Below are 57,546 nucleotides of genomic sequence, written 5' to 3'. Positions count from 1 at the left end.
AACATTGAGATTGACCGGTCGCTGGTAGAGATCCTGCGGCGTGCCGATCTGCTGGATATGGCCCTGGCTCATGACGACGATACGATCGGCAAGCGAAAGTGCCTCATCCTGGTCGTGTGTGACATAGATGGTGGTCGAGCCGATCTGGTCATGGATGCCGCGAATTTCGGCGCGCATTTCCAAACGCAGCTTGGCGTCGAGGTTGGAGAGTGGCTCATCCATCAGGACGATCGGCGGGCGAATGACGATAGCGCGGGCGATGGCGACGCGCTGCTGCTGGCCGCCGGAGAGCTGGCCGGGCAGCTTATCGGCCTGGCTTTCGAGGCGCACCAGCGCCAGTGCATCGATGACGCGCTTGTCGGCCTCGGCGCCGCGAATACCTTGCATGGCAAGGCCGAAGCCGACATTCTTGCGCACGCTCATATGTGGGAAGAGGGCATAGCTCTGGAAGACCATGCCGAAGCCGCGCTTTTCCGGCTCCAATTGGTCGATGCGGTTGCCGCCGAGGCGAATTTCGCCGCCGGTAAGGCCAAGCAGGCCGGCAATGCAGTTCAGCGCCGTGGATTTGCCGCAGCCGGAGGGGCCGAGAAGTGCGATGAATTCGCCGGGTTCAATCGTGAGATCAATGCCATCGAGGGCGTTATAGGCGCCGAAGGATCGCTTGATGCCATCAAGCTCAAGGCGCGCATTCTTCCGCGAAGACAGCGTTGCTGCGTTTTGAACCGGCAAAGTCAATGCAATCTCCATTTATCGGCAATCTTGGCCGATAGAGCATCACCGCTCTTGAAGCACGGCGACGCTCTATCCTTTGTTTTCAAGCAATTCCGGCGCCGTGAAGCCAGCGCCGGATTATTATGACCAGCAGGGATCAGCCCTTCTTGGCGCCGATCTTTTCGTCCCAGATGCGGAAGGCCTGGACAAGCTGCTTGGGCTCCAGCGGCACTTCAAGCGGGCTGCTGGCGATCCAGTCGGCATATTCCGGCCGGCCGAATTCCTTGATGGTTTCCTGGCTTTCTGCCGGCGCCATCTCGAGCGTGACATCCTTCACCGCCGGGCCAGGATAGAAGTAGCCGGCGTCATAGGCGATCGCCTGCTGCTGCGGCTGATAGATGAAGTTCAGAACGTCCAGCAGAACGCCGATCTTTTCGTCGGAAACGCCCTTTGGGATCGCCGCATAGTGGGCGTCAGTGACCCAGTGGAAGCCTTCGAGCTTACCAACCTTGGCTTCCTCGGGAACGATGCCGAGCGCGCGCGGGTTGATGTCCCAACCGGTGGTCGTAGCGACGATGTCGCGCGTGCCTTCGCCGAGTTCCTTGAAGACCACGGCGGTGCCGGTCGGGTAGTATTCGATGTTTTCGCCGAGAGCGGCCAGATATTCCCAGGTCTTGGCCCAGCCGTTGACCGGGTCTCGCGGATTGCTGTCGCCGAGCAGGTAGGGCAGGCCCATCAGCAGCGTGCGGCCGGGGCCGGAGTTTGCCGGGCGGGCATAGAGGAACTTGTTCTTGTTCTGCTTCGTCCAGTCGAGCAGCTCCTGCGCAGTCTTCGGCGGGGTCGCCACCTTGTCCGGCATGTATTCGATCAGCGGGCCGGACGGATAATAGGTGATGACGACGCCCTGATCCTTGGCGAGCGCCTGCATCTTGAAGGCCTGTGGCTGCAGGATGCTTTCAAGATTGGGCAGTGCCGACTTGTGGCTGGACAGGTCGACCCAGAGACCCTGGTCGACGCCGGCCGAAAGCGCGTCCGTGCCGGTCAGGACGAGATCGATATCGACCTTGCCGGCAGCCTGCTGGGCTTGGATCTTGGCCGGCAGTTCCGGAGCAGGGGCCTTGGTGAAGGAAAAGCTGGAAACGAATTCCGGCTTGGCCTTGGCGTAGTTTTGGAACATGCCCTGCGTCAGCGCCAGATTGCCGGCGACATCGACGATGGTGATGGTAACAGGGCTTGCCGGTGCCTTTGCCTGGGCGAAAGCGCGCAGCGGCAACATTCCGGCCGCGGCTACGCCGGCAGCTCCGCCGACGAAGGTTCTGCGTGTGATCTTCATTCTGTCCTCCTCCTTTGCGGCGGTGCCGGCCTTTGCCCCGAGCGCCGCTCGTTTGCATCGCAATGCACGTCTCATGCCTCGATGCGCCGGTTTTCCGGCGGCATCAAATGCTCGCAGCTTGAAGCTTTTCCTCCAGGTGCAATGACATGCCGCTGTTCTCCTCTGCGGCATGTCTTGGCAACAGAATTTAATTGATATACTAGTATGCACGAAAGTGTCAACGTCCCGAGACCATGCATGCGGCAGGCTTCCGACCCTGAAATCCTCTCCTTCTCGGCGCCACGCGATGCCGTTGGAAAGATCCGTCGCGTGACGACGGCTGCCGCGATCCATGAGCGGCTGCATGCCGACATCGTCTCTCTGAGGATCCCACCGGGCACGGCGCTGCAGGAAAAGCGCATTGCCGAGGATTTTGGTGTGAGCCGAACGCCGGTGCGCGAGGCGCTGCTGAGGCTCTCCGAGGGTGGGCTCGTCGATATCTATCCGCAGTCCGGCACGGTGGTTTCGCGCGTGCCGGTTTCGGCCATTCCGGAAGCGGTCGTGGTGCGAAAGGCGCTCGAGGGAACGACGGTGGAAACGGCGGCAAACATCGCGACGGAGATCGATATCGCGCGGCTGGATGCGATCATCGCCCGACAGAAAACGCATGCAGCACTCCGCAACGCCTCCAGCTTCCATGAAGAGGATGAGGCGTTTCACGAGGCAATCGCGCAGATCGCTGGGTATCCCGGTATCTGGACCATTTTGAAGACCGTGAAGGTGCAGATCGACCGGGCGCGGCGTCTGACGCTGCCGGTGCTCGGGCGCATGGACAATGTCGTGCACGAGCATATTGTCATCCGCGACGCCATTGCTGCGCATGATATCGCGGCGGCGCGCGAGTCGATGATTCATCACTTAAGCGCCGTTATACCAGACGTGGCGGAGCTGCGCTCGCAGTTCCCCGACTATTTCTGCTGACGGCGGAACGACAAAACACAGGATACCAAGGAGAGAAAGACGAGATGCGGCAAGGTTGGAGATGGTTCGGGCCGGAGGCACCGGTCACGCTGGACGAGGTGCGCCAGACGGGTGCAACGAACATCGTTTCGTCGCTACATCAGGTGCCGATCGGCCGTGCCTGGACCGAAGCGGAAGTGCGCGAGCGCCAGTCACTGATCGAAACGACGCCAGCCGGCCGCTCGCAGCTGACCTGGAGCGTCGTCGAAAGCATCCCGATCCCCGATGCCGTCAAGCGCAAGGGCGGGCAGGCCAAGGCCGAGATCGAAGCCTGGATCGCCAGTCTCGAGGCGGTTTCTGCCTGCGGTATTCCGATCGTGTGCTACAACTTCATGCCCGTTGTCGACTGGACGCGTACCGATCTCGACTACGTGACGCCGACCGGCGCTACCGCCATGCGCTTCGATCATCAGCGCTTTGCCGCCTTCGAGTTGTTCGTGCTGGAGCGTCCGGGCGCTGCCGACGAATATTCCGACGAAGACAGGGCACGGGCCAAGGCCGTCTATGAGAGCATGACAGACGCGGAGATTGCCGAAATTACCCGCATCATCACCTCGGCTCTGCCCGGCTCGACGACCGAGCCACTGACCATTCCGGCTTTCCGCGAAAAGCTTATTGCCTATCAAGGCATCGATGCGAAGAAGCTTCGCCAGCACCTCGTTGAATTCCTCGAGGCCGTTGTGCCGGCTGCAGAAGCGCGCGGGGTGAAGCTGACGTTGCATCCCGACGATCCGCCGCGCTCGCTCTTCGGCCTGCCGCGCATCGCTTCGACGGCTGAGGATTATGCGGCGCTTTTCGATGCGGTGCCGGCTGCGGCCAACGGCATGTGCTACTGCACCGGCAGCCTCGGTGTGCGCGCCGACAACGATCTGCCGGCAATCGCCCGGCGCTTCGCCTCGCGCATCTATTTCGCGCATCTTCGCGCCACGACCCGCGAAGGCGACGGCCGCACCTTCCATGAAAGCGCGCATCTCGAAGGTGACGTGAACATGGTTGCCGTGCTGAAGGAGCTGGTCGCGGAGGATCACCGCCGCAGCGTTGACCAGTCGATCGTCTTCCGCTCGGATCACGGCCACCGGATGCTCGACGACCTGCAGAAGAATGTCACGCCCGGCTATCCGGCAATCGGCCGTCTTCGCGGCCTTGCCGAGCTGCGCGGCATTCTGCACGCGCTCGACGCGCCGCCGACCTGACTTTTTTGTTTTCACGCAATTCCGAACGCAAAACCGCTGCACACTTTTGCTGGAATTGCTTTAGCTCCGGCTTGCCGCCGAGAGCTGCCGCAGCGCTTCGACGGCCCGTTCGGCATCGACGACAGGCACGAAAATGTGGTCGTGGTAGTAGGCCGCGACCACATTGGCGCTGATGCCGACTTCCGTCAACGCGCGGGAGAAGGTGGCGGTCAGGCCGACGGCTTCAAGCGAAGAATGTACTTTTAGCGTGATCTGCCGCAGGGGCGCGCTTGCCTGCAGGCCGGCTTTGTTTGCCGTATCCTGGGGCAGAATGAGCGTCAGGCCTTCCGTTTCGCGAAAGAGGGCGAGCGGGCGAAGATGGAGATAGTCTTCCGACTGCGAGGCCGGCACGGCGCAATAGACGAATTCGCCTGCCACCAATTCCGGCTCCATCGTCGCGAGAAGAACTGAGAGGTCGGTAATGCCTGTCATGTCGTGTTTCCCTGACGTCCCGTCCTATGAATAGATGTTTTCCAGCACCGAAAGGCCGGTGATATGGTTGGAGCGGATGAGCGCGGCCGCGAGCGTCGGATCGCGATCCTCGTACGCGCGGCACAACCGTTCGTGATCCTCATAGGATTTCTGCAGGCGGCCGGGCTGGGATAGGCCGATACGGCGCAAGCGAAGGGTTCTCAGAAGCAAGGAATCGATGATCTTCTTGACCGTGCGATTGCCGGCGAGTTCGGTATTGCGTTCGTGAAAGTCGACATTTGCCCAGAAATAGACGTTCACATCGCCGGCCTTGCTCGCGTTTTCCATGACCTGCATGATCGGCTGGAGGGTGCGGATATCGTCAAGCGACGCGTCCCGCGCAATGTCGCCGGCAATCAGTTCCAGCAGATTGGCGCGGACGCGGTAGATATCGCGGATCTCCTTGATCGAGAGGCTAGCGACACGTGGGCGACGGCGCGGCGGGATTTCGACGAGTCCTTCCCTTTCCAGAAGCATCAGGGCTTCGCGGATCGGCGTCCGGCTGGTCTTGTAGCGCCGTGCAAGTTCGACGGAGTTCAGGTCATCGCCCGGTTTGCGAATGTCTTCGATGATCTCGGCTGCCACTTCGCGGGCGATGGTGGAAACCAGCGACGGCCGGTCGTGTTGTTCAGTGACGAGACGGGCGGCAACCGCCTCGGCGCGCTGGCGCGAGTCGATATGCGGCAGATTGCCGGAGGCGTGGGCCATATCGGCTGACGTGTATTCGGCGGACAAGAGAACTCCTGAGAAATGTCCCTCCCGCTAGTAACTTAGCACGTTCTGTCGACAACGGGAACAATAGTGCTGATATTTGTCCTGCATGCGTAGGTTGAGGCGCTTCGCGCGTGAATTGACGGGAGTTGTCGCATTTATTTGACGATGATCTCAGCCGAAATTTCGCAGATATCTCGTCAGCGGTCACGCGGGATAGGTTTGGACGGCCTGAAACCAGAAGAGTTTTAGAGCCTGCAGACCTTCAGATGAGACGGAAACGATAGGCCCTCGCCACGGCCTGCATGCGGTTGACGGCATCGAGCTTGCGCATCGCCGCCTTCAGATAACCGTTCACCGTATGGGAGGAGATATGCAGGATGATGGCGATCTCCTCGCTGCTCTTGCCGGAGGCTGACCAGCGCAGGCATTCGATCTCGCGAACGGTCAGGCGCTCGTAATCGGCAAGCGGCGGCTCGGTCGCAAGGCTGTAGCTGTCCAGCGCCTTCAATACGGCAAAGACCATGCGCGCGCATTCCTGCTCGTCGAGCGGGCTGCGCAGGCCGGAGAACATGATGACATAGTGCCTGAGAATGGCGTCATGCAGCGTGAAGCTGACGGTGTTGTGAAGGCCGAGATCCTCGAAACGACGGGAGAGTTCTTCCGAGCTGCCTACGCTGGCAGGCTGGGCGAAGATGCCGATGCCGGAATAGATCGGCATGATGGTCTTCTTCAAACCATCGATCAGCTGGCTGCGCCAAAAGAGATCTGAAGCGTCGTAGCGGTCGATCAGTTCCTGTGGCCAGTTGCTGGCGATGATGTTGGCGCGAAAGCCGAGCTTGTCAGCTTGCGGAAAGCTGGCGGCGAGGAAGAAACGAAAGCCATGCACCTGCATGACTTCCTGCAGGGCAGTAGAGAAACTTGTCGTGGGATCGGCCTGTACAGTGGCGCTGGTTGCATCCCCCTGCCAGGGGGATTTTGCCGTATTCTTGAGGGTCATGGATCATCTGCCGGCAAATGCACTGACCGGCCGGGAGGAAACCGGTCAGCGCCAGAAGGGGGGAGGATCAGAAATGCGTCCGGCTGATTTCGTCCGGGCGGCGATGCGTGGCAATGCGGACCGGCTGATATTCGTAGATCGGATTTTCCGGTTCCAGGCGCAGCAGCGCGCAGTGGAACTTGTAATTCGCACCGGTTACGATGTTGGAGAAGATCACATCCATCAGAATGTTCTTCCCGACGCTGATAAATATCGGGCGCTTGAGCTTTATCATGGCGTTCACCTCGTTTTTTCTATCCATTTTACTGGAAGATACGAGATTAACTATAGTCTTTATTGTTTCCATCTTAAATTATACATAGGTGTATAATTCGAACTGATCTGATGGCGGAAGCAACACCCGGGAACCCGACGCAGTGGGGCCTTACGGCTTCAAAGCTATTTCCAGATAGTTGATGAGGGAATCGAATTCGACCGGCTTGCCCAGAAAGGCCAGCGCACCGCCTTCCATGGCGGCCGTACGAGTTCTCTCGTCGCGATAGGATGTCATGAAGATCATCGGCGGCTTTTCAGGTTCGCCGTTGAGGATTTGCTGCAGTTCGATGCCGCTCAGTCCGGGCATCTTGACGTCGACCAGCATGCAGTCAATCGTCGCCCTGTCGTCAAAGGCCAGGAACTCTTCCGCCGAAGCGAAAAGCTTGCTCTGGTAGCCGCAGGACTGGATCAGATCGTCAAGCGCCTCCCGGATAGCCTGGTCGTCATCGACGACAGCGATTGTGGATGTATGTGACACGAGATTGGTAGCCTTGCTTATTCTTACATTACGTTAGGCTATATTATGAGGATCGGGGCCGTGTCGCGGTACCATACAAGGGTCTAGGTTTCACTATCTCCCTTCCAGCATTTCGGCCTTGCGCACCAGATCGGCCACCGAGCGGACCTGCATTTTGCGCATGACATTGCCACGATGCAGCTTCACGGTGATTTCGCTGATGCCGAGGTCATAGGCGATCTGCTTGTTCATCAGCCCCTTGACGACGGCCGCCATCACCTCCCGCTCGCGGGGCGTCAGTGTATCGACCAGCGAGGCGACGGCATCGCTTGCCGCCATTTCCCGCCGGCGGGCCATATCCTTTTCGATCGCGATGCCAACGGCATCGAGAATATCCTGGTCTCGGAAGGGCTTGGTGAGGAAGTCGACAGCGCCGGCCTTCATGGCGCGCACGCTCATCGGAATATCGCCGAAGCCGGTCATGAAGACGATCGGCATCCTGCTGCCGATCCGTTCGAGATGAAGTTGGAAATCCAGCCCGCTTAGACCTGGCAGGCGCACATCGAGGAGAATGCAGCCCGGCCGTCGCAGGTCGGCGGTATCGAGAAAGGCAGTCGTGGTCGCGAAGGAGACCGCATCCATCTGGATCGACCGGAAAAGATCGACAAGCGACTCGCGGATGGATTCGTCATCATCGACGACATAGACTATCGGTGATGCGGATTGCGAGGCTGCCTTCGATGCGGCGCTAGTGTCGGTCATGGTCGTCCTCAATCGGTATGATCATTTCGAAGATGGCGCCCCCTTCAGGATGATTGCCGGCGATCAGCTGGCCGCCTCTGGCCTCCAGCGTGCTGCGGCAGATGGAGAGCCCCATGCCCATTCCGGAGGGCTTGGTCGTGAAGAAGGGGGTGAAGAGCTTCGCCATGGCCTCCTCGCTGATACCGGGGCCGAAATCCCTGACGGAGAGGCTGACGAATATATCATCCTTCCTGGCGAGCGAGATCAGAATCTTACGCTGGTCGATTGCCGTTTCGCGCATGGCCTGCACGGCATTGGTGACGAGGTTGATGAGCACCTGCTGCAGCTCGATACGGATCGCCTTCACTGTGATCGGCTGTTCGGGTGGGTTCACATCGAAATCGACCATGTCGCGCTGGAAGTCGTGCTCCATCAGGGCGCGTGTTTCCTCGATCAACGTTTCGAGGTCGACCTGCTCGGGCGTGCGATCGCCCTGTGTCAGCATGGAGCGGGTATTGTGGATGATTTCGCTCGCCCGCTGGCTGTCGCGAATGATGCGCTCGGCCGAACGGCGAACGGCCGCGAGATCCGGCGGCTCGCGGTTCAGCCATCTGAGGAGCGTCTGGGCGTTGACGACGATAGCGCCGAGCGGCTGGTTGAGCTCGTGGGCGAGCGAGGCGGAAAGTGTGCCGACAGTCGCGGCGCGCGAGGCGCGGGCAAGCTCATCCTGAGCCTCGCGAATGGCCTTCTGCATCATTTCCCGCTGGGTGATATCCACCATGCCGACGACCACGCGATTGAAGGCGGCGGGATCTTCCGGAAAGCTCATGCTCATGATGACAAGCCTGGTCTCGCCATTCTCCGCAATCAGATTGCCCTTGCCCTCGAAATGCCGTTCGCCGCAGAAGATGGCATTCATCAGGTCCAGGAAGGTATCGTCATCAGGGGCGATGTAGTGGCGCATCGTGTGCGAGGGCAGGCCGCCGGCCACATGGCCGAGCAGTTCCATTGCTGCGTCGTTGGAGGCGATGGTGCGGATGAGGCCTGTGCAGGTGGCGATGACACTGGGGTTTGTTCGGTAATAGTCTTTGAGGTCACTCACACCTTCCGCTTTCAAAGACATCAGGAAGGCTCGCACTGCGGAATAATCGCGTTCCCAGAGTGCGATTCGGCTGTGCTCGAAGATGTAGCGATAGCGGGTTTCGCTGTCGCGAAGATGCAAGTTGGCTTCGATGAGGCCGGCACGCGCGGTTTCGTTCCTGAGGATAAGGGCGCAGGTGATGGTGATGGCGGCGAGAGAAACCGCCAACCGCAACTGAGCTGGGACATTTTCCCCGAGGCCGTGCGAAAAGAAATAGGCGAAAAGGGTAAGGGCGGCGCAGACAACTGTGAGGAGCGTGGTGCCTATCCTCGTCAGTATTTCGGCCGATAGCAGCAGCACGATAACATAGAGGACGGCGATAGCGCTTTCGATCTCAGTGAAGGCATCGACGTAGAACACGGTGGCGCCGAGCACCAGTGCGATCAGGCCGAGCGTGATCTCATGCGAGAGCGTTCCTCGCCGGTTGATGAGTTTCGATACAATGAATGATCCCATACCCCCTCGCTGTTGGTTCCGGTCTTCTACCCATACCGGCTAGTGCGCGTTTACCTTAATGGCGTGTTTATCGGCGCAAAACTATACCAAAGTGTTGGAAGCATGGGCCGAATTGTCTCTACGCTTGAAAAGGAAAGACCGCCCCGGGCGGCGGGACGGTCTCTGGCGGATGGGAGGATCCGCAGGGCTTCGGCGGAGGGGGACGCCTGCCCTAGAGGTGGCAAGGGGCGGTGCCACCAGCTTGGAACCGTGAATGGTCAGGTCGGTTCCGAGCTACGAGTACAAGTTAAATCCAAGCGTCCTGAGACATAACTATACTTAGGTTTTGGTCCGGCCATACGAAGCGGCAGGTCGGTTTCCCTGGTGAATGGCTTTGAAATTTGTTCCGACGACTTCCGCTATCGCAATAATGACGCTGCAGATGGCAAGCAGAACGGTAAAAATTCCTCGGACACGATCACGACTTTACGGCGTGCCAAGGAGTCGCAGCAGGCTTGTCATATTGCCAGAGGGATAATCCTGAGACACAGTTCAGCCGGAACACTCCATCTGAACGGGGGCACCGATGAAGGTAGCAGGAATGGTTCGGGCAGTTGTGGGAATTGTAGCCCTTGTCGTTCTTGGTGTTCTCCTGTGGTTTGCGACGCGACCACCGCCGCTGGTGGTGCAGGGCGAGGTTTCCGCCAATCGCGTCGATATCAGCCCGCGCGTCGCTGGCCGTATTCTCAAACTCAACGCCGATGTCGGTGACAATGTCGAGAAGGGCACCGTTATTGCCGAACTGGAAAGCCCGCAATTGACGGCGGCGCTGCATTTGGCTGAAGCGGCAGTCGGCGTTTCAGAGGCCGACCTCACTCGTGTCAACAGCACGCGTCCCGAAACTATCGATGCGGCCAATGCCGAGCTTGCCGCAGCAAGCGCCGATGTCACGCTTTATCAGGAAGAGTCCGCCCGTCAGGCGCGGTTGATCACGACAGGCGCTTCGACGCAGGCGCAGGTCGATCAGACTGCCCGTAACCTGGAGGCCGCGATCCGCAAGCAGGAATCCGCAGCCGCCAATGCACGGCTTGCGACGGCCGGTTCCAGCAAGGAAGAAAAGGCGCTTGCGGCCGCTCAGGTGGAGCAGGCACGTGCGTCGCTCAACCAGCAGCAAGTGGACGTTTCAGAACTGGTCATCCATGCGCCGATCTCCGGTCAGGTGACGACGCGCGTCGCCGAGCTCGGCGAAAATTTCAGCGCCGGTTCGCCGCTGTTTTCGATTATCGACCTGCAGAATCCCTGGTTCACGTTCAATCTTCGCGAGGACCTGCTGAAGGGACTCAAGGTCGGCGACGGTTTTGACGTCACGGTTCCGGCGCTTGCCGGCAGTCCAATCCCGGTCAAGGTGACGATGATCAACGCGCAGGGCCAATATGCGACCTGGCGCGCGACACGCGCGACCGGCGATTTCGACCTGCGCACCTTCGAGGTACGCGCCGTTCCGGTCAATCCCGTCGAGGGGCTTCGGCCAGGCATGAGCGTCATCGCCTCCTGGCCGCCGGCGGGGCGTTGAGATGACGCCGCCCGGCGGGCTTCGTCCCGGCTTCCTCCTGGTGTTCCGGCGGGAGTTCGACTGGTTCTATCGCCGGCCGTTTCTGCTTTTCCTGACGACGCTCTTGCCGCTGCTCTTGATGGGTGTACTTGCCATCGTCTTCAGCGCGGGACTGGCGACACGGCTGCCGATCGCCGTGCTCGATCTCGACGGCAGCGATCTTTCGCGAACGATTATTCGCGCAGTCGATGCGACGCCGGATACCGCTGTCGCAGTCAATGTCAGCGACCTCACGGAAGGCCGTGCGCTGATCCTGTCCGGCAAGGTTCACGGACTACTGATGCTGCCACGCAATCTGGAGCGCGATGTTTTCGCCGGCCGGCGTCCCGAGGTGGTGTTCTTTTACAATACGCAGACGCTGACAACAGGTAATCTTACGCTCAGGGGCGTCAGTGCTGCCGTGCCGACTGTGGCCGCCGGCATCCGCCTGTCGCTGCGCACGGCGCAGGGGCAGCCGGTCGATATTGCGCAGGCCGATCTTTCGCCGATCCCCGTGCAGGTCAATCCGCTTTTCAATCCGACGCTCAACTATGCGCATTTTCTGCTCGCAGCGCTGATGCCCGCCTTGCTGCAGGTGGTGATCGTTACCACCATGGCTTACACGGTTGGCATGGATGCCGAAACAACGCACCGTCTCGTCATTCTGCGGCGGCTTGGCGGCGGTCTGTGGCCGGCAATGGCTGGCAAGATGCTACCCTACACACTGATCTTCCTTGTGGTTCTCGGTCTTTCGGACGCCATTCTTTTCGGCGTGTTCGACATGCCGCTCAGGGGCGAGCGTTGCATCCTCGTCGTGGCCGGATTGCTCTTCATTCTCGCGAACCAGTTCATCGGTGTGCTGTTGGCGCTTTTCCTGCGGCCGGTCGCAAGCGCCATCAGCATCGGCACGCTGATGTTCGCGCCATCGTTCGGTTATATGGGCATCGGCTTTCCGCGGTTGGCGATGAACGACTTCTCCTACTGGTGGGGCGAGCTCATTCCCGGCACCTGGTATCTGACGGCTAGGATCGATCAGACGATCCGAGGCACGCCGGTCGATCTGTCGCTGAAGCCTTTGATGGTGCTCGGCATATTCGTGCTGGTGCTGGCGATCGTGACGGCGCTGCGGCTGGAAGTGTTCCGCATTCGCCGGCAGCGACAGGCGGCGCAGCGGCTGAGGGAGGTCACGCCATGAGGGCCTTGCTGGCGATCTTCCGCATCGAGCTGATCCGCATCCTGACTCTGCGCCCGGCACTCGCGGTACTGGTCTTCGGGCCACTAATCTATGCCCTCTATTACCCACAGCCTTATGCAAACGAGGCGCTGCGCGACGTGCCGATCGCCGTCGTCGATCTCGACGATACGACGAGCAGCCGTGAGCTGGTGCGCCGTATCGATGCGTCGAGTGATGTTGCCGTGGCCGCGATGCTGCCAGATCAGGTCAGTGCCGAGCGGGCGGTTCAAGGACGCCAGCTCTACGGCATTCTGGTCATCCCGCAATATTTCGAACGTGATCTGCTGCATGGGCGGCAATCGCCGGTCGCGCTTTATGGGGACGCCAGCTATTTCCTGATCTATCAGCGCATTTCCGGCGCCGTCGTTGCCGTCGCGAGGACCATGGGCGCGGAAATCGAGACGGCGCGGCTGATTGCGGCCAATATCGACCCGGTATTGGCGGCAGCTGCCCCCGATCCCATGCCGTTGACGACGGTCGCACTGTTCAATCCGCAGGGCGGCTATGCGACCTATATCCTGCCCGCAGCCTTTGTTCTGATCCTGCAGCAAACGCTGCTGATCGGCGTCGGTCTACTTGGGACGATCGACAATGATGCGGCGGCGCGGGATACTGCTGCCTCGGCCGCCGGCCCCTTTGCCCGCGTCGGCGGCAGGCTGCTTGCCTATCTCGTTATCGAGGCGATTGTATTGCCATTCTATCTGATCGTGCTGCCTTACCTTTACGGCATTCCGCGATTGGGTGGTTTGCTGACGATATTTGCTTTCTGCCTGCCGTTTGTTCTGGCAGTTGCCACGCTCGGGATGGTGATTGCCAGCCTGTTCCGCAAGCCGCTCGCTGTTCAGCTCGTCTGCGCCACGCTCGGGTTGCCTTTCATGTTCCTTGCCGGTTTTTCGTGGCCGAGCGAAGCCATACCCGAGCCGCTGCGGGCGCTGACCGTTCTGCTGCCAAGCACCAGCGCCATCAACGGCATCGTCGAGGTGTCGCAGCTCGGCGCTCCGCTTCAGGCGGTCAGGGAACCGTTCCTTACGCTGTGGATACTTGCCGCGGTTTACGGGCTCGTCGCGGTGCTGCTGGACATCAGGTCCGCAAGGGAAAAGCCTGCGGCACAGGCCCCTGCGGGCGGTTGATGGCGCCATCTCATTTTGAGATAGCCGCATCGAATAAACCTATTTGTCACAATAGTGTCGCCACGGCATAGTCTTAGGAGGGAGAAACACTTTTAGGACATTGCTGTGGAATATGTGCGCTTTGGCCAGACCGGCCTGAAGGTTTCGTCGCTTTGCCTTGGTACCATGGGTATCGGGACATCCAAGTGGAAGGGTTGGGTGTTGGACGAAGAAAAATCGGTGCCAATCCTGAAGAAGGCGCTCGATGTCGGTATCAATTTCTTCGACATGGCGGACTGGTATTCGACCGGCGTCAACGAGCAGGTCGTGGCCCGCACACTGCTGTCGCTGACGGAACGCGAAAAGCTGGTGCTCGCCACCAAGGCCTTCTATCCGATGAGCGACGATCCGAACGACAAGGGCCTGTCGCGCAAGCATCTGATGGCCTCCATCGACAAGTCGCTGAAGCAGATGGGCACCGACTATGTCGACCTTTACGTCATCCACGCCTTCGATCCGGAAACACCAATCGAGGAAACGATGAACGCTCTGCATGACATCGTGAAGTCGGGCAAGGCACGCTACATCGGCGCTTCCACCATGTATTCCTGGCAGTTCGCCAAGATGAACCATGTCGCCAACAAGAATGGCTGGACGCGGTTCGTCAACATGCAGTGCCAGTATTCGCTGCTCTACCGGGAGGAAGAGCGCGAGATGATGCCTTACTGTCAGGATGAGGGCATTGCGGTCACGACCTTTTCGCCGCTCGCCCGCGGTTATCTCGCCGGCGGCGGCTCGGCGCCGCGCATCGCCCATGACCTCTATCTCGACTGGTTCGGCGATGAGATCGACCAGGAGATCGCCAAGCGCGTCAACGAGATCGCTGCCAAGCGCGACAAGACGGCCAGCCAGATCGCCCAAGCCTGGGTCATCGGTTCCGGCAACAGCACGGTTCCAATCGTCGGCACGGAGAGCCCCGAGCATGTCACTGCTGCCATCGAAGCGGCTGCGATCGAGCTGACGGGCGAAGAGCGTGCCTTCCTGGAAGAGCCCTACCGCCCGCGCGACATGATCAATGACTATAACCCGGTCCGTCGCCCCCGCGCCCTTTCGAAGGCATAATGGGTTCGACTCGCATCGCTACTGGAGATTTCAATGCTTTATATCGGTGAAGGCTTCGAGGGTTCCGGCCCGAACGCTGCCCATATCAACCTCTACATCGGCCCGAAGAACGGCCCGATTTCCGGCGCGCTCGCCGGTGCGGCAGCGAGTCCGGGTCCCGGCCACCTGCCGTTCCAGGCAGTACTGAAGCCAAACCTGCCGGCAAAGCCGGTGACGCTTTTCATCGCCAAGGCGGTGATGGAATCCGGTTCGTCGCATGAGCTGATGACCTGGGGTCCGGCGCAGGCCGGTGTCGCCGCCGGTATTACTGCAGCGCTGCTCGACGGTTCGCTGCCGGCGGAAGCTGAAGATGACTGGGTCGCGATTGCCGCCGTCTGGGTCAATCCGTCGGCCAACGACGCCGAAGAAGTGTATCATAACAACAAGGCTGCAACCCATCTTGCTGCCAAGCGCGCATTGCTGAAGGGCTGGCCGTCGCGTGCCGAGCTTGCCGAAGGCGTGGCAACGGTCGGCAATCCTTTCTTCACGCCGAAGGTCGCCTGATATGAAGCTTGTCGAAGACAATGCGCTGATCGGTGGAGGCTGGGGAAGTGCTGCTGACAGCAAGCGCTTTGCCGTGCTCAATCCCGCCGATGGCAGCGAGCTTGCGACCGTGCCGGATTGCGGTGCGGCGGAGGCGCAGCAGGCGATCGACGCCGCAGCGAAGGCCTTCAAGACCTGGCACAAGACGCTCGCTTCGGAGCGTTCTGCCGTGCTGCGACGCTGGGCGGATCTGATGCTTGCCAATCAGGAAGACCTCGCCCGATTGTTGACGGCTGAGCAGGGCAAGCCGCTCGCTGAAGCGCGTGGCGAGGTCGCCTATGCGGCCGGTTTCCTCACCTGGTTTGCCGAGGAAGGCCGCCGCTCGCATGGTGGCGTCGTGCCGTCGCACAAGGTCGATGCGCGCATCGTCGTGATGAAGGAGCCTGTCGGTGTCGTCGCGGCTGTAACGCCATGGAACTTCCCTCTGGCGATGATTACCCGCAAGGTCGGTCCCGCACTTGCTGCCGGCTGCACCATCATCATCAAGCCGGCGGAAGATACGCCGCTTTCGGCTCTGGCGCTTGCCCGTCTCGGCGAACAGGCAGGCGTTCCCGCTGGTGTGGTCAGCGTGGTGACGACGAAGTCGCCGGTCGATGTCGTCGGCGTCTGGATGAAGAGCCCCGTCGTGCGCAAGTTCTCGTTCACGGGATCGACGGCGACCGGCAAGCTGCTCATGCGCCAGAGCGCCGATACGGTGAAGCGCATCAGCCTTGAGCTCGGCGGGAATGCGCCGCTGATCGTCTTCGACGATGCCGATATCGATCAGGCGGTGCGCGGCACGATCGCCTCCAAGTTCCGCAATACTGGACAGACCTGCGTCTGCGCCAACCGTATCCTCGTCGAGGACGGTATTTATGACCGCTATGCCGAGGCGCTTGCCAAGGCCGTCGCGGCGATGAAGGTTGCGCCCGGCGTCGAGGATGGCGTGGCTCAGGGGCCGCTCATCAATGCGCCGGCGCTGACGAAGGTCGAGCGGCATGTGACCGACGCCGTCGAGAAGGGTGCCAAGGTGCTGACCGGCGGCCGGCGGCATGAGCGCGGCGGCCTGTTCTATGCGCCGACGGTGCTGACCGGCATGACGAGGGATATGGCACTTGCGACCGAAGAGACCTTCGGCCCGGTCGCCGGTCTTTTCCGCTTCAAGGGTGAGGAAGAGGCGATCGCGCTCGCCAATGATACGGAAACTGGCCTCTCGGCCTATTTCTTCACCCAGAATCTCGGCCGCGCCTGGCGTGTCGCCGAAGCGCTGGAAGCAGGCATGGTCGGCATCAACGAGGGCGTGATCTCGACGGAAGTCGCGCCATTCGGAGGCGTCAAGCAGTCCGGCCTTGGCCGTGAAGGTGCTGCCGAAGGGCTCGATGAATATCTGGAGAGCAAATACGTCCTGTTCGGTGGGCTTGCGGGATAATGACGGAGGATCGCTCTCCCCAGACGAAGAAGGAGCCGGCGGTCGATCGCCGCCGGTTGCCGCTGAACGCGCTCCGGGCCTTCGAGGCCGTTGCGCATCACGGCAGCTTCACGGCGGCGGCCGCCGCACTCAACATTTCGCAGAGCGCACTTTCGCGGCATGTCATCGGTCTGGAAGAGAGCATCGGGCGCAAGCTTTTCGAACGCGGTCACAAGGCCACGACGCTGACGGATGACGGGCGCTCGCTCGTTGCCGGTATCGGCAAGGGTTTCGACCGCATCGAGCAGGCGCTGAAGGAAGTCTGCGCGCCGGAAGAACAGCGTCAGCGCAAGCTGCGTATCAACCTGCCACCGAGCTTTGCGATGAAGCTCACCGTGCCGCTGCTGACCGATTTCCGGCGCAGCTTCCCGGAAGTGCTGCTGGAGGTTTCGACGCCCTACGGGGTGCCGGACAGCGAATTCGACGTGGCGGTCGTCTATACGCGGCCGGCCGTGGATGAATGGGTCACCGACCTGCTCTGGGAGGAGCGGCCTACGATCCTGTGCCATCCTGATCTGGTGCGGGCCGATCTGATGCAGGGAGGAGTTTCGGAGCTTGCGGCCTTCATTGGAGCAAACGAGATCATCCACATCAAGATCGTCGACATGGAGCCCTATCTGACCTGGCAGCGCTTCCTTGTTCAGAACGGTCTCGGCGGGGTTTCTGTAGCGCGTGGCGTGACATTCGACAGCGCCAGCCTCGGGGTTCAGTACGCCTTGTCGGGGCAGGGCCTAGTGCTGGCGGACCCGGCGCTATTTCGGGAGGAAATAGAAAGCGGCCGCTTGGTTGCGCCGGTCACCGCACACTATTACGAAGGCTTCGGCTATTACCTGAAGACCGATGCGGAAGGGCTGGTGGATCCTCTGATTGCAGGGTTTCGATCCTGGATCATCAGCCGTTTCAGCAATCGTATGGTGAACGACGGTGAAAAGCCCGCCCTGCGCATCGTGTCTGGCACAGAGGGTGTCTGATAGCGACCATACTGCCATTCAAGGAGGAGGCAGATCATGACTGAATTGAAAACCAATAGCGGCAATCCGCTGCATCCCTCCGTGCCGGAACTGTGCGAACAGGTCCGTGCCGGCAAGATCGATCGCCGCGGTTTCCTGCGTGCCGTCGCCTGGCTCGGTGTGACGGCGGCCTCTGCCAGCGCCTTCCTCGGCGACAGCAAGCCGGCTCTTGCGCAGGAAACGCCCACTGATGGCGGTACGCTGCGTTTCGGTTGCCAGATCCAGGAACTGACCGATCCGATGATGACGAGCTGGATCGAGGCTTCAAACCTCTATCGCAACAGCCTCGAATTCCTGACCTATGTCGATGCCGACAACGTCACCCATCCCTATCTCGCCAAGAGCTGGACGCCGTCCGCCGATCTCAAAATCTGGGATTTCGAGCTCGACGAGCGCGCCAAGTGGTCGAATGGCGATGCCTTCACGCCCGAGGATGTGATCTTCAACATCCAGCGCTGGATCGCGCCTGACTCGCAGTCTTCCAACAAGACCGCTTTTTCGGCCGTCGAGAAGGTGGAAAAGACCGGCGACCATGCGGTCCGCATCACGCTGTCGCGTGCGGTTTCCTCGCTGCCCGAGCAGCTCTATTCCTACACTTGCCCGATGCTGCACCGCGAGTTCGTCAAGGGCGGCGCCAACTGGCCGGCCAATCCTGTTGGTACCGGCCCCTTCAAGCTGGAAAGCTATGAAGTTGGCCGTCAGGCGGTGTTCAGCAAGCGCGCCGATTACTGGGGCACGCCTGTTCATCTCGATGGCATCCAGTACATCGACCTCGGCACCGATATCACCACGCATCTCGCAGCACTTTCAAGCGGCCAGATCGATATCATCTATCGCGCGACGATCGCCGAATATGATCTCATGAAGTCGCTGCCGAACATCCAGATCCTGACCGGCAAGGCGGCGCATACGCTTGTCATGCGCATGCAGTCCGACCAGAAGCCGTTCGACGACGTTCGCGTGCGAAAGGCCGTGCAGCTTGCGGCCGACAACAAGCAGATGCTCGACGTCGCCTATCGCGGTGAGGGTGAAGTCGGCGCCAACTTCCACGTCTCGCCGGTTCAGCCCGATTACTTCGCGCTGCCTGCGGTCACCCGTGATGTCGAGAAGGCCAAGGCCCTGCTTGCAGAAGCCGGCTACAAGGACGGCATCGATCTGGAACTGACGCTCGGCAACACGCAGGGCACCTGGGAGCAGGACACCGCGCAGGTGCTGCAGCAGAACCTCGCCGAAGCCGGCATCCGGCTGAAGCTCAACGTCCTGCCGGCCTCGCAGTATTGGCCGATCTGGGACAAGGTTCCCTTCGGTCTTACCTATTGGGCGCACCGTCCGCTCGGTGCGATGACGCTCGATCTTGCCTATCGCTCCGGTGGTGCCTGGAACGAGAGCCATTTCGCCAGCAAGGAATTCGACGCCGCGCTCGACAAGGCTCTCGCCGTCGTCGATCCGGCCAAGCGTCCCGAAGCCATGAAGGATGTCGAGCAGATCCTGCAGGATTCCGGGGTCATCATTCAACCCTACTGGCCGAACCGCTTCAGCGCCGCAGCCACCACCGTCCACGGTTTCGTGCTCCATCCGGCGGATTACTTCCGCATGGACGGCGTCTGGCTCGCCAAGGCTTGATCTTCGGGGCCGCTCATCGCGGCGGCCCCGACCCGGCAAAGAGGTGGTTCGTGACCGTTTTCCGTTTCATTCTTCGTAAACTGGCAAGCGCACTCGCGGTGATGTTCACCGTGTCGCTGCTCGTTTACCTGGCACTGGAGGTCAATGTCGGCGATGTCGCCGTCAAGGTCCTCGGCCAGTTCTCGACGCCAGCTCAGCGCGCCCAGTGGCTGACTGCCAACGGTTACGATGCCCCCTTCATCATTCGCTACGGCCGCTGGCTCTGGTCCTTCGTGACCGGCGACTGGGGCGTGTCCACCTATTACCGCGCGCCGGTTGCGCAGCTTATCCCGGACCGACTTGCGGCTTCCGGCATTCTTGCCGGCGGTGCGCTGCTGGTGATCGTGCCCGTCGGCCTGTTTGCGGGCATCGTTGCCGGCATGCGTCAGGGTTCGGTTCTCGATCGTATCGTCTCTTTCATTGCGATCGCCACGACCTCGATCCCGGATTTCGCCTCCGCCGTCTTCTTCTCGGCCGTCTTCGTCTTCTGGCTGCACTGGCTGCCAGGTGCCAGCACCATGCTATCAGGTTTCTCGCTGCAGCAGATCATTCTGCCCGTGCTGGTGCTCGCCTTCTATTCCACCGGTTACCTGGCGCGCGTCACCCGCGCCTCGATGATCGAAGTCATGGGCACGCATTACGTCCGCACGGCGCGACTGAAGGGCGCCAGCACGGCGCGTATCGTCTGGCGCCATGCGCTACGCAATGCGCTGATCACGCCGGTTACCGTCATCATGCTGCAGTTTCCCTGGCTGCTCTCGGGCGTCATCGTCGTGGAGGTTTTCTATGCCTATAAGGGCTTCGGCACGCTTCTCTATGACGCCGCGCTCAATAGCGATATCCGCCTGGTCGAAGCCTGCGCGATGGTGAGCGTCGTCGTCGTCGTCGCGACGCAGATCCTCTCCGACCTCGCCTATGGCTGGCTCAATCCGCGTGTCTCGCTGCTCGATGCAGCCAAGGGACGGAAGTGAGGGCGGCATGCGGAAAGCTGTAACACCCTATCTCACCAATCCGGTCGTGCTGATCGGCGGATTCCTGACGATTGGCTGGCTGCTGGTGGCGATCTTTGCGCCAATCCTTGCGCCCTTCGATCCGATCCGCACGCTGTTGCCACTGGCAAAGCCCGGTACTGCCGCTCCGACAGGCGGCGTATTCTGGCTCGGCACCGACAAGCTCGGCCGCGATATCCTCTCACGCCTGATCTATGGCGCACGCACTGTCGTGGTGTTCTCGACGCTTGCGACCGTGACTGCCTATGTGGTCGGCGTGGCGCTCGGTCTTATCGCCGGCTACTGGCGCGGCTGGATCGATGCGGTCCTGTCCTACATCGCCAATGTGGTGCTCTCCTTCCCGGTTCTGGTGCTTTATATCGTCATCATCGTCGTTGTCGGCTCCTCGCCATTCAACATCGTGCTTGCGGTCACCTTCGGTAGTGCGCCGGCGATCTTCCGCATCGTGCGCGGCATTACCATCGATGTGTCGAGCCGCGACTTCGTGGCGTCTGCGGTGACACAGGGCGAAAGCACCTGGCGCATCATGCTCTTCGATATTCTGCCCAATGCCAGCGGCCCGCTCGCAGTCGATTTCTGCTTGCGCCTCGGCTACACGGCGATCACCATCGGCACGCTCGGCTTCCTCGGCCTCGGCCTGCCGCCACCAACGCCGGATTGGGGCACAATGGTCAATGAAGGCCGCGCCATGGCGATCGCCTTCCCGCATCTCGTCATCTTTCCATGCCTTGCGATCTCGTCGCTGATGCTGGGCTTGAGCCTGCTGGCAGACGGATTGCAAGAAGTCTCGGAAGCGCAGGGGAGGCGTGCATGAGCAGCAACGAAAGCCAACCGATCCTTCGGGTCGAAAATCTGAGTGTCGCGCTGCCGAAGGGCGCCGACAGGCCCTATGCCGTCAAGGCGGCGAGCTTCGATCTCAGGCCGCGTGAAATTCTCTGCGTTGTCGGGGAATCCGGGTCCGGCAAGTCGGTTCTGTCGGCCGCATTGATGGGGGCCGTACCGGAGGGGCTGAAGATTGCGGGCGGCAAAGTGATGCTCGGCGATACCGATCTCGTCGGCCTCTCCGAGAGGGCTTTCCGCGCCGTCAGGGGCAGTGATATCGCCATGATCTTCCAGGAGCCGATCGCCTCGCTCAATCCGGCGATGACGGTTTCGGCGCAGATCGAGGAAGTCTTCGAGCTGCATTCGGATTTCGATGCCGCCGAGCGCAAAAAGCGTGCCCGCGCGCTGATCGAATCCATGCATCTGCCGAACCCTGATCGTATCCTTAAGGCCTATCCGCATGAGCTCTCCGGCGGCCAGTGCCAGCGTGTCGTCATCGCCATGGCGCTTGCCATGAACCCGCGTGTGCTGATTGCGGACGAGCCAACGACTGCGCTCGACGTCACGACGCAGGCGCAGGTGCTGAAGCTCGTGCGCGAGCTTCGCAATATGCACGACCATGGCATTCTCTTCATTACGCATGACTTCGGTGTCGTTGCCGATATTGCCGACCGCGTGGCCGTCATGCGCTACGGCGAGATCGTCGAGATCGGCGAGGCAAGACAGGTGCTGACAGCGCCGAACCATCCCTACACCAAAGAGCTCATCGCCGCCGTGCCGAGCCTGAAGCCGCACGATCGTCCGGCTCCTCCGCAGGGTGAAGAGCCGGTACTTGCCGTGCACGACTTGCAGCATTCCTACGGCAGCGTCCAGGTTTTGAAACATGTGGAGCTCAGCCTGTCGCCGGGCCGCGTGGTCTCCATCGTCGGTGAATCCGGCTGCGGCAAGTCTACCCTTGCCAAGGCGATGATCCGCCTGATCGAGCCGAAGAGCGGCCGGGTGGAAGTGGCGGGCGCCGATCTTCTCGGCCTTGCGCCGGCGCCGTTGCGCGCCCGGCGGCGGTCGATCCAGATGATTTTCCAGGATCCATTCGGCTCGCTCAATCCGCGCCGTCGCGTCGGGCCGATGATTGCCCGCTCCGCCATGCTTGCCGGTGTCGAGGCAGGCGAAGCGCGGCACCGTGCGGAAGAACTGCTCGATCTCGTCGGTCTGCAGAAGAGTGCCTATTGGCGCAAGCCGTCGGCCTTTTCCGGCGGACAGCGCCAACGCATCGGCATTGCGCGTGCGCTCGCCATGCGGCCGGATGTCCTGATCGCCGACGAAAGCGTTTCGGCGCTCGACGTCTCCGTGCAGGCGCAGGTTCTGAAACTGCTTCGCGAGCTGCAGGAGAAGCTGCAGCTTGCCATCGTCTTCATCACCCACGACCTGCGCGTCGCTGCCCAGATCAGCGACGAGATCGTGGTGATGCAGAAGGGAGAAATCGTCGAGCGTGGCAGTGCGGCCCAGGTGCTGCAGGCGCCGACGCATCCCTATACGAGAACACTTCTAGAAGCGGCGCCGGGCCGCAGCACGTTCTAGCCGCCGCTTCCGGGCGACGGCACACCGTTTCGTTTCAACGCATGGCCGGCAGAGGCCGGCATGCGCGTGGTTGGCTATTGTCCTGAGGATACCGTGATGAGGGATTATCGCAATTTCATAGCCGGACAATTCCGGTCTTCCAGCAGTCTGGTGCCGGTGCTCAATCCGGCAACGGAAGCCCAATTCGCCAAGGTGCCGTCGGCGACTGCCGAAGAAGCCGTCGAGGCTGTCGAGGCGGCGGCGAAGGCACAGAAGGAATGGCGGGCGCTGCCGGCAATTGCGCGTGGCGACGCGCTGCGCAAGCTTGCTGCCGTCATCGAGAAGCGGGCGGAAAAGATTGGCACGGCGCTGGCGCTGGAATCCGGCAAGAGCCTTGCCGATGCGACGGGTGAGGCGATCTATGGCGCCGAGTTGCTGCGCTACCACGCCGAATGGGCGCGGCGCATTGAGGGCGAGATCATTCCGAGCGACAATGCCAATGAGACGCTGCTTCTGAAGCGCGAAGCGATCGGGGTGGTCGCCTGCCTGATCCCCTTCAACTTCCCGATCTATACGCTGGTGCGCAAGATTGCGCCGGCGCTGATTGCCGGCAATGCCGTCGTCGTGCGCCCGAGCAATTCGACGCCGACCTCGGCCTTCGAGATCGCCGAAGCAGTGGCCGAGGCCGGCTTGCCTGTGGGACTGGTCAACATCCTCACGATGTCGCATGAGGTTGCAGCCACGTTTTGCACCCATCCCAAGGTCGGGATGATCACGCTGACCGGCAGCCTGCAGGCGGGCCGTGTGGTGCTTGACTATTGCAAGACGAATATTGCCAAGCCGTCGCTGGAACTCGGCGGCAAGACGCCCGTCATCATCGAGCCGGATGCGGATCTCGATGTCGTTGCCGCCCAGCTCATTGCCGCTAAGACCAATCATTGCGGCCAGCTCTGCACTGCGCCGGAGCGCGTCTATCTGCATCGCTCTATCCACGATGCTCTGCTTGCCAAACTGAAGGCCGGTTTTGCCGGTCGGGCTTTCGGCGACCGCTCGGTCGATGCGTCTCGTGTCGGGCCGCTCGCCACGAAGTCCGCGCAGACGAATGTGCACAAGGCCGTCTTGAAGGCGGTAGAGCAGGGCGCGCGTATCGAAAGCGGCGGCACCTTGCCCGATGGCCTCGGCTTCTTCTATCCGCCAACGCTGCTGTCCAATTGCCGTCAGGAGATGGAGATCATCGTCGAGGAAATATTCGGGCCGGTTCTGCCTATCGTTGCTTACGATACGACGGAGGAGGCGCTAGCGCTCGCCAACGATCACCAGTTCGGGCTGAGTTCGGTGCTCTTCACGAACAATCACCGCACGATCATGCGCTTTTCCGACGCGATCGAGGCTGGTGAATTCTACGTCAACCGTTTCCCGGCAGATCCCTATCAGGGTTATCACGCCGGCTGGAAGCGCTCCGGCCTCGGCGGCGATGACGGTAAACACGGCATGCTCGAATTCACCCAGACACGTCTCGTCATACTCAAGCATTGAGGATCACGGCCATGCAGATCGCATCGCTTTCCACCCATGTCGTCGCCGTCCCGCCGCCGCATATCGGCGGCATGTACTGGATCTTCGTACGGCTGACGACGGCAGACGGTATCGAGGGTGTCGGGGAAATCTACTCCACCGCCTTCCATCCGAACGCACTCGTGCCGCTGATCGAGGATGTCTTCCAGCGCTATCTGCTCGGCCATGATCCGTATGATATCGAGCGCTTCTGGCGGCTTGCCTATTCGAGCGGCTTTACCCAGCGCCCGGATCCGACGATGATGGGCATCGTCTCCGGCCTGGAGATCGCCTGCTGGGACATTATCGGCAAGGCCGCCGGCAAGCCGGTGCACAAGCTGATCGGCGGGCGCGTGCACGAGAAGCTGCGCGCCTATACCTATCTCTATCCGAAGAATGCCGCCGGCGAATATGACTATAACGATCCGGATCTTGCCGCCGAATGCGCGGTGAAGATGGTCGAGATGGGCTTTACCGCCGTCAAGTTCGATCCGGCCGGTCCCTATACCGCCTATTCCGGCCATCAGGTTTCGCTCGGCGTCATGGACCGCTGCGAGGAGTTCTGCGCCAAGATTCGCGAGGCCGTCGGCAGCAGTGCCGATCTGCTCTTCGGCACGCATGGGCAGATGGTGCCTTCTTCGGCAATCCGGCTCGCGCAGCGGCTGGAGAAATACGATCCGCTCTGGTTCGAGGAGCCGGTGCCTCCCGGCCAGGAAGAGGCGATGGCGGAGGTTGCTCGCAAGACCTCGATCCCCATTTCGACGGGTGAGCGGCTGACGACGAAATACGAGTTCCAGCGCGTGCTGGAAACGGGTGCGGCCTCCATCCTTCAGATGAACGTGGCGCGCGCCGGCGGCATTCTGGAATCCAAGAAGATCGCGGGCATGGCTGAAGCCTATTACGCGCAGATCGCGCCGCATCTCTACAATGGTCCTATCGGTGCTGCCGCCAGTATTCAGCTTGCCGCTTCCTCGCCGAATTTCCTGATCCATGAGGCGATCGTCGATTTCTCGGGCTTCTACGCGGAGATCCTGAAGACGCCGCTGCGCTTCGAGGACGGCTACCTGACCCCCTCAGACGAGCCGGGGCTGGGCGTAGAGCTCAATCTCGATGTCGTCGCGAAACACCCGCCCTACGAAGGGCAGCGACTGCATCTGCAAATGGATGACAAGCCCGCCGACGTGAAGGCATTTGCGCCGGCCCGCGGCTGAGAACGAAGATGACGACATACGATTACATCATCGTCGGCGCCGGCTCGGCCGGCTGCATTCTGGCCGCACGTCTCAGTGAGAGTGGCAGGCACAATGTGCTGCTGATCGAAGCCGGCGGCAATGACAGTTCGCCGTGGTTTCGTGTCCCGGTTGGCTATGCGCGCTCCTACTACGATCCGAAGGTCAACTGGATGTACTGGAGCGAGCCGGAGGCCGCGCTCAACGGTCGGCGGATCTATGCGCCGCGCGGCAAGGTGCAGGGCGGTTCCGGCTCCATCAACGCGATGATCTTCGTGCGCGGCGCGGCTGATGATTTCGACGACTGGAAGGCTGCCGGCAACCTCGGGTGGGGTTATGAAGACGTGCTGCCTTTCTTCCGCAAGCTGGAGACGCATGCGGGCGGCGAGAGCAAATATCATGGCGGCGGCGGGCCGATCCATGTGACGCCGATGCGCGGCCAATCGCATGCGATTACCGACCGTTTCCTGGAAGCCTGCGCCGAGCTGCAGATGCCGCTGAACGCGGATTTCAATGGCGAAAGCATCGAAGGCGCCGGCATCTACGACATCAATACGCGGAACGGCGTTCGCTCCTCGTCATCGCTCGCCTATCTCAGACCGGCGCTCGGACGGCCCAATCTTGCTATCCTGCGCAACAGCCGGGTAAGGCGCGTCATCGTCGATGCGGAAGCCCGCGCGACCGGCGTCGAAGTGATCGGTCCCGGCGGCATAACAAACTACTCGGCCCGACAGGAAGTCATCCTCTCTGCAGGTGCGGTCGATACACCGAAGCTGCTGCAGCTCTCCGGCATCGGCGACGGCGCGCATCTGCAATCCCTGGGCATTCCGCTGGTGCGGCATCTACCGACCGTCGGCAAGAACCTGCAGGATCATCTCTGCGCCAGCTTCTATTACCGCTCCACCGTGCCGACGCTGAACGACGAGCTCGGAACGCTGTTCGGCCAGGCGCGGCAGGCACTGCGCTATATCCTGACGCGACGCGGGCCGCTGGCGCTCAGCGTTAACCAGGCCGGCGCCTTCCTGCGTGGCAGCCCGGATGAAGAGCGACCGAATATCCAGCTTTATTTCAATCCGCTCTCCTATCGTATTCCAACGGATCCGAAGGCAGGTCTGAAGCCGGAGCCCTATTCGGGTTTCCTTCTCGCCTTCAACTCCTGCAGGCCGACGAGCCGCGGCACGGTCGGCATCGTCTCGCCCGAGATGACGGAAGCGCCACAGATCAGGCCGAATTATCTCGGCACTGTGCATGACGAAGAAGAGGTCATTCAGGGCAGCCGGCTGGTGCGCCGGATCATGGAAGCGCCGGCCCTGCGGGCGATCACTGAAGTGGAAATGCCGCCTTCGGTGGAGGCCCAGACGGATGAGGAACTGCTTACCTATTTCCGCGGCAATTCCGGTTCGATCTACCACCTCTGCGGATCGGCTTCGATGGGGCCGGATGCCACGACATCCGTGGTTGACGCCTCCCTGAGGGTGCACGGCATCACCGGGCTGCGGATCGTCGATGCCTCGGTCTTCCCGAACATCACGGCCGGCAATATCAACGCACCGACGATGATGGTGGCGGAAAAAGGTGCGGCGATGATCCTCGCCGCTGCCTGAGAGCTAGTGGCGGTGGATCGGGTCGATCCACGGCACGTCCTCGGGCTTTTCGACTGGTTCGATGTCGAGGTTGACGACCACCGGTTCCTGGCCCGAGCGCACGACCACGCATTCCAGCGTTTCGTCACGGTTGGCATTGATTTCCTGATGCGGAACGAAAGGCGGCACGTAGATGAAATCGCCGGGGCCGGCTTCTGCAGTGAATTCGAGGTTTTCGCCCCAGCGCATGCGGGCCTTGCCTTTCACCACATAGATGATGCTTTCGAGATCGCCGTGATGATGGGCGCCGGTCTTGGCATTGGCATGGATCGTCACTGTGCCCGCCCAGATCTTTTCGGCCCCAGCTCGCGCATGGTTGATGGCGGTCGCGCGGTTCATGCCCGGCGTCTGCGCCGTATTCGGATCGAGCGCATTGCCGGGAATAACCTTCACGCCATGTTCGCGCCAGTCGATATGCTTGTGATCGTCGCTCATGCCGCTCCTCCTGCTTTCAAGCTGAATTTAGGTAAGGTCGGATCGACAGCCAAGGGCCGTCGATCCTTTACGCGCTATTCGCGGATCAGCACATGGTTCGCTTTCAGCCAGAAGGGTGGCAGGTAGAGCGGCGTGTCCGACAGGGGCAGGATACTGTCTTTCAGGGCGACGCCGAGCTTATCCGCCATGAAGGCGCGGCGAGCGGTAATGCGGGCGTGCATCTCAGGGTACTTCGTGCGGATCGCCTCTCTCAGCTTTGCATCTGCAAAGGCGATCGTATCCTCGCAGTTCAACGCCCAGCCGGCTGGCATGGGCACGGGGATGACGTCGACCTGGAAGGGCATGCCTGAGCGCAGGCGTTCGGTGGAGCCTGGGCGGACCGGCGAATGCAGCCATTCCTCGTGGCTGCCGAGATGGCCGGGGTTAAGCGCCGAGTTCAGGCCGGCGGATTTCAGTTTCTCGGTGACTGATGTGAAGAGATCGCCGCCGGTCGTGCCGATATCGGCCGTCTCGTACCAGGTGATCAGAGCTTCGAAATAGGCCTTGGCGGGTTTCAGGAAGGCGTCGTCATGGTCGGTCAGCAGGCCGGCGCGGGAGGAGAGGGCGCCCCAGTAACCAAGGGCAGTCGTCACGCCGTCACCCTTCTTCACACGCCGTGCCGTCGGGCTGCGTAGGCCGACGATGGCCTCGCCGGAACTGACAGAGGCGAACATCGTGTGAAGGTTCAGCGGGTCGCCTTCATAGCCCAGTCTTCCGAGTGCCTCGAACTCGCTGTCGCCTTCGCGAACACCTGAGACGACGCGCCAGAGCGCGCGTGTGCAGCGGGCCGAAGCCCATTCGAATGCGGCGAGCTGGTCGACATCGACGACGGCACGCAAGCCGGTCTCCGGATGCATGAGAACGGTGGTCGCATCGGTGATCTTGCCGGCCAAGCGGCGCAGCGCAGAGACAATGAAGTCGGGCACGAAAAAGCAGTTTGCGTGATCCTCGTCCTCCTCCGCCGAAAGATACTTCCAGCCGACTAGGCCGATGCTGTTACCCTTGCCGATGCCGGCGTCGCGCAGACGGTCAGAGAGGCGCGGGTTCTGGCTACGGTCCTGACCCATGAGGCTGAAGGTCTGGGCTCGCAGCACCTCGATGCCAGGCAGACGGGCAAGCACCGTGTAGCTCTCGGATTCATTACCTGTGATGATGACTCGCTTTCCCTTCGGACCGAGCAACAGCAGGGCCTCTTCGAAGCGTGGCTCGAAGCCGGAGAGGAACATGATGTTGCCGAAGTGCTCGCGGTCGGCATAGACCACCAGCCAATCGGTGCCAGCAACTTTTAGCGCGGCGTCGGCGCGGGCTGCGTACGTCTCCGCCGGGATCTGTGGCTGCTCGGCGCCGACAGGGCCGAAATCGGGCAGGGTTATGGGTGAAAGGGTGATTGCCATACAGTTCCTCCATTCAAGCTGGTATCGAAGCGAAAAGGGCTGGTGGCACCGGTTTCAGTGCCACGAAAGTGGATGATTGCAAGTTTCCGATAGCGAAGATGCGCTTCTGTGCGCTATCACGCCATGACAGGTTGGAAAGCGCTCGAATATGACTCAGAACAATGGCCGCGATGCCGCCCCGACGATTGCCGATGTTGCAAAGCTCGCCGGGGTATCGCGTGCGGTTGCGAGCCGGGCGCTCTCCAACGAGCCGCGGCCGGTTTCTGCCGACAAGCGCGAGCGGGTGGTCGAGGCTGCCGCACAGCTCGGCTACAAGCCGAACCTTCTGGCGCAAAGTCTGACGACCAAGACGGTCAACCTCGTCGCCGTCGTCGTCAACCATATCCACGACCTTTCGGATCTCGATCTTTTCGATCGGTTGCTGGATCAGATTCAGTCGATCGGCAAGCAGGTCATCATGATCCGCATCGGTTCTGTCGCCCGCGTCGAGGAATTCCTGCGCAACGGCGTCGCCTATCATGTCGATGCGGCACTGGTCTTTTCGGATTTTGCGGATGCGCCCACGGTCCGGCGCATGTTCCGCTCCGATCTCGTCGTCATGCTGAACGGTCTTCATGACGATCTTTCGCCCGTCGTTATTCCCGATGAAGGCAGCGGCATTGCCGAAGCCGTCGCCGATGCGGCAAAGAAGGGCGTGAAGCGGGCAGGTCTCGTCACCGGCCGTTCGTCGTCGCCGATGGAGCACGCGCGCATCGGCTTCTACAGACAGGCCTTCGCGGAGAATGGCATAGAGCTGGTGCGCACGGTGCAAGGCGACTATTCCTATGAGAGCGGCCACGCGGCGGCTGCGGAGCTGACCGGCGCGGGTTGCCCGGATGCGATTTTCTGCACGTCCGATGCGATGGCCATGGGCATTCTCGATGTCTGCCGTGCCGATTTTCCCGGCAACCGGCCGACACGTTTCCGGCTCTATGGTTTCGACAATCTCTCGCTCACCGATTTCGACGCCTATCCGATTTCCTCGATCGGTTACAACAAAGGCGTCTATGTCGAGCACGTCGTCGATTTCATCGCAAATCCTGGCGATTTTCACCCCGGCCAGCCGCCGGTCATCGTGCCAACGACCTATTTTCCGCGGTTAACCTCCTGATAGCAAACAGGCCGCCCGAAGGCGGCCTGTGAGGATTGTCTTACCACTGCGGGTTTAGAGCCGGCGGGTTGGCTTCGGCACCCCACCACTTCTTGTAATTGGCTTCATAGGCGCCCGACTGGATGTAGTCTGAGACGAACATATCGAGCCAGCGAACGAATTCCGGATCGCCCTTGGCAACAGCCATGCCGATCGGGTCGTTGGAATAGAGGCCGGCCAGGGTGACCAGCGTCGGGTTCTTGGTGGCGAGATAGTCGAGCAGCGAGGAGTCTTCGATTGCCGCATCGACACGCTTCTGCTGAAGCTGCAGGACGCCATCAGGGGCGAACTGGTCGACATAGACGAGCTGCGCATCCGGAACGGCGGACTTGAGGAAGGTTTCACCCGTGGTGCCACGGCCGACGACGACCTTCTTGCCAGCGAGATCCTTCAGCTCCTTGATGCCGGAGTCCTTCTGGACGATGACGCGCAGGCCGGCGCGGTTATAGGGGATCGAGAAATTGACGACCTTGGCGCGCTCGAGCGTAGCCGAGGTGTTGGCGATCGCGACGTCGATCTGGCCGGAGACCAGCATGGAGATGCGGGCGTCGCCCGAGACGTCGGTGAATTCGACCGGTACGCCGAGCTTTTCGGCCAGGCGAGTGGCAACGTCGACGTCATAACCGACCGGGTTGTTCTGCGCGTCGCGGAAGCCGATCGGCTCACCGCCAAGCGATACGCCGATGCGAACGATGCCGCGCGAGCGGATGTCGTCGATCATGCCGGCAAAGGATGGAAGCGCAGAGCCGGCAACGACGGCCAGCGCGGCAATGGCTGTGAGAATGCGTTTCATGGTTCCATTTCCCTCTTCTTGATTATGCCTGTTTCGCTGCCCGGAGTTCCGGTTCGGGCATCGAGTCCTCCCAGAGCCAGTAGCGGATTTCGCCCTCGCATCTGAAATTCACGACCTCATGGTTCCCCTTGGCATCGACGGCGTGGATGACCACGCCGGCCAGGAAACCAGAGGAAAGTTCGTTGAGCTCCTCGACGGCCAGCTTGACGGCGTCGGAAAGCGAATAGCCGAATTTGAGCGCAAGCACGACGGTGCGCGCAGTCGAGCAGCGCATTGTCATCTCGCCGGTATGGGTGCAGGCGGCCGCGCCATAGCGGCTGTCGGCATAGAAGCCGGCGCCGGGAATGGGACTGTCGCCGAGGCGGCCCGGATATTTCCAGGCCCAGCCCGACGTCGACGTCGCAGCATGGATGCCACGTGTGGGATCGGCGGACAGGAAGACGGTCGTGTCACGCACGCGCTCGGGATCGGTGATGGCGCGGCTCAGCGGCGCCAGCGGGATATTGGGGAATTTCGCCAATTCCTCCGGCGAGAGTTCCTTTTCGAGCCGTTCCCACCAGACGCGCTTGCTATCTTCAAAGAGCACATCGTCTTCGGAGAAACCGATTTCACTGGCAAAGCGGCGAGCTCCGTCGCCAGTCAGCATCACATGTGGCAGACGTTTCATCACCTCATGGGCGAGGCGGGCGACGGGCAATGTGTTCGGCACGGCGCCGACGGTGCCGACGTCACGCGTGTTGCCATCCATGACGGCGGCGTCGAGTTCCATGTTGCCGAGCATGTTCGGCCAGCCGCCGTAACCGACGCTGCGCACCTGGACTTCGCTTTCCACCTTGCTGATGCCGGCGACCATCGCGTCGAGGCTGATGGCACCTTCGCGCAGCATCTGCACTGTCGTCGGGAAACCGGGCCAGGCTTCTTTATTGGCCAAGAGCAGCATGAATACCTCTAATCTTTGCGCATTTTGGACAGGAACTGGGCGATACGGGAGTTGGCCATACCGCCCTCGGCGGCGAAGAAATCCGCCGTCGGCAGATCGACGAGCAGCTTGCCCTTGTCGAGGAAGACGATGCGGTTGGAAATCTGCCGCGCGAATTCGATTTCGTGGGTGACGAAGAGCATGGTCGTGCCCTCGGTCGCCAGCTTGGCGAGGATCGCAAGGACTTCCGATGTCATTTCCGGGTCGAGCGCGCTGGTGACTTCATCGAGCAGCAGATAGCGCGGCTGCATGGCAAGCGCCCGGCAGATGCCGACGCGCTGGCGCTGGCCGCCGGAGAGCTGGGCCGGATAGGCGTCGGCCCGATCGCCTAGGCCGACGGACTGCAGCAGGGCGCGGGCGGTGGCTTCTGCTTCTGCACGAGGCTTCTTCAGCACTTCGATCGGCGCCAGCGTAATGTTTCCGAGTACGGTCATATGCGGATAGAGGTTGAAGAGCTGGAAGACGGTGCCAGAGCGCTTGCGGGCCTCGGCCAATTCCTTCGGCTTGCTGACGTCGAAATCATCGACGGTGATGCTGCCGCCGTTCAATTTTTCCAGGCCGTTGATGCAGCGGATCAGCGTCGACTTGCCGGAGCCGGAAGAGCCGAGGATGGAGACGACCTCGCCGGGATTGATGGTGAGATTGACGCCATCGAGAACGGTTGTAGGACCGAAGGCCTTCTGGACATTTTCTACTTTGAGCATATCAGAGCCCTCTCCAGGCGGCATGCGCCCTGAGGCGGTTTTCGAAGCGGGCGCCGAGCCATGCGAGCAGCTTGGCGCAGACGTAATAGAGCAGGCCGACCACCGTCCAGACGATGAAGGGCTTCAGCGTGCGCAGGTTGAGGATGTTGCCGATCTTGGTGAGATCGACGACGCCGATGACCGAGATCAGCGAAGTGACCTGCAGCTGGTTGACGAGAAGCGCCGTCAGCGGGCCGATGGCAAAGGCCATGGCTTGCGGCGCAACGACATGGCGCAGCACCTGCCAGCGGGTGAGGCCGAAGACGCGGGCCGCCTCGATCTGGTCGCGACCGATGGATTCGATGGCCGAGACCGCGATGACATAGACGAAGGCAGCCGAATTGGCCGACAGCGTGATCATCGCAGCCGTCGTCGGCGTGATGCGGATATGAAAGAGGCCGGGCAGGCCGAAGAAGACGAGGAAGAGCTGCACCAGAACAGGCGAGTTCTTCAGGAGTTCGGCAAAGAAGGTGATTACCGGCGTCAACACCGGCACGCGATAGAAGCGGCAGACGGCCCAGAGTGTGCCGATCAGCAGGCCCATCAGCGATGTCGAGAAGAACAGGCCGAGGCTGACGCCAAGGCCTTGCAGCAGCAGCCAGATATCGAATGGTGTGAAATCGGAAAAGCGCATCAGGCTACGGCCTCCATCATGTCGCGGTTCAGGCGGCGGTGGAGGAGGGCGATACCCAGCGAGACCAGATAGGTCAGAACGGCATAGACGACGAGAAGCACGATATAGACTTCGAAGGGCCGATAGGTCTGCGAGACGACGATCTGAGCCGAGCCGGTCAATTCGTTCAGCGTGATGGTCGAGAGGATCGAAGAGGTCAGGACCATGTTGATCAGCACGGAGCCCAGCGGCCGAACGGAGGTTCTGAGTGCGATCGGCAGCACGATCTTGGTGAAGACCACCCGGCGCGACAGGCCGCTCACTTCGGCGGCCTCGATGATGCCGGGATCGATCGCCAGGATGCCGGCGCGGATGACGTCAGAGGCATAGGCGCCGCCGGCAATCGAAAGTGCCACAACACCCGTCGTGAAGGCATCGATATAGATGCCGATCTCGGGCAGGCCGTAATAGAAGAAGAACAGCTGCACGATGAAGGGGACGTTGCGGAAGATATCGACGTAGACGAAGGAAATTCTGCGCAGAAGACCCGAGGAGGAGGTGCGCGCAATGGCAACGAAAGCGCCCATGATGACGCTGCCGACCAGCGCCAGGGCGCAGGCCTCCGCCGTCAGCAGCGCGCCTTGCGCGAGAAAGCCCAGATGGGGCAAGAGGATCGAAAGGTCGAACCGCACGATCACTCCCTTATGTACGATTGAAACCGGTTTCATCGTGTCGTTTGTGGGCACCAATGTCAAGAATGCCAGCTGTGAAATGCTGATATATCTGTGACGAAAAGTTCGTTTTTGCCGGTAACGTTCGGCGGAATATTTTTCGTCAAAAGGCGGAAAAGCTGGATGAATATGGACTGCACAATATCTCGCCACCTCGTTAGCCTTTATCGCACAAAGAAAGAGCAATCCGGCATGAGCCAGCTTCCCCATATCGATTACGACACCGCTTCCGAAGAGATTCGAGCAGCGCATGACGAGGAAGTGCGGGTTCGCGGCAACATGACCAACATGAAGCGGACGTTGCTGCATTCGCCGCAGGCACACCGCATCTATGCCGAATGGTTCACGCTCAGGGCCGAACTCAATCCTGCCATCAGCGACCGCGAGATATGGATCTTCTCGCATTCGATCTCCACGGCGCTGAAGTCCGACATTGCCATTACCTTCTTTCGCCGGGCGCTGATCAAGAACGGGTTCAATCCCGATGCCTTGGAGTTAAGCGATACGGAACGACTGCTTAAACGTTTTGGCGCGGCAATCGTCGCCGATTCCAATGCCATTCCTGCCGATATCTGGGCCGAGTTGAAGGCACGATACGAGACCAAGGTGCTAGTCGATCTCGTCGCCTTTGCCGGCATCATGATTGCCACTGCCGTCTACATCAATGTTGTCGAGGTCGATTTCGACCCCGAGCTTGAGGCTTTCGCCGAAGGCGCCACCTAACTTTTTCATCACCCGAGGGGAGTTTTCCATGTCCATCATTACCAGCCGCGCCAAGCTGCTCAGCACTGTCTTCAGCCTTGCCCTGGCATTCAGCGCGCCGGCCGTTCACGCCGAAACGCCTGCGAATGTGCTCGTCGTCGCCCAGTCGATCGACGATGCCGTCAGCTTCGACCCGGCCGAAGGCTTCGAGCTGACGACTGTCCAGTCCTTCAACAACATCTACCAGCGCCTCGTGCAGTCCAACCGCGATGATGGCACGAAGATCGAGGCTGCACTTGCCGCTACCTGGGAAGCCGGCAGCGATGGCAAGAGCCTGACCTTCGCGCTTGATGATGCCAAGTTTGCGTCTGGCAATCCGGTTCGCCCCGAAGACGTGATCTTCTCGCTGACGCGCGCCGTGAAGCTCAACAAGTCGCCGGCCTTCATCCTTAACGAACTCGGCTGGAAGGCCGACAATGTCGATGCCGCGATCACCAAGGTTGACGACAAGCATGTCAAGCTCACCTGGACGGCGGATGTCGGCTCCGGCTTCGCGCTGTCGATCCTCACGGCGCCGATAGCCTCCATCGTCGATGAGCAGACAGTTTCGCCGCAGGCCAAGGACAATGATTTTGGCAATGGCTGGCTGAAGACTAATTCGGCCGGCAGTGGCGCTTACACGATCGCCACCTACACGCCGCATGAGGCGCTGGTGCTGCAGGCCAATGCCAATTCGTCAGATAAGCCGACGCTCGAAAGCGTCATCATCCGCAACGTGCCTGATGTTGGCGCCCGCCGCCTGCTCGTCGAGCAGGGCGATGCCGATATCGCCCGCGGCCTGTCTGCCGACCAGATCGAAGCGCTGAAGGACAAGAGCGGCATCAAGGTGCTCTCCGTTCCCTCCGCCCGTCAGGACTATATCCTGCTGAACAGCAAGGCGAACCCGACGCTCGGCAACCCGGCTTTCTGGGAAGCGGCACGTTACCTCGTCGATTATGACGGCATCACCAAGAACCTGCTGCGCGGCCAGAGCAGCGTTCACCAGGCCTTCCTGCCGAACGGCTTCCCCGGCGCGCTCAGCGACACGCCTTTCAAGCTCGATGTCGAGAAGGCAAAGAAGATCCTTGCCGATGGCGGCATCAAGACGCCGTTCAAGATCGAATTCATCGTCTTCAACGACCAGCCGTTCCTGTCGATCGCCCAGTCGCTGCAGTCCACCTTCGCTCAGGCAGGCATCACGCTCGATATCCAGCCGGGTGTTGCGAGCGACATCTATGCCCGCGGCCGCGCCGGCAAGTTCGAGATGACGCTGCGTTACTGGATCCCGGATTATTTCGACGCGCACTCCAACGCCAGCGCCTTTGCGATCAACAAGGACAACTCGGCCAATACGGTTGCCAAGCAGGCCGGCTGGGTGATCCCGGAACTGACCGACGAGACGCTCGCCGCCGTAAAGGAACAGGACGCCGCCAAGCGCGCTGCGCTCTATCAGGATCTGCAGAAGAAGGTTCAGGCAAGCTCGCCCTTCGTTTTCATGCTTCAAGGCAATGACCAGGTCGTGCTAAGCGACAAGGTGAAGAACTATGCCCAGGGCCTGAACGCAGACCAGGTCTATTACGACAAGGTAGCAAAATAAGTGCCGCAAACGGCAACGACAGATAATGCCGACATGACCAACTCCCGCCAGCGCAACAGCTGGCGGGAGTTGTCGTTCGTCTGGTCGCTTTCGAAATGGCTGTGGTCCTTTGCGCTGACGCTCTTCGGGCTGGCACTGGTGACCTTCGCAATGACGCGGTTATCGCCGATCGATCCGGCGCTGCAACTCGTCGGCGACCATGCCAGCCAGTCTACCTATGAGCAGGCGCGGCTGGAGCTTGGGCTGGACCAGCCGCTGCCGGTGCAGTTTTCCCGCTATGTCGAGACGGCTTTGTCAGGCAATTTTGGCCAGTCGATCTCGACGGGCCAACCGGTCGCGAAGGACATTGCCCGGACGTTCCCGGCAACGATCGAGCTTGCGACAGCGGCGATCATCCTCGGCGCGGTTATCGGTCTTGCGCTCGGTATAACCGCCGCCATGCGGCAGGGGACATGGGTGGACGGGCTTGCCCGTTTCGTGTCTCTCTTCGGCTATTCCGTGCCGATCTTCTGGCTTGGCCTGTTGATGCTGCTGCTGTTTTATGCCCGACTGCACTGGGCGCCGGGGCCGGGCAGGGCGGATGTCATCTTTCAATATACGGTCAAATCCGTCACCGGCTTTGCGCTTGTTGATACCTGGATCTCGGGCAAGGCGGGTGCCTTTCGCGACGCGCTGGCGCACCTGGCACTGCCGGCGATCGTGCTGGCCCTCCATGCGCTCGCCGCTATTTCGCGGCTGACGCGGGCCGCGATCCTTACCGAACTCGGGCAGGAATATGTGACGACGGCGCGCGCCAAGGGCGCGAGCCTCGGCCGCATCGTCTTCATCCATATCCTGCCGAATATTTCCGGGACGCTGCTGACAGTGATTGCTCTTTCCTATGCAAGCTTGCTGGAAGGCGCAGTGCTGACCGAGACCGTCTTTGCCTGGCCTGGCATCGGCCGGTATCTGACCACGGCGATGTTTGCCGGTGACATGCCGGCGATCCTCGGTGCGACGCTGGTCGTCGGGGCCTCCTTCGTGCTTCTCAACGCGCTGACCGATCTCGGCGTGGCGCGGCTGACTGCGGGGACGAAGCGATGAGCGCGATCGTCCAGGCGCCGCTCGGCGGCCCATCCTTCCTGCGTCGCGTACTGCGCTCGCCTTCGGCCACGGTGGGCGGTGCAGTCGTGCTTTTCATTCTGGCACTTGCGCTGCTGGCGCCGCTGATTGCGCCCTATGATCCGAACCTGCAGGAAACGGCCAATCGCCTGATGCCGCCTGACGCCGCGCACTGGTTCGGCACCGATGGTTTCGGCCGGGATATCCTGTCACGCATCGTCTATGGCGCGCGGCCGACGCTGCTGCTGGTGCTCGTCGTCGTGCTGTTGATGGCGCCGCTCGGCATTCTCGTCGGCATCCTCTCGGGTTTCTTCGGCGGCATCACCGAGCGCGTACTGATGCGGATCACCGATATCGTCATGTCCTTCCCGCGGCTCCTGCTCGCCTTCGCCTTCGTCGCCATCATGGGGCCGGGGCTCATCAATGGCGCGTTGGCACTGGCGCTGACGAGTTGGCCCGCCTATGCGCGCCAGGCCCGCGTCGAGACGGCGGCGTTACGGCGCAGCGATTATCTGGCGGCGGCCGAAATGGTTGGTATCAGAGGCGTGCGGCTGCTCTGGGGGCATATCCTCCCACTGGTGCTGCCTTCGGCGATCATCCGTCTGGCGCTCGATCTCTCGGGCATCATCCTTGCGGCTGCCGGTCTCGGTTTTCTCGGTCTCGGCGTGCGTCCGCCGACGGCGGAGTGGGGTTCGATGGTGTCGGAGGGAACACAGGTGATCTTCGATCAATGGTGGGTGGCGGCCGTACCGGGCTTTGCCATTCTGATCACCTCCTTCGCCTTCAACCTGCTGGCCGATGGCCTGCGCGATATCCTGGATCCGCGCCATGACTGAGCCGCTGCTTTCCATCGAGGATCTGTCGATCGCCTTTCCATCCGAGGCAGGGCCAGTGCGTGTCGTCGATGGCATTTCCTTCTCCGTCGGTCGCGAGGTCGTGGCGCTGGTCGGTGAATCCGGCTCCGGCAAGTCGATGACGGGCCGGGCGATCATGGGTCTATTGCCGCGTCGGGCCGAGGTGAGGGCAAAGCGTCTCGCCTTCGACAGGGAGGAGCTGACGACGCTGTCCGCGTCCGGCTGGAACAGGTTGCGCGGTAGTGGTCTCGGGCTGATTTTGCAGGATCCGAAATATTCGCTGAATCCGGCCCATAAGGTCGGCAGGCAGGTCGAAGAGGCGCTGCTTCTGCACACGAAACTATCGGCTGCCGAGCGGCGCGAGCGGGCGCTCGATATGCTGGACAAGGTCGGTCTTCCGGATCCGAAGCGGATCTATTCCAGCTATCCCGCTTCCCTCTCGGGCGGCATGGGGCAGCGGGTGATGATCGCGGCCATGCTGATCAACCGGCCGAAACTGCTGATTGCCGACGAGCCGACCTCGGCTCTGGATCGCGGTCTGCAGGACCAGATCCTGACGCTGCTGCGGTCGCTGACGGAGGAACTCGGCATGGGACTTCTGCTCATCAGCCATGATCTGCAGCAGGTCTCGCGTTATGCCGACCGCGTCATGGTCATGCGGCATGGCAAGATCGAGGAGCAGATGGCGTCCGCCGATCTTGCCAATGCGAAATCGGATTATACGCGGGCGCTCTGGGCGGCGCGGCCTTCGGCTGCGACTTACGGTACGCGGCTGCCGGTTTACGGAGACGAGGCATGAGCGCGCTCTCCGTTTCCGATCTTTTCGTGACCTTCCAGAGCAGCGGCAAGGGTTTTACCGCCGTGCGTGGTGTCAGCTTCGACGTTGCGCCGGGCGAGACGTTCGGGCTGATCGGTCCCTCCGGCTGCGGCAAAACGACGGCGCTGCGTGCTGTTGCCGGGCTGAACACCAATTGGCAGGGCTCCATCACTGTCTTCGATGAGGCGCTGCAGCCGGCGCATAAGATTACCGGCGCGTTGCGATCCAATATCCAGATGGTGTTTCAGGATCCTTATTCGTCGCTGCATCCGCGCCATCGCGTTTCCCGCATTCTCGGCGAGCCGCTAGTCTTGCGGGGCGTCCGCAATGTCGAGGATGAGGTTCGCATCGCGCTCGATCAGGTCGGCCTGCCGGCCGCCGCAGCTGGACGATATCCGCACCAGCTTTCCGGCGGACAGCGGCAGCGCGTGGCGATTGCGCGTGCGCTGCTCTTGAAGCCGAAGCTGCTGCTGCTCGACGAGCCGACCTCGGCGCTGGATGTCTCGGTCCAGGCCGAAATCCTCAACCTGCTGAACGACCTGAAGTCTTCGCATGGTATGACCTTCGTGCTCGTCAGCCACGATCCCGGTGTCGTTGCGCATATGTGCGACCGGGCCGTGCTGATGCAGTCCGGTCGCATCGAAAGCGAACTCGACCGCGCCGCGCTTTCGCAAGGCGGCTGGGTCGAACAGCTTGCCCTCCACTAGTCAGGCGATTGGCAGGATCAATACGTCGCGAGCCGGCACCTCTATGCGGCCAGCATCATAGGCATGGTTCACCGGCCAGGCGGGCTTGCTGCCCGACAGTTTTCCATCTGCGAGAGTGACTGTTGTCGTCTGTACCTTACGCGTCGGATTGACCAGCCAGAGGAAGCTTCCCTTCTCGCCCTTGTGGATTCGGGCGAAGACCGCATCATTGGAAAGCGTCGCATGACGCGCCCTGCCGCTCCATTTCACCAGTTCGGCGAAGAAGGTGGCGTTGGCCTTGCCATCGGTGCGATAGAAGGCGACCGACGGGTTGGTGCCGATCAGCAGGGTACGGCCCTCGCCAAAGCGGTTTTCGACGATGGCAAGACGTCCGCCGTCGAAGGTGCCGCGGCCGGTGCCGCCGGTCAGGCGGTAGGATTGCAGGAGACCGCCGCCATCGACGGCGGTTTCGTCGAACTTGAAGTGGATGCGGTTGCCGATATCAGGCATGAACTCCACTTCTTCTTCACGGGCGCCGAAGACTTCATCGAGGCCCATATTCGGCTGTACTTCACCGACATGGCCGCGGTCACCGAAATAGCCGGGGCAGGCTTCGGCAATCAGCGTGCCGCCCTTTTCCACCCAGGCCTTGAGGCGCGATGCCTGCTCGGCGGTGAACATGATCGGGTAGGGGAAATAGAGGAAGTCGTAGGCGTCGATATCATCGATATGCACCCAGTCCGGCTGCAAGCCATGACCGAGGAAGGCGCGATAGGCGCCCCACATGGCTTCCGGATAAGGCTTTTCCTTTCGGTCATAGTTCAGCAGGTAATCCCATTCCTGTGTTTCTGGGACCACGAGAATGCCGATCTCACCACGAACAGGCTTTGCGTCCCAGAGTGCCTTCTGCGCCGGATCATTCGCCCATTTCGCCATGGCGCTTTGCATATCGGAACGCGGCGTGCGGCTGCCGTCCATGCCATAAGCACCGAAGGCGCCAAAGAGTGGGCCATCGAGCAGCGGGCGCCAGCGCAGGTTCAGGACGCCGCGAGCGCCGCCGGCAAAGGAGGTCATGCTCCAGATGCGGATATCCTCGGGCTCAGCGACACGACCGTCTTCCTTGTCGCGGCCGATCACCTGCGGCTGCAGCCAGAGCGGGCCGCCCTGACGCTCGGCATGCCAGAAAGGCTTGCCGCGGGCAGCGGCGCGGTTGATATCGACGCCGTACCAGGTCTTCCACGGCTCCGTGCCCTTACGGGCCTGGATCCAGGTGAAGCCGTAGATTTCCACCTTGGCGGCGGCGAGCCAGTCGTCGCAGCCATTGGCAGCCATGTTTGGGATCGCGCCGGAAATGCCGTGCGCGGCAATGACGTTCTTCTGGTCGACGGCGCGGATCGTATCGATGCGCCACTGCATCTGGCCATAGAAGTTGTCGCGCTTGAACTGCAGCCAGTCGATGCATTCAGGGTAGGGCGCCATATGGACCGGCGGCTCGATATTGTCCCATTCGGCATAGCTATAGCGATGCCATGCCTTGGCGAGCACGTTCAGGCTGCCGTATTTCTTCTCCAGCCATTTGCGGAACGCGGCCTTGGCATAGCTGCTGTAATCGACATCGGCGGAATAGTTGACCTCGTTCCAGACGTCGTAACCGTAAATCGCTGGATGGTCCTTGTAGCGGGTGGCGAGTGCCGTCAGGAACTTGCCGGCGGCTTCCTTCACTTCCGGGCAATTTAACGTCAGCGCTCCGGCGCCGCCGCCATTGTTGGAAAAGCCGCCGGTCGCGGCCGAGACACCCATGTAGGAACCGAGCTTGGTGCCGTCGGCATTGACCTGCAGCGCATCGGCATATTTTCGGACGGCCCAATCCGGCACGGCATGAATGAGTTCGGCGATGACGGTCTTGATGCCGTTCTTGGCGGCAAGATCGAGCTGGCGGTCATATTCTTCCCAGTCGTAGACGCCTGGGGCGACTTCAATTGCGCTCCACATGAACCAGTGGCGGAAGATGTTCAGGCCATCTTCGCCCGCCGTCGTGTAGTCGCGCTCCCAATCGTCGCGCGGTGGATTGGACTTGCGGAAATAGACGGCGCCGAAAGGGAATTGGATATCGTTTCTGAGCATTGTCCTGTCCTTTTCTATTGATGTCCGGACATGGCTTCGCCGTCCGGAGAAGCGGCTCCGGCAGGGGGCAATCGAAGATGTCGTCCGGGTGTTCTAGGTGGTCCTGATCTAGCGCGGCCCTCCGGCAAGGAGCTCAAGCGTGCGGATAAGGGCGGAATGGTCGCGTTCACCATCGCCATTGGCGATCGCGGCATTCATGAGCTGCTGGGTGGCGGCCGTGTTCGGCAGCGAAAGGTCGAGCGCGCGAGCGGCATCGACGGCGAGCGTCATGTCCTTGCGGTGCAGGCGGATGCGGAAGCCCGGTTCGAAAGTCTCCTTGACCATACGTTCGCCGTGTACTTCGAGAATGCGCGAGGCGGCAAAGCCACCCATTAGGGCCGCGCGCACCTTGGCCGGATCGGCGCCGGCGCGTTTGGCAAAAAGCAGCGCTTCGGAGACGGCCTCGATGGTGAGGCCTACGATGATCTGGTTGGCGACCTTGGCCGTCTGGCCGTCACCGACGCCGCCGACCAGCGTGATGTTCTTCCCCATCTTTTCAAACAGCGGCCTGGCGCGCTCAAAGGCTGCTTCCTTGCCGCCGATCATGATCGTCAGCGAGGCGGCTTTGGCGCCGACTTCACCGCCGGAAACGGGAGCGTCGACATAATCGCAGTCGAGCGCTTCGACGCGCCTCGCGAACTCCTTGGTGGCGACGGGCGAGATCGAGCTCATATCGATGACCAGCTTGCCGGCCGAAAGGCCCGCGGCCACCCCGTTCTCGCCGAAGAGGACCGCTTCGACATCAGGCGTATCCGGCAACATCAGGATGATGATGTCGGAGGCTTCCGCGACGGCCTTGGCGCTGGCAGTTGCCTTGCCGCCCTTGGTGACGAGATGCTGCGAGGCTTCCTTCACGCGGCTCAGATGCAGCGTATGGCCGGCATCGATCAGGTGTTCCGCCATCGGGCGGCCCATGACGCCCAGTCCGATAAAACCGATATTCATGTCACGCTCACTTCCGATAGGGTTTCATCCAGGTCAGGCCCTCGCTGGTGCCGGCCCTCGGCTTGTATTCGCAGCCGACCCAGCCGTCGTAGCCGAGGCGGTCGAGTTCGGAGAGGATGAAGCCGTAGTTGATCTCGCCCGTGCCGGGTTCGTTGCGGCCGGGATTGTCGGCGATCTGCACATGGGCAATCCTGTCCTTCAGTCTTGTGAAGGTCGGGATGAGATCGCCCTGCATGATCTGCATGTGGTAGAAATCGTACTGGATGTAGAGATTGTCGGAGCCGACCTTGTCGAGGATGCGCTCGGCATGATCGGTCGTCGACAGGAAGAAGCCGGGAATATCGCGTAGGTTGATCGGCTCGATCAACAGCTTCACACCCGCATCGGCCGTGCGCCGCGCTGCATATTTCAGGTTCTCCACCAGCACTTTTTCCAGCGTTTCGAGATCGGCCCCCTTTGGCACGAGGCCGGAGATGACGTTGACCTGCGGGCATTCGAGCGCCTTGGCGTAGTCGAGGGCGAGTGAGATGCCGCTGCGGAATTCCTCGACACGATCCGGCAGGCAGGCAATGCCGCGTTCGCCGCCAGCCCAGTCACCCGACGGAACGTTGAAGAGGGCCTGCTTCAGGCCGTTTGCCTTGAGCGCATCGGCGACCTTTTCCTTCGGTTCGGCATAGGGGCCGAGATATTCGAGCGCGCCGAAACCATCCTTTGCGGCGGCGGCGAAACGATCCAGAAAGGCAAGATCCTGATAGAGGAAGGAAAGATTGGCGGAAAATTTCGGCACTGGAACATCCTCAGGCATTGGCGGGAGCGACGAACCGATGCCGGTGCAGCATGCGCTTGTCGCGTGGGTCGGGATTGGGAACGGCTGAAATGAGGCTCTTCGTATAGGCTTCCTGCGGCGCGGTGCAGATCTGCTCGGCCTCGCCGAGTTCGACGATCTTGCCGCGATGCATGACGGCCACGCGGTCGCAGAAATAGCGTACCACGGAAATATCGTGCGAAATGAAGATGAAGCTGAGGTTCAGCCGCTGGCGGATATCGAGCAGCAGGTCGAGGATCTGGCTGCGGATGGAAACGTCGAGTGCCGAGGTCGCTTCATCGGCGATGATGATGCGAGGATCGAGCGCTAGCGCCCGGGCAATGCCGATGCGCTGGCGCTGGCCGCCCGAAAAGGCGTGGGGATAACGCTCCATGCCCATCGGATCGAGGCCGACGAGGCGCATCAGTTCGGCGACGCGGTCCTCCAGCGCTTTGCCCTTGGCGAGGCCGTTGACGATGAGTGGATCGGCGATGACTTCCTTGACGGTCATGCGCGGATTGAGCGAGGCGAAAGGATCCTGGAAGACGAGGCGGACTTCGCGATGGAAGTTGCGCAGGTCCTTCTTGCCGAGCTTGGTCACGTCGGTCTCACCGCCATCCTTGCCGCGGTATAGGACGGTGCCGGTCGTCGGCTCGACGGTGCGCAGGATCAGGCGGCCGAGTGTCGTCTTGCCGGAACCGCTTTCGCCGACGATGCCGAGGTTTTCGCCGGGATAGAGATCGAAATTGGCGTCATCGACGGCACGCAGCGTATTGGCATTGCCATGCCAGCCGAAGATCTTGCCGAGATTGCGCACCGACAGGATGGGCTGCGGCGCTTCCGCTGAGAGGGCGATGGCCGGCAATCGACCTTCGACGTGATGCGTCAGCTTCACCGTCGAGGCCAGCAGTTGGCGCGTATAGGGATGGGTAGCGGCGTGATAGATGGCGTCGACCGGGCCGCGCTCGACAATATGGCCGAAGCGCATGACGGCGACTTCATCCGCCACTTCGGCCACAATGCCCATATCGTGGGTGATGAGCAGCATCGCCATGCCGCGATCGACCTGTAGGCGCTTGATCAGGTCGAGGATTTCGGCCTGTGTCGTCACGTCTAGAGCGGTGGTCGGCTCGTCGGCGATCAGGATATCGGGATTGCCGGCAAGCGCCATGGCGATCATGGCGCGCTGGCGCATGCCGCCTGAGAATTCGAACGTATAGCGGTCGGCCATCTTGTCGGGATTGGGGATTTCCACCTGCCGCAACAGCTCGACCATGCGCGCACGCGCCGCCTTCTTGTCGAGATTGCTATGCAGGCGGATCGCCTCGATGATCTGCGAGCCGATCGTGTGGACCGGTGAGAGCGAACTCATCGGCTCCTGGAAGATGAGGCCGATGCGTCGGCCACGGATCTCCCGCATGGCGCGGCTGCCAGGGGCAAGGGTGGCGATGTCGGTGATCTCGCTGCCGTTGCGCAGCAGAATGCGGCCGCCGACGATGGTGCCGGGTTTATCGACGATCTGCAGCAACGAGCGGGCCGTTACGCTCTTGCCAGAGCCGCTTTCGCCGACCAGGCATAGCGTCTGGCCGCGCTTGAGCTGGAAGCTGACATCTTCGACAGCATGCAGGATATGCGTGCGCAGGCGGAAATCGATCGAGAGATTTTCAACCGAGAGGACGACATCTTTTGGAAGATCGGTCATGGCTTCCTCCTCAATTGTCATAGGGATCGGCTGCATCGCGCAGGCCGTCGCCGAAGAAGTTGAAGGACAGGACGGCAATGACGACCGCGAGCGATGGCCAGATCAGCAGCCATGGCGCGGTTGCGACCGTGCGAATGTTCTGGGCATCCTGCAGCAGCACGCCCCAGCTGACGACCGGTGGCTTGAGACCGATGCCGAGGAAGGAAAGCGAGGTCTCGGCAACGATCATCGTCGGCACGGCAAGCGTGACGACGGCGAGGATGTGGCTTGTCAGCGAGGGCAGGATATGGCGGAAGATCAACCGCGCCTCGCTCGAACCGTCGAGCTTTGCGGCCGTGACGAAATCTTCGCTGCGCAGCGCCAGGAAGCGCCCCCGCACTTCGCGGGCAAGGCTCGTCCAGCCGAGCAGCGAGACGATGATGGTGATGACGAAATAGACGTTAACCGGTGACCATGTCAGCGGGATTGCCGCCGCAAGGCCGAGCCAGAGCGGAATGGTGGGCATTGCACTGACGACTTCGATGACACGCTGGATCAGCGTATCGACCCAACCGCCGTAGAAGCCAGAGATGGAGCCGAGCACCACGCCTAGTACCAACGACATGGCAACGCCAACGAGGCCGATCGACATGGAAATGCGCGTGCCGTAGATCAGCCGGGTGAGAACGTCGCGGCCGAGGCGGTCGGCGCCGAGCAGATACATGGGATCATTTGCATTGATCGGGCCGATGAAATGCGTGGTCATAGGGATCAGGCCCCAGAGCTTGTAGGCTGCGCCTTTGACGAAGAAACCGATCGGCACGACTTTGCTGTCGTCGACGACGAAGGTACGTCTCAACGCCACCTTGTCGATCTCCACCTTGTAACCCTTCACATGGAAATTGAATTCCGAACTGCCATCTGGCTTCTCCACGAAGAAGCTGAAGCCCTGTGGTGGAGCGTAGGTATATTGCGGCTTTGATGTCGCGGGGAGCGACGGTGCCAGGAATTCGGCAAAGAGTCCGACGAGATAAAAGAATAGAATGATCGCGCCGGCGACCATCGCCACCTTCTGGCGGATCAACTTGCCGGCAATCAGCCGCCAAGGACCGACGGCAGCGGTCGATACGGTCTTGCCCTCTTTCAGCGGGCTGATCGAGGGGCCGTCGGCGACGACGCTCAGGGGGCCGGTATGGGTTGCAAATGTTTCGTGTGTCATCGGCGCCTCCTCAATTGAACCGGATGCGCGGATCGAGCAGCGCGAGCAGCAGGTCCGACAGGAGCATGCCGACGAGGGTCAGTGCTGACAGCAGCAGGATGAAGCTGCCGGCGAGATACATGTCCTGCGAGACCAGCGCGCGGAAGAGCAGCGGACCTGCGGTCGGCAGGTTCAGGACGATCGCGGTGATCGTCACGCCGGAGACGAGATGTGGCAATACCCAGCCGATCGCCGACACGAAGGGGTTGAGCGCGATACGGACCGGATACTTGAGAATGACCTTGTATTCCGGCAGGCCCTTGGCGCGGGCGGTGATGACATAGGGCTTGTGCAGCTCGTCCGTCAGGTTGGCGCGCAGGACGCGGATGAGGGCGGCTGTGCCCGAGGCGCCGATGATGATGATCGGTATCCAGAGATGGGCGAGGAAATCGCCGACCTTGGCTAGGCTCCAGGGCGCTTCGGCAAATTCGGGCGAATTGAGACCGCCGACGCTCTGGCCGAGATAACGATAGGCGACATACATCAGCGTCAGCGCCAGGATGAAGTTCGGGACTGCCAATCCGATGAAACCGAAGAAAGTGAAAACGTGGTCGCTGATCGAATGGCGGCGCACGGCCGAATAGATGCCGATCGGCAGGGCGACGATCCAGACGAAGAGGAGGCTGAGCAGCGAGATGACCAGCGTCGAGCCCATGCGTGCCCAGATGAGGCCGGAGACGGGCTGGTTCCATTCGAAGGACCAGCCGAAATCGCCACGGCTGACAATGCCCCACATCCATTTGAGATACTGGATGTAGAAGGGGTCGTCGAAGCCGTAGATCTCTTTCAGCCGCTCGATCTGCGCAGGATCGACGGCCTGGCCGCTGTCGCTCATCGTCGCGATCATCGAGGTCAGGTAGTCACCCGGCGGCAGCTGGATGATCAGGAACGAGATCAGCGACATGCCGAACAGTGTCGGGATCATGTAGAGCACGCGCTTGAAGATGTAACCAAGCATCGGAATGTTTCTCCTCCCGTTGAGAGCGCCCGGTCAGGCGCTTCCTTCGGATCTCCATCCGCCTTCGGCCCCTCCAGGCCGAAAGCGCTCCTCCTTGTCTCAACACCTCATTTCCAGGTGAGGTGCAGCACCTCCAGCCGTTCGATGCCTGGCACCTCCACCTGTGCGCGGCCATCCTTAACGCTGAAGTTTGCGGCGCGGTCGGTAACGACGAGCCATGCCTTCGCCGCCGATTTGCCCGGGGGAATTTCCACTGAAACCGTCTGCGCCGCCAGAGTGTAATTTTCGCGTATCGGCCCCTTCATCATCATCGGGTTGGTGAGGTTGAAGAGGCTGAGCGCGACGCCTTCGGCATTCTCGCGCAACGCCATGTCGATGACGCCAGAGCCTTCGACGGTGACACGCGGGGTTTTGCCGAGTGCCCAACGCACTGCATTGCCGATCAGCCTTCCGTGGTCGACGGCGAAGACTTCCCAGAAGATCTCGCCGATATTCCAGGGAATATAGACCGTGCGGCCACCCTTGCCGGTTTCGCGGGCGATGACGCCCGCGCCTTCCGGAGCCTTGCGCGGATAGACTTCTTCCATTGGCAGATCCGGGAAATCGGGAACGTAGAGGAAGGGCGTCGTCGCATTGCCGGTGGGGTTGGCATGAATAAGACGCGTGCCGCCCATGATGCGCTCGGCACCCTCATAACCCTGATTGACCGGATGATTGCCCGACAGCGCCACATAGGTGTTCTTGACGATGCCGCGCGGGCCGGAGACGAATTTGGCGCCGAGCACATCGGAAAGGCCGAATTCGCTGCGCTTCTTGCCGAACTCATCACGAAGCGAGGTTTCGTAGGATGCGATGACGCTGCCGCCGCGGTCTACATAGGCGCGGATCGCCTCGTTCTGGGCGTCCGAGAGGCAGGAGGCGTTGGCGAGGATGACCAGCTTGAAGCGGTCGAGGTTTTCCCTGGTCAGAACCTGATCCGAGAGAAGCTCGAAGGGCAGCCGGGCCTCGACGAGGGCGTGATAGAAGCCGAGATCATGTTTCTCGGCGCTGTGGCGCTCTTCCGGCGCCCAGTGGCGGAGCGTGGTCGAGGGGTCGATGACGGCGATTTCTGCTGTCGGATGCGTGCTTTCGAGAACTGGCTCAACAGCTGCCTGAAGGGCGAAAGCATCGGCGACCGGTTCCACCCAGCGCTTGTCGGGCACGACGCCGTTGAACTTGGTGAACCAGGCATACAGGCCGTGGGCGGTGCCATCATTGATCCAAAGCTGCATTTCCTCGCCCGAGGTGACAGCATCCTTCCAGCGATATTCCTCCTCCGGGCCGATCGAGGTGATGAGCACGACCGGGCGGTCGGGGAAGGTGGCGCGGATGCGCTTGCCGTTACGGCCGGCCGACCAGCCGAGTTCCAGACCCTTGCGGCCCTGATGATCGACGACAAGGAAGGGGCAATGTTTGGCGATGACCGAGAGGTCGAATTCCATTAACGAGGCGCCACCCATGTTGGGAATGAAGCTCGCATGCGGGCGGATCGCTTTGACCGCGTCGTCCCACTGGGCGATCATGTCGGTCAGCACGCGGCGGCGCCACTGCACCCAGGCTTGCCAGGCGGGATCATCGGCATCCGGCTTCTTCGGCAGAGCATGGCCGAACATATCTTTGAAGCGGCGGGCGCTGTCTTCGCTGTAATCGACGCCGTGGCCCTGCCAGCGATTGGCGAAGACGGCATCGATATCGTATTTGCGGACGATCTCCTTCACCACCTCGGGCATGAAGACGGTGTTGTAATCACCATAGGCATTGGTGACCCAGACATCGGGATAGGCCCAGTGGCGGCGCGGTGTGCCGTCGGCATTGATCATCACCCATTCGGGATGCGCTTTTGCCGCATCGTCATGGATTGCGTGCGGGTCGACGCGGGCCATGACATGCATGTCGAGCTTGCGGGCGGCATCAACGAGCGCGCCGAAAATATCCTTGTCGCCCAGATACTTGCTGACATAGTGATAGGGTACTTCACTTGGATAGTAGGCGATGTAGCCGCCGGCGCTAAGGCATACGGCGTTGGATTTCGTGCGCTTGAAGACATCGACCCAGAAGGCCGGATCGTATTTTTCCGGGTCGTCTTCCACGAAGGTTAGCTGCGTCCAGCGCGTTGCGGTTTTGAACCAGTCCGGCGTGCGCAGCGTGTCGGTATTCTGTCTTCTGGCGTCGAGCATCGTCTCATCCAATCATTGGCAAAAGAAGGCCATGGCGCCGACCGGTAGAGCCGGCGCCCGGAATGCATCATTGCTGTCGCAGGCCATCAGACCTTGTAGAACTGCTCCGGCATGGTGGGAGCGGGCGTCGGCCAGCCGAAGGAGTTCGGCATGGTTTTGGTAATGTTCTTCATGCTGTTCTTTACGATGCCGTAGCCATCCGGCGGCTGGGATATGCCGAAGACATAGAAGTTGTCGGCGGCACCCTGCAGGATCTGCTTCATGATCTCCTGCTGTCCGGCGGCATCTGAGGTTGATTTCAGCTTGTCGTAGAGCTCAAGCTGCTTTTTAGTTTCTTCCGGTGGCTCCTCGGCACTGGCGTTGTTGCGGTCGAGATACCAAAGCTGCCAGGCCGGGGCATACATTGCATTCGAATCCGTCGGTACGTAGTAGCGCGGGTCGAGCATGGCGGCGACACCACCATTCGCACCGAACTGGTGAGCCGTCGCGTCGAAATCACGGCCCTGACGGACACGGGTTTCCCAGAGCGAACGGTCCATGGTGCGCATCTGTGCATCGATGCCGACCGCCTGGAACATGGGGATGACGAGCTGGAAGAGATCGAGGAAGACGGCGCGTGCCTGGTCGATCTCGAAGATCACCGTCAGGCGACGGCCTTTCTCGTCCAAACGGAAGTTCTGGTCGTCACGCTTCGGGATGAGCGTGTCGAGCAGGGCATTCGCCTTGTCGACATCGTAGCTCGTGAACTGCGTGGCAAGCTGCTCATTGTAGAGCGGGTCGCCCTGCTTGATCGAAGGCTGGGCAGGTGCGCCCTGGCCGACGAGCACGGCGTCGATCAGCGACTGGCGATCGAGCGCCATGGAGAGTGCCGCGCGAAAATCCTTGTTGCGGAAGAGCTTTCGCTTGGTCTCGTCATTGTGGTTCAGGTTGAAGATGAAGTTCATCACATTGGCTTCGGTGGAAGTCAGCGTGTAGAAATCATACTTGCCCTGCTCGCGCGCATCGTAGAGCACGGACTTGTTGTTCGGTGTGGCGATATACTGGTCCATCAGGTCGATTTCGCCCTGCATGACCTTGAGCAACAGCACCTGCGGATCGGCGACCATCTGGTAGACGATGCGGTCCATATAGGGGAGCTGGTTACCCTCCGTATCCACCTTCCAGTAGAAGGGGTTGCGTTCGGCAATAGCGCGTTCGGTATTCTCGCCGGGTGCAGTCGTAAACATCCAGGCATGCAGGCAGGGCTTCTTCGAGGAGTTCAGGAAGAAGGCATTGTCGTCCTGGAAGCCGGAGGCGGACTGAAAGGCGGCGATCCAGCTTTCGAAGCCGCGCTGTTTGGCAAGCTCGTCAGCCTTCGGGTTATAATCGATATGGAACTGCTCGAGATAATGTTTGGGGCAGCGCGTCGTGTGGTCACTATTGGCCCAGGCGACCTGCAACGGGAACATACCATTAGGTTTCGCGAAGATAACTTTAAACGTCTGTTCGTCGACAATTTCGAGCTTCGCCGGCTTACCAGCAGTTTTCCAGTGGCCTTGTCCGTTAACGGCGACGCGCTTGTCGGTCAGGATCGTGTCGTACCAGAATTTCACATCAGCCGTGGTGTAAGGCTGGCCGTCTGACCACTTCATGCCCTTGCGCAGGCGGATGGTATATTCTGTGGAATCCGCATTGCCGTCGAAGGCGTCGGCGACGTTCAGCGTCACTCCGGACCAGTCGGGCGTATAGCGCAGCAGCGGTTCATAGGCCTGATAGCGGAACAGCATCGACAGTGAGCCGCCGCCGACGAGGGCCATATTCCAGTCGCCACCGTGTTTGCCGACGCTTTCGACCGGCTTGATGACAAGCGGATTTTCCGGCAGCCGGTCCTTGAGGGCCGGCAACGCACCGCTTGAAACTTTGTCTTTCAGAATGTCCGCTTCCTTGAAGTCGGCGGCGAATGCCGGCAGAGCCGGCAAGATCAGAACGGCCGAAGTCCCGGCCAGAAACGCACGACGTTTCAGCTTGATCATAGGGTTCTCCTCCAAAAATCCTCAGCCCTTATTGTTGTATTTTGCTTTCGGGCTGGGATAACGAGAAGAATACATTTGGATATTGTTAGGTAAAGCGTTATGTTTTGTTAGTGCAGGAATTTGCAATTCCGGTAGGGAACGTGTAGCGAAGCGCTCCGAATGCCGGATGGAACATCGAGGTGGAGAGTGGGAAGCAGGGGGCGAGTTACCTTACAGACGATCGCGCGGGAGGTCGGCCTCTCGAAATATGCGGTGTCGCGCTCGCTAGCCGGCAAGAGCGGTGTCAGTGAGGAGACGCGTGCGCTGATCCGCGCGGCGGCCGAACGGCTGGGCTATACGCGCCCTGTCGGGCAGTCACAGACTAATGATATCGCCGTGGTCTTCCACGATCTCGATGCCGTCAACAGCGAACTTTACATGCAGGTTCAGAATGGTGTGCAGCGCGAGGCGCATAGGCTGGGCATGGCGCTGCGCATCCGCTGGACCCACAGCCCTAGCCAGCTGGAAGAACTGGCGCATTCGTGCGCCGGACTGCTGCTCGTCGGCCCGCATGACGGAGAAGCGATCGTGGCGGCGACGGCGACCGGTATCCCTGTCGTGCGTTTCGGCTGGGTCGACCCGCTGGAGCAGGCCGATCAGGTCACCGGGACCGATCATGAGGCGGGGCAGGCGGTATTGCAGTATCTCATCGAACTCGGCCATCGGTCGATCGTTTACGTCAACGGCACGCCCGGTTTCCGCGGCCGACGCGAGCGCTTCTATGGCGCGCGGGAGATCGCCGAGCGCTGCGAGGACGTCTCACTGCATGTGCTGCGATTTGATGAGCAGATCGGCTTCGGAGAAGCCTTTCGCGATCTCAAGGCAAGCGGGATCCACCCGACGGCCTTCTTCTGTGCGCATGACGGTCTAGCGCTGACTGTGGTTTCCGAGTTGCTGGGGCAGGGCTACCGCATTCCCGACGACGTTTCGGTCGTCGGTTTCGGCGATTTTTCGCCCGCCACGCAGATATCGCCGGCACTGACGACCGTGCGGATGGAAGGGCAGGAATGCGGGGCCGTAGGCCTTCGGCTTTTGCTGGAGCGCATCGAAAATCCTCGCCTGCCGGGCATGCCGGCTCGGCGCATCATGGTTGCCTCGCGCATTATCGAGCGCCGCTCTGCAGGTCCGTGCAAGGTGCCGGCGACGATCGGTCCGGCCAAGCGGGAATCGGAACCGGCTGAGTTCAGCGCTCTTGTGAAGTGATCAGATCGGCTCTGCCGGGTCGCTGTTGATGGCGACCGTCAGCCCAGGGTGGCAATCGCTGCCTTAACTGTATCCGCACCCGGTTTCGTCGGCTTGTATTCCAGACCGACAGCGCCGGTATAACCGTTTGCGAAGACCCAGTTCAGGCGATGGGACAGATCGATCGTGCCGGTGCCGGGTTCGTTGCGGCCGGGATGATCGGCGACATGGACGTGGAATACGCTGTCGATGCGGCCGGCCAGGACATCCTCGGTACGCTCGTCCATGACGGCGGAGTGATAGATGTCGTAGACGATGCCGATTTCGGAGCGGGCGATATCGTCAACGATATCCAGCCCCTCGCGGGTGGAATCGAGGAAATAGCCGATATGATCGATGCGGATATTGAGCGGCTCGACACCGAGGCGCACGCCGCTGTCCTTCAATATGTCGGAACCGGCACGCAGGGTTTCGGTCAGCGCCTTGCGCTGTTCGTCCCGCGTGAAGCCCTTGAGGTCATCGCCGGCCTGAGCGATCAGGACAGGGGCGCCGAGGCGCTTTGCAACGGCAACGGAGTCGGCGAGACCCTTCAGCCAGGTCTCGCGATTGGTGGCATCGGTGAGTGCGATCATCGGCTCGGCGACAAGGCTCGTTACCTTGAGGCCTGTTTCCTGTAATGCGGCTTCGATCGCGTCGAGATCCTTGTCCGTCCAGCGCCAAAACTCGATGGCCTTGAGGCCGGCGGCATGGGCACGGCGGATGCGATCGGTGAAATGATCGCCTTCTTCGGCAAACAGCCATTCAATGCAAGCTGAATAAAGACGCATGAAAATTCCTCCACTATGCCCGCAGGCATGCGACAGAACGCGACCTGCGGCAAGAGGGATCAGTTAGCAGCACCAATGATTTTCCGCCATGGCTTGACGGGCAGAGCCAATGCCGGAAGAGTTGGCGGAGCGGCCGGACCGCCGGCCGGATTGGGAGGATTTCATGGATCTTGGATTGAAGGGGAAGACCGCCGTCATCACGGGTGGTTCCGTCGGTATCGGGCTGGCGATCGCCGAAGGGCTGGCGGCCGAGGGTGCTAACCTCATTTTGTCTGCGCGTGGACGCGAGCGGTTGGATGCTGAAGCCGTGCGCATTGCCGAAAAATATGGTGTCAGCGCCATTGCGGTCGAAAGCGATGTGGCGACTGTCGAAGGCACTGAGGCGATCATCGCGGCGGCAGCCGAACGTGGTGGAGCGGATATTCTCATCAACAATGCCGGCACCGGCTCCAACGAGACGGTCATGGAGGCGCCCGACGAGAAGTGGCAGGCGTATTTTGATCTGCATGTGATGGCCGCCGTGCGCCTTGCCCGCGGAATTGCGCCGCAAATGAAGAAGCGCGGCGGCGGAGTGATCCTTCACAATGCCTCGATCTGTGCCGTGCAGCCGCTGTGGTACGAGCCGATCTACAATGTCACCAAGGCGGCGCTCATGATGTTTTCCAAGACGCTCTCCACAGAGCTCGTCAAGGACAAGATTCGCGTCAACTGCATCAACGCCGGCCTCATCCTGACGCCCGACTGGATCAAGACCGCCAAGCAGCTGACAGCGGAGACCGGTGGTGACTGGGAGGGCTACCTGCAGAGCGTGGCGGATGAGCATGCCTCGTCCAAACGTTTCGGCACGCCGGAGGAGCTTGCAAACTTCTTCGTCTTCCTCTGCTCCGACCGAGCGAGCTACAGTATTGGCTCCACCTATTTCGTCGATGGCGGCATGCTGAAAACGGTCTAGACGAGACTTCCGGTCTCGCATCGGTTGGCGGTGCGAGACAACCTTCTGGAGGCCTGCAAGGTTCAGGAAACTCTGAATAGCGGTTTTACGGCAACATATTGCTGATGTAGCCTATAAAAACTGGTTATTTTGTTGTCTCTTCATGGTTTTGACTCTATTTGCCTGCTATTACAGAAGCATAATGCCGCAAAGTGCAGGGCGACCCAGATGTTGACGAAAAAAGGAAAATACGGATTGAAGGCGCTGGTCGATCTGGCGCGGCTGGCGCCGGGCGAGACCGCCTTCATCAACGACATCGCGTCGCGCAACAATATTCCGAAGAAGTTTCTCGATACGATCCTGCTCGAATTGCGCAATGTCGGCATCCTGCGGTCGAAGAAGGGGCCGGGCGGCGGCTATTCGCTGTCGCGGCCTGCGTCGGAGATCCGCATTGGTCATGTCATCCGCACGCTGGATGGGCCGCTTGCACCGATCCGCTGCGCCAGCCGCACGGCTTACGAGGCCTGCGATGACTGCGCCGATCCCGAGACCTGTCAGGTGCGGCGCTCGATGACCGAAGTCCGGGACGCGATCGCTGCCATTCTCGACAACATGACGCTCGAACAGTTCGTTGTCGGCGGCGGCATCGAAACGGTCGAGGAAAAGGTCCCGGTTTCCGCCGCGAGCTGATCCGCGCTCCCCTTATTTCCGGACGCAAACCGTGGCACAGTTTTGCGGGAGTTGCTTCAACTTTCCCTGATTTTCAGAATATGCGCGCCTGCTGCGTTCAACAGCGGCTCGCGCTGGATTGCCATGTCGTGGATGCGGGCGTTGCGCCAGTGACGGTCGAGGTTGAGCGCTATGCTGCCGGTCGCGCCCCGGGCCAGTTCGAAGAGAGCATTTGCCGTGTCCAGCGCCACCTCGGTTGCCGTGAGGCAGGCGGATGAGGCGGAGAAATAGGCTTCCGCCATGGCTGCTTCGGCGGGACTTACCTGGGCGATATCCAGTTTGCGGCCTGCCTGTTCCAGCGCGCCGGTCGCGATTTCGATGCGGATGGCGCGCTCGCCGATTTTGCCAAAGAGGGCAGAGGGCTCCTTCGCCATGACGAGCAGGTCGGCAAAGGCTGCACGGGCGATACCGAGGCTGACGGCTGTCTGCAGCAGAAGGCCCAGGGATTTTTCCGTCGTGTGATCGCCGGATAGAGCGGCGGTAACGGTGTCTGCGTTCACATGCAGCTTGCCGGCAATCAGCGTTGCTGTGCCGTTCGTGCGCAGCCCGAAAGCATCCCAGTCGTCTACCGCCTGCAGTTCGTCGCTGTCACGCTGCAGATGCAACGTCACCCTGTGGCCGCCGGGATCGATCGCTGCTGCGGCGATCCAGTCGGAGAAAAGGATGGCGGCTGCCTGTTCCGCCCGGCCCGTCAGGCGAAAGCCGGAGCCCTCCGCAACGAGGCTTGCCTGATCGGAAAAACGGGTCGCAGCGAAACGGTCACCGTCCAACGCGCGGGTGAAAAGGGCGATCTTCAGCTCTTCCGAGGGCTGGTTGCGCAGCCCTTCCAGCACGCGGAAGTGAGATGTCAGCACGTTGCCGATCGAGGCATCGCTTTCGGCGACGATGGCGACGATCTCGGCGAGCAGGGCGTTGGAAATATCGAGCCCGGCATATTCAGGGGGAACGGTGATTGCTGTGAGGCCGGATTGCGAGAGCGCGTCGAGCTCGGCGTTTGGCATGAGGCGGTTGATGTCGCGCTCGCTTGCCTGCCGGCGAAATCCGGCCGCAAGCTCGCGAGCCGCGGAGATGGCCTCCTCCTCAGTCTCGATGCGGTGCGCCGGAGGACGCACATTGTCGTGCAGTTGCGATACGGTGCCCATCTGCCACTCTTTCCTGGTGCTAAAAAAGTGCGTGATTGCATCGACTTGCGTAAGGCCGCTTTTTCCACAAAAGCCCGGCCGGCGGAATTTTCTTACCAGCTTGATCGCCTTGCCGTATGCTCTACTTATGGTTAAGGGACGGCGAACTGATCAGGAATGATGATGAGTGATTCTCTTGCACGAAGCCGCGAGGGTTCGAAGGCTGGACGTCAGCAGCGCCCGCGCGTGAGCATGGATATAGCCGACATCCCCACTTATGCCATCGGCGACGTGCATGGTCGTCTCGATCTGCTGCAGAAAGCAGAAGAGGCGATCGTCCGGGATGCAGAGCATATACCGGGCACCAAACTCATCGTCATGCTTGGCGACTATATCGACCGCGGTCCACAATCGGCGCATGTCATCAGCCATATCATGGACCCGGCGCCCGAGGGTTTCGAGCGCATCTGCCTTGCCGGCAACCATGAGATCGTCATGCTCGACTATATCGACGGCTGGGCATCCTATGACGACTGGATGACCATGGGTGCCGCCGAGCTTCTGCGATCCTACGGTCTCGATCCCGATCACCTGCCGCTCGTTTTCCGTTCCGGTGCGCAGCTCGACGCCTTCATCCGCCAGTCGCTGCCGCATACCCATATCGATTTCATCCGCTCATTGCCGATCATGCTCGATACGCCCAATGTCGCCTTCGTGCATGCGGGCATCGACCCGCGCGTGCCGCTCGAAGAGCAGGCCGATGACGATCTGGCTTTCATCCGCCAGCGTTTCCTGGAAAGCCCGCTGCCACTGCCGAAGCTCATCGTCCATGGTCACACGCCCGGCGAT

Annotated in this window: 53 protein-coding genes (2 of these 53 running past the window's edge); 27 read left to right on the top strand and 26 right to left on the bottom strand. The window is 61.1% G+C overall.

The features are described from left to right. Positions 1-747, bottom strand: partial view of an ABC transporter ATP-binding protein gene (locus J2X71_RS24325; protein WP_310386014.1) — the 5' portion only. It extends 357 nt beyond the left edge of the window; the window shows 747 of its 1,104 coding nt (coding positions 1-747); its start codon is at positions 745-747; its stop codon lies beyond the left edge, outside the window. Between the two features lie 121 nt (positions 748-868). Continuing rightward, entirely contained in the window at positions 869-2,044 is a 1,176-nt protein-coding gene (locus tag J2X71_RS24320; RefSeq protein ID WP_310386012.1) for an extracellular solute-binding protein, read from the bottom strand. A 237-nt stretch (positions 2,045-2,281) separates the two neighbouring features. Between J2X71_RS24320 and J2X71_RS24315 the strand changes: the two genes are divergently transcribed. Together J2X71_RS24315 and uxuA are read left to right on the top strand one after the other, a co-directional pair. Next, positions 2,282-3,004, top strand: coding sequence for a GntR family transcriptional regulator (locus tag J2X71_RS24315; RefSeq protein ID WP_310386010.1), 723 nt, complete (start codon positions 2,282-2,284; stop codon positions 3,002-3,004). Between the two features lie 44 nt (positions 3,005-3,048). Beyond that, positions 3,049-4,236 carry a mannonate dehydratase gene (uxuA, locus tag J2X71_RS24310; RefSeq protein WP_310386008.1) on the top strand — a complete coding sequence of 396 codons (1,188 nt, stop codon included), beginning with the start codon at positions 3,049-3,051 and terminating at the stop codon, positions 4,234-4,236. Between the two features lie 60 nt (positions 4,237-4,296). Here uxuA and J2X71_RS24305 read toward each other — a convergent pair whose 3' ends face one another. The 7 genes from J2X71_RS24305 to J2X71_RS24275 all read right to left on the bottom strand — a co-directional run bounded on the left by J2X71_RS24305 (position 4,297) and on the right by J2X71_RS24275 (position 9,567). After that, a complete protein-coding gene (locus tag J2X71_RS24305) occupies positions 4,297-4,707 on the bottom strand; it encodes an ACT domain-containing protein (protein WP_310386006.1) in 411 nt (136 codons plus the stop codon). Between the two features lie 24 nt (positions 4,708-4,731). Further along, a complete protein-coding gene (locus J2X71_RS24300; RefSeq protein ID WP_310386004.1) occupies positions 4,732-5,481 on the bottom strand; it encodes a GntR family transcriptional regulator in 750 nt (249 codons plus the stop codon). A gap of 241 nt (positions 5,482-5,722) precedes the next feature. Then, positions 5,723-6,457, bottom strand: coding sequence for a helix-turn-helix transcriptional regulator (locus J2X71_RS24295; RefSeq protein WP_310386002.1), 735 nt, complete (start codon positions 6,455-6,457; stop codon positions 5,723-5,725). A 67-nt stretch (positions 6,458-6,524) separates the two neighbouring features. Next, positions 6,525-6,731: a hypothetical protein gene (locus J2X71_RS24290; protein ID WP_310386000.1), complete on the bottom strand. Its 207-nt coding sequence runs from the start codon at positions 6,729-6,731 to the stop codon at positions 6,525-6,527. Between the two features lie 150 nt (positions 6,732-6,881). After that, positions 6,882-7,250, bottom strand: a complete 369-nt coding sequence (locus tag J2X71_RS24285; protein ID WP_113319520.1) for a response regulator transcription factor — start codon at positions 7,248-7,250, stop codon at positions 6,882-6,884. A 93-nt stretch (positions 7,251-7,343) separates the two neighbouring features. Beyond that, a complete protein-coding gene (locus tag J2X71_RS24280; protein WP_113319521.1) occupies positions 7,344-7,991 on the bottom strand; it encodes a response regulator transcription factor in 648 nt (215 codons plus the stop codon). Beyond that, the gene (locus J2X71_RS24275) at positions 7,978-9,567 is read right to left on the bottom strand and encodes an ATP-binding protein (protein ID WP_310385995.1); all 1,590 of its coding nucleotides are present in this window, start codon (positions 9,565-9,567) and stop codon (positions 7,978-7,980) included. The genes J2X71_RS24280 and J2X71_RS24275 overlap by 14 nt, the downstream gene beginning before the upstream one ends. 565 nt (positions 9,568-10,132) lie before the next feature. Between J2X71_RS24275 and J2X71_RS24270 the strand changes: the two genes are divergently transcribed. The 14 genes from J2X71_RS24270 to J2X71_RS24205 all read left to right on the top strand — a co-directional run bounded on the left by J2X71_RS24270 (position 10,133) and on the right by J2X71_RS24205 (position 27,079). Then, on the top strand, positions 10,133-11,119 hold the full coding sequence (locus J2X71_RS24270; protein WP_310385993.1) for an efflux RND transporter periplasmic adaptor subunit: 987 nt from the start codon (positions 10,133-10,135) through the stop codon (positions 11,117-11,119). A gap of 1 nt (position 11,120) precedes the next feature. After that, positions 11,121-12,332 carry an ABC transporter permease gene (locus tag J2X71_RS24265; protein ID WP_310385990.1) on the top strand — a complete coding sequence of 404 codons (1,212 nt, stop codon included), beginning with the start codon at positions 11,121-11,123 and terminating at the stop codon, positions 12,330-12,332. Then, positions 12,329-13,501 (top strand): ABC transporter permease, encoded by a 1,173-nt coding sequence (locus J2X71_RS24260; protein ID WP_310385987.1) that lies wholly within the window; start codon positions 12,329-12,331, stop codon positions 13,499-13,501. Before J2X71_RS24265 ends, J2X71_RS24260 begins: the two co-directional genes overlap by 4 nt. A gap of 105 nt (positions 13,502-13,606) precedes the next feature. Next, positions 13,607-14,602 (top strand): aldo/keto reductase, encoded by a 996-nt coding sequence (locus J2X71_RS24255; protein ID WP_310385985.1) that lies wholly within the window; start codon positions 13,607-13,609, stop codon positions 14,600-14,602. Positions 14,603-14,635: 33 nt separating this feature from the next. Continuing rightward, positions 14,636-15,145 carry a formaldehyde-activating enzyme gene (fae, locus tag J2X71_RS24250; RefSeq protein ID WP_113319527.1) on the top strand — a complete coding sequence of 170 codons (510 nt, stop codon included), beginning with the start codon at positions 14,636-14,638 and terminating at the stop codon, positions 15,143-15,145. Between the two features lies 1 nt (position 15,146). After that, a complete protein-coding gene (locus J2X71_RS24245) occupies positions 15,147-16,592 on the top strand; it encodes an NAD-dependent succinate-semialdehyde dehydrogenase (protein WP_310385982.1) in 1,446 nt (481 codons plus the stop codon). Next, positions 16,592-17,602 carry a LysR family transcriptional regulator gene (locus J2X71_RS24240; protein ID WP_310385979.1) on the top strand — a complete coding sequence of 337 codons (1,011 nt, stop codon included), beginning with the start codon at positions 16,592-16,594 and terminating at the stop codon, positions 17,600-17,602. The genes J2X71_RS24245 and J2X71_RS24240 overlap by 1 nt, the downstream gene beginning before the upstream one ends. A gap of 36 nt (positions 17,603-17,638) precedes the next feature. Continuing rightward, complete coding sequence (locus J2X71_RS24235) at positions 17,639-19,264, top strand: ABC transporter substrate-binding protein (RefSeq protein ID WP_310385977.1); 1,626 nt, start codon at positions 17,639-17,641, stop codon at positions 19,262-19,264. A gap of 50 nt (positions 19,265-19,314) precedes the next feature. Beyond that, on the top strand, positions 19,315-20,274 hold the full coding sequence (locus J2X71_RS24230; protein WP_310385975.1) for an ABC transporter permease: 960 nt from the start codon (positions 19,315-19,317) through the stop codon (positions 20,272-20,274). 7 nt (positions 20,275-20,281) lie between these two features. Next, positions 20,282-21,127, top strand: a complete 846-nt coding sequence (locus tag J2X71_RS24225; RefSeq protein ID WP_310385973.1) for an ABC transporter permease — start codon at positions 20,282-20,284, stop codon at positions 21,125-21,127. Then, positions 21,124-22,713, top strand: coding sequence for an ABC transporter ATP-binding protein (locus J2X71_RS24220; protein ID WP_310385971.1), 1,590 nt, complete (start codon positions 21,124-21,126; stop codon positions 22,711-22,713). Before J2X71_RS24225 ends, J2X71_RS24220 begins: the two co-directional genes overlap by 4 nt. Before the next feature lie 96 nt (positions 22,714-22,809). Then, positions 22,810-24,228: an aldehyde dehydrogenase family protein gene (locus tag J2X71_RS24215; RefSeq protein WP_310385969.1), complete on the top strand. Its 1,419-nt coding sequence runs from the start codon at positions 22,810-22,812 to the stop codon at positions 24,226-24,228. A gap of 11 nt (positions 24,229-24,239) precedes the next feature. Then, positions 24,240-25,457 (top strand): mandelate racemase/muconate lactonizing enzyme family protein, encoded by a 1,218-nt coding sequence (locus J2X71_RS24210; RefSeq protein WP_310385968.1) that lies wholly within the window; start codon positions 24,240-24,242, stop codon positions 25,455-25,457. 8 nt (positions 25,458-25,465) lie between these two features. Then, on the top strand, positions 25,466-27,079 hold the full coding sequence (locus J2X71_RS24205) for a GMC family oxidoreductase N-terminal domain-containing protein (RefSeq protein WP_310385966.1): 1,614 nt from the start codon (positions 25,466-25,468) through the stop codon (positions 27,077-27,079). A gap of 3 nt (positions 27,080-27,082) precedes the next feature. On the opposite strand, the gene J2X71_RS24200 is transcribed toward J2X71_RS24205, so the two are convergent. Together J2X71_RS24200 and J2X71_RS24195 are read right to left on the bottom strand one after the other, a co-directional pair. Further along, positions 27,083-27,553 (bottom strand): cupin domain-containing protein, encoded by a 471-nt coding sequence (locus J2X71_RS24200; protein WP_310385964.1) that lies wholly within the window; start codon positions 27,551-27,553, stop codon positions 27,083-27,085. Between the two features lie 74 nt (positions 27,554-27,627). After that, positions 27,628-28,986 (bottom strand): Xaa-Pro aminopeptidase, encoded by a 1,359-nt coding sequence (locus tag J2X71_RS24195; RefSeq protein WP_310385962.1) that lies wholly within the window; start codon positions 28,984-28,986, stop codon positions 27,628-27,630. 148 nt (positions 28,987-29,134) lie between these two features. Between J2X71_RS24195 and J2X71_RS24190 the strand changes: the two genes are divergently transcribed. Continuing rightward, positions 29,135-30,136, top strand: coding sequence for a LacI family DNA-binding transcriptional regulator (locus J2X71_RS24190; RefSeq protein WP_113319536.1), 1,002 nt, complete (start codon positions 29,135-29,137; stop codon positions 30,134-30,136). A 40-nt stretch (positions 30,137-30,176) separates the two neighbouring features. Here the strand turns inward: J2X71_RS24190 and J2X71_RS24185 are convergent, their stop codons facing one another. The 5 genes from J2X71_RS24185 to J2X71_RS24165 are packed head-to-tail and all read right to left on the bottom strand — an operon-like array spanning position 30,177 to position 33,995. After that, entirely contained in the window at positions 30,177-30,968 is a 792-nt protein-coding gene (locus J2X71_RS24185; protein ID WP_310385959.1) for a transporter substrate-binding domain-containing protein, read from the bottom strand. Positions 30,969-30,990: 22 nt separating this feature from the next. Further along, positions 30,991-31,908, bottom strand: coding sequence for an isoaspartyl peptidase/L-asparaginase (locus J2X71_RS24180; protein ID WP_310385957.1), 918 nt, complete (start codon positions 31,906-31,908; stop codon positions 30,991-30,993). Between the two features lie 8 nt (positions 31,909-31,916). Continuing rightward, on the bottom strand, positions 31,917-32,651 hold the full coding sequence (locus J2X71_RS24175) for an amino acid ABC transporter ATP-binding protein (RefSeq protein WP_310385955.1): 735 nt from the start codon (positions 32,649-32,651) through the stop codon (positions 31,917-31,919). A 1-nt stretch (position 32,652) separates the two neighbouring features. Continuing rightward, complete coding sequence (locus J2X71_RS24170) at positions 32,653-33,324, bottom strand: amino acid ABC transporter permease (protein ID WP_310385953.1); 672 nt, start codon at positions 33,322-33,324, stop codon at positions 32,653-32,655. Further along, positions 33,324-33,995 carry an amino acid ABC transporter permease gene (locus J2X71_RS24165; RefSeq protein WP_310385951.1) on the bottom strand — a complete coding sequence of 224 codons (672 nt, stop codon included), beginning with the start codon at positions 33,993-33,995 and terminating at the stop codon, positions 33,324-33,326. The genes J2X71_RS24170 and J2X71_RS24165 overlap by 1 nt, the downstream gene beginning before the upstream one ends. A 231-nt stretch (positions 33,996-34,226) precedes the next feature. Between J2X71_RS24165 and J2X71_RS24160 the strand changes: the two genes are divergently transcribed. From J2X71_RS24160 to J2X71_RS24135, 6 genes are read left to right on the top strand one after another with little or no spacing between them, the layout of a single operon-like run. Continuing rightward, positions 34,227-34,757 carry a hypothetical protein gene (locus J2X71_RS24160; RefSeq protein WP_310385949.1) on the top strand — a complete coding sequence of 177 codons (531 nt, stop codon included), beginning with the start codon at positions 34,227-34,229 and terminating at the stop codon, positions 34,755-34,757. Positions 34,758-34,785: 28 nt separating this feature from the next. Then, complete coding sequence (locus J2X71_RS24155; protein WP_310385947.1) at positions 34,786-36,372, top strand: ABC transporter substrate-binding protein; 1,587 nt, start codon at positions 34,786-34,788, stop codon at positions 36,370-36,372. Then, entirely contained in the window at positions 36,373-37,455 is a 1,083-nt protein-coding gene (locus tag J2X71_RS24150; RefSeq protein WP_310385945.1) for an ABC transporter permease, read from the top strand. Then, positions 37,452-38,309, top strand: a complete 858-nt coding sequence (locus tag J2X71_RS24145) for an ABC transporter permease (RefSeq protein ID WP_310385943.1) — start codon at positions 37,452-37,454, stop codon at positions 38,307-38,309. Before J2X71_RS24150 ends, J2X71_RS24145 begins: the two co-directional genes overlap by 4 nt. Then, positions 38,302-39,126: an ABC transporter ATP-binding protein gene (locus J2X71_RS24140; RefSeq protein ID WP_310385941.1), complete on the top strand. Its 825-nt coding sequence runs from the start codon at positions 38,302-38,304 to the stop codon at positions 39,124-39,126. Before J2X71_RS24145 ends, J2X71_RS24140 begins: the two co-directional genes overlap by 8 nt. After that, entirely contained in the window at positions 39,123-39,851 is a 729-nt protein-coding gene (locus J2X71_RS24135) for an ABC transporter ATP-binding protein (protein WP_310385940.1), read from the top strand. The genes J2X71_RS24140 and J2X71_RS24135 overlap by 4 nt, the downstream gene beginning before the upstream one ends. On the opposite strand, the gene J2X71_RS24130 is transcribed toward J2X71_RS24135, so the two are convergent. The 8 genes from J2X71_RS24130 to J2X71_RS24095 form a co-directional block, all read right to left on the bottom strand. Next, positions 39,852-41,954, bottom strand: coding sequence for a beta-galactosidase (locus J2X71_RS24130; protein ID WP_310385938.1), 2,103 nt, complete (start codon positions 41,952-41,954; stop codon positions 39,852-39,854). Positions 41,955-42,062: 108 nt separating this feature from the next. Continuing rightward, entirely contained in the window at positions 42,063-42,938 is an 876-nt protein-coding gene (locus tag J2X71_RS24125; protein WP_310385936.1) for a 2-hydroxy-3-oxopropionate reductase, read from the bottom strand. A 7-nt stretch (positions 42,939-42,945) separates the two neighbouring features. Further along, complete coding sequence (gene otnI, locus J2X71_RS24120; protein ID WP_310385934.1) at positions 42,946-43,725, bottom strand: 2-oxo-tetronate isomerase; 780 nt, start codon at positions 43,723-43,725, stop codon at positions 42,946-42,948. A gap of 10 nt (positions 43,726-43,735) precedes the next feature. After that, positions 43,736-45,445, bottom strand: coding sequence for an ABC transporter ATP-binding protein (locus J2X71_RS24115; RefSeq protein WP_310385932.1), 1,710 nt, complete (start codon positions 45,443-45,445; stop codon positions 43,736-43,738). Between the two features lie 10 nt (positions 45,446-45,455). Continuing rightward, entirely contained in the window at positions 45,456-46,643 is a 1,188-nt protein-coding gene (locus tag J2X71_RS24110) for an ABC transporter permease (RefSeq protein ID WP_310385931.1), read from the bottom strand. 10 nt (positions 46,644-46,653) lie between these two features. Further along, positions 46,654-47,640, bottom strand: coding sequence for an ABC transporter permease (locus tag J2X71_RS24105; RefSeq protein ID WP_007815090.1), 987 nt, complete (start codon positions 47,638-47,640; stop codon positions 46,654-46,656). Positions 47,641-47,747: 107 nt separating this feature from the next. Next, positions 47,748-49,856: a family 10 glycosylhydrolase gene (locus J2X71_RS24100; protein WP_310385928.1), complete on the bottom strand. Its 2,109-nt coding sequence runs from the start codon at positions 49,854-49,856 to the stop codon at positions 47,748-47,750. A gap of 86 nt (positions 49,857-49,942) precedes the next feature. Further along, entirely contained in the window at positions 49,943-51,868 is a 1,926-nt protein-coding gene (locus J2X71_RS24095; protein WP_310385926.1) for an ABC transporter substrate-binding protein, read from the bottom strand. Positions 51,869-52,054: 186 nt separating this feature from the next. On the opposite strand from J2X71_RS24095, the gene J2X71_RS24090 reads away from it, so the two are divergent. Then, positions 52,055-53,110, top strand: a complete 1,056-nt coding sequence (locus J2X71_RS24090) for a LacI family DNA-binding transcriptional regulator (protein WP_310385924.1) — start codon at positions 52,055-52,057, stop codon at positions 53,108-53,110. A 38-nt stretch (positions 53,111-53,148) separates the two neighbouring features. Here the strand turns inward: J2X71_RS24090 and J2X71_RS24085 are convergent, their stop codons facing one another. After that, the gene (locus J2X71_RS24085; protein WP_310385922.1) at positions 53,149-53,916 is read right to left on the bottom strand and encodes a TIM barrel protein; all 768 of its coding nucleotides are present in this window, start codon (positions 53,914-53,916) and stop codon (positions 53,149-53,151) included. 163 nt (positions 53,917-54,079) lie between these two features. On the opposite strand from J2X71_RS24085, the gene J2X71_RS24080 reads away from it, so the two are divergent. After that, positions 54,080-54,868 (top strand): SDR family oxidoreductase, encoded by a 789-nt coding sequence (locus J2X71_RS24080; protein WP_310385920.1) that lies wholly within the window; start codon positions 54,080-54,082, stop codon positions 54,866-54,868. A 207-nt stretch (positions 54,869-55,075) separates the two neighbouring features. Further along, on the top strand, positions 55,076-55,537 hold the full coding sequence (locus J2X71_RS24075; protein WP_113319555.1) for an Rrf2 family transcriptional regulator: 462 nt from the start codon (positions 55,076-55,078) through the stop codon (positions 55,535-55,537). Positions 55,538-55,593: 56 nt separating this feature from the next. Here J2X71_RS24075 and J2X71_RS24070 read toward each other — a convergent pair whose 3' ends face one another. Then, a complete protein-coding gene (locus tag J2X71_RS24070; protein ID WP_310385917.1) occupies positions 55,594-56,718 on the bottom strand; it encodes an acyl-CoA dehydrogenase family protein in 1,125 nt (374 codons plus the stop codon). A gap of 162 nt (positions 56,719-56,880) precedes the next feature. On the opposite strand from J2X71_RS24070, the gene J2X71_RS24065 reads away from it, so the two are divergent. Beyond that, positions 56,881-57,546, top strand: partial view of a metallophosphoesterase gene (locus tag J2X71_RS24065; RefSeq protein WP_310385914.1) — the 5' portion only. 111 nt of this gene lie beyond the right edge of the window; 666 of the gene's 777 nt are visible here — the first part of the coding sequence; its start codon is at positions 56,881-56,883; the stop codon falls past the right edge of the window.

Origin of the sequence: Rhizobium sp. 1399 (assembly GCF_031455475.1) — a bacterium.
Lineage (GTDB): Bacteria > Pseudomonadota > Alphaproteobacteria > Rhizobiales > Rhizobiaceae > Rhizobium.
The sequence above is the reverse complement of the archived record's forward strand: the minus strand, read 5'-3'. Positions and strand labels throughout refer to the sequence as shown.

Excerpts from the sequence above, each read along its gene's own strand:
- J2X71_RS24225 (WP_310385973.1), top strand. The coding sequence starts at position 20,282 with ATGCGGAAAGCTGTAACACCCTATCTCACCAATCCGGTCGTGCTGATC.
- J2X71_RS24240 (WP_310385979.1), top strand. The coding sequence starts at position 16,592 with ATGACGGAGGATCGCTCTCCCCAGACGAAGAAGGAGCCGGCGGTCGAT.
- J2X71_RS24170 (WP_310385953.1), bottom strand. The coding sequence starts at position 33,324 with ATGCGCTTTTCCGATTTCACACCATTCGATATCTGGCTGCTGCTGCAA.
- J2X71_RS24270 (WP_310385993.1), top strand. The coding sequence starts at position 10,133 with ATGAAGGTAGCAGGAATGGTTCGGGCAGTTGTGGGAATTGTAGCCCTT.
- J2X71_RS24095 (WP_310385926.1), bottom strand. The coding sequence starts at position 51,868 with ATGATCAAGCTGAAACGTCGTGCGTTTCTGGCCGGGACTTCGGCCGTT.
- J2X71_RS24085 (WP_310385922.1), bottom strand. The coding sequence starts at position 53,916 with ATGCGTCTTTATTCAGCTTGCATTGAATGGCTGTTTGCCGAAGAAGGC.
- J2X71_RS24200 (WP_310385964.1), bottom strand. The coding sequence starts at position 27,553 with ATGAGCGACGATCACAAGCATATCGACTGGCGCGAACATGGCGTGAAG.
- J2X71_RS24295 (WP_310386002.1), bottom strand. The coding sequence starts at position 6,457 with ATGACCCTCAAGAATACGGCAAAATCCCCCTGGCAGGGGGATGCAACC.
- uxuA (WP_310386008.1), top strand. The coding sequence starts at position 3,049 with ATGCGGCAAGGTTGGAGATGGTTCGGGCCGGAGGCACCGGTCACGCTG.
- fae (WP_113319527.1), top strand. The coding sequence starts at position 14,636 with ATGCTTTATATCGGTGAAGGCTTCGAGGGTTCCGGCCCGAACGCTGCC.
- J2X71_RS24265 (WP_310385990.1), top strand. The coding sequence starts at position 11,121 with ATGACGCCGCCCGGCGGGCTTCGTCCCGGCTTCCTCCTGGTGTTCCGG.
- J2X71_RS24220 (WP_310385971.1), top strand. The coding sequence starts at position 21,124 with ATGAGCAGCAACGAAAGCCAACCGATCCTTCGGGTCGAAAATCTGAGT.
- J2X71_RS24280 (WP_113319521.1), bottom strand. The coding sequence starts at position 7,991 with ATGACCGACACTAGCGCCGCATCGAAGGCAGCCTCGCAATCCGCATCA.
- J2X71_RS24135 (WP_310385940.1), top strand. The coding sequence starts at position 39,123 with ATGAGCGCGCTCTCCGTTTCCGATCTTTTCGTGACCTTCCAGAGCAGC.
- J2X71_RS24110 (WP_310385931.1), bottom strand. The coding sequence starts at position 46,643 with ATGACACACGAAACATTTGCAACCCATACCGGCCCCCTGAGCGTCGTC.
- J2X71_RS24305 (WP_310386006.1), bottom strand. The coding sequence starts at position 4,707 with ATGACAGGCATTACCGACCTCTCAGTTCTTCTCGCGACGATGGAGCCG.
- J2X71_RS24210 (WP_310385968.1), top strand. The coding sequence starts at position 24,240 with ATGCAGATCGCATCGCTTTCCACCCATGTCGTCGCCGTCCCGCCGCCG.
- J2X71_RS24105 (WP_007815090.1), bottom strand. The coding sequence starts at position 47,640 with ATGCTTGGTTACATCTTCAAGCGCGTGCTCTACATGATCCCGACACTG.
- J2X71_RS24195 (WP_310385962.1), bottom strand. The coding sequence starts at position 28,986 with ATGGCAATCACCCTTTCACCCATAACCCTGCCCGATTTCGGCCCTGTC.
- J2X71_RS24290 (WP_310386000.1), bottom strand. The coding sequence starts at position 6,731 with ATGATAAAGCTCAAGCGCCCGATATTTATCAGCGTCGGGAAGAACATT.
- J2X71_RS24175 (WP_310385955.1), bottom strand. The coding sequence starts at position 32,651 with ATGCTCAAAGTAGAAAATGTCCAGAAGGCCTTCGGTCCTACAACCGTT.
- J2X71_RS24115 (WP_310385932.1), bottom strand. The coding sequence starts at position 45,445 with ATGACCGATCTTCCAAAAGATGTCGTCCTCTCGGTTGAAAATCTCTCG.
- J2X71_RS24125 (WP_310385936.1), bottom strand. The coding sequence starts at position 42,938 with ATGAATATCGGTTTTATCGGACTGGGCGTCATGGGCCGCCCGATGGCG.
- J2X71_RS24145 (WP_310385943.1), top strand. The coding sequence starts at position 37,452 with ATGAGCGCGATCGTCCAGGCGCCGCTCGGCGGCCCATCCTTCCTGCGT.
- J2X71_RS24180 (WP_310385957.1), bottom strand. The coding sequence starts at position 31,908 with ATGCTGCTCTTGGCCAATAAAGAAGCCTGGCCCGGTTTCCCGACGACA.
- J2X71_RS24185 (WP_310385959.1), bottom strand. The coding sequence starts at position 30,968 with ATGAAACGCATTCTCACAGCCATTGCCGCGCTGGCCGTCGTTGCCGGC.
- J2X71_RS24130 (WP_310385938.1), bottom strand. The coding sequence starts at position 41,954 with ATGCTCAGAAACGATATCCAATTCCCTTTCGGCGCCGTCTATTTCCGC.
- J2X71_RS24140 (WP_310385941.1), top strand. The coding sequence starts at position 38,302 with ATGACTGAGCCGCTGCTTTCCATCGAGGATCTGTCGATCGCCTTTCCA.
- J2X71_RS24215 (WP_310385969.1), top strand. The coding sequence starts at position 22,810 with ATGAGGGATTATCGCAATTTCATAGCCGGACAATTCCGGTCTTCCAGC.
- J2X71_RS24155 (WP_310385947.1), top strand. The coding sequence starts at position 34,786 with ATGTCCATCATTACCAGCCGCGCCAAGCTGCTCAGCACTGTCTTCAGC.
- J2X71_RS24160 (WP_310385949.1), top strand. The coding sequence starts at position 34,227 with ATGAGCCAGCTTCCCCATATCGATTACGACACCGCTTCCGAAGAGATT.
- J2X71_RS24260 (WP_310385987.1), top strand. The coding sequence starts at position 12,329 with ATGAGGGCCTTGCTGGCGATCTTCCGCATCGAGCTGATCCGCATCCTG.
- J2X71_RS24205 (WP_310385966.1), top strand. The coding sequence starts at position 25,466 with ATGACGACATACGATTACATCATCGTCGGCGCCGGCTCGGCCGGCTGC.
- J2X71_RS24100 (WP_310385928.1), bottom strand. The coding sequence starts at position 49,856 with ATGCTCGACGCCAGAAGACAGAATACCGACACGCTGCGCACGCCGGAC.
- J2X71_RS24315 (WP_310386010.1), top strand. The coding sequence starts at position 2,282 with ATGCGGCAGGCTTCCGACCCTGAAATCCTCTCCTTCTCGGCGCCACGC.
- J2X71_RS24070 (WP_310385917.1), bottom strand. The coding sequence starts at position 56,718 with ATGGGCACCGTATCGCAACTGCACGACAATGTGCGTCCTCCGGCGCAC.
- J2X71_RS24080 (WP_310385920.1), top strand. The coding sequence starts at position 54,080 with ATGGATCTTGGATTGAAGGGGAAGACCGCCGTCATCACGGGTGGTTCC.
- J2X71_RS24275 (WP_310385995.1), bottom strand. The coding sequence starts at position 9,567 with ATGGGATCATTCATTGTATCGAAACTCATCAACCGGCGAGGAACGCTC.
- J2X71_RS24320 (WP_310386012.1), bottom strand. The coding sequence starts at position 2,044 with ATGAAGATCACACGCAGAACCTTCGTCGGCGGAGCTGCCGGCGTAGCC.
- J2X71_RS24245 (WP_310385982.1), top strand. The coding sequence starts at position 15,147 with ATGAAGCTTGTCGAAGACAATGCGCTGATCGGTGGAGGCTGGGGAAGT.
- J2X71_RS24075 (WP_113319555.1), top strand. The coding sequence starts at position 55,076 with ATGTTGACGAAAAAAGGAAAATACGGATTGAAGGCGCTGGTCGATCTG.
- J2X71_RS24190 (WP_113319536.1), top strand. The coding sequence starts at position 29,135 with ATGACTCAGAACAATGGCCGCGATGCCGCCCCGACGATTGCCGATGTT.
- J2X71_RS24235 (WP_310385977.1), top strand. The coding sequence starts at position 17,639 with ATGACTGAATTGAAAACCAATAGCGGCAATCCGCTGCATCCCTCCGTG.